Annotated in this window: 45 protein-coding genes and 1 pseudogene; 11 read left to right on the forward strand and 35 right to left on the reverse strand. The window is 61.9% G+C overall.

The genetic code is table 11. From position 1 onward, the window contains the following. The 6 genes from KJQ12_RS19135 to KJQ12_RS19160 all read right to left on the reverse strand — a co-directional run. On the reverse strand, window positions 1-441 hold a 441-nt coding region (locus tag KJQ12_RS19135), incomplete at its 3' end, for a 5-oxoprolinase subunit C family protein (RefSeq protein ID WP_425315993.1). After that, window positions 408-1,301 carry a 5-oxoprolinase subunit PxpB gene (gene pxpB / locus KJQ12_RS19140; RefSeq protein WP_244860697.1) on the reverse strand — a complete coding sequence of 298 codons (894 nt, stop codon included), beginning with the start codon at window positions 1,299-1,301 and terminating at the stop codon, window positions 408-410. The genes pxpB and KJQ12_RS19135, both read right to left, overlap by 34 nt. An 879-nt stretch (window positions 1,302-2,180) precedes the next feature. Next, window positions 2,181-3,560 (reverse strand): VWA domain-containing protein, encoded by a 1,380-nt coding sequence (locus KJQ12_RS19145; protein ID WP_213487030.1) that lies wholly within the window; start codon window positions 3,558-3,560, stop codon window positions 2,181-2,183. A gap of 120 nt (window positions 3,561-3,680) precedes the next feature. After that, the gene (locus KJQ12_RS19150) at window positions 3,681-4,250 is read right to left on the reverse strand and encodes a hypothetical protein (RefSeq protein WP_213487032.1); all 570 of its coding nucleotides are present in this window, start codon (window positions 4,248-4,250) and stop codon (window positions 3,681-3,683) included. A gap of 45 nt (window positions 4,251-4,295) precedes the next feature. Continuing rightward, entirely contained in the window at window positions 4,296-5,255 is a 960-nt protein-coding gene (locus tag KJQ12_RS19155) for an aldolase catalytic domain-containing protein (protein ID WP_213487034.1), read from the reverse strand. A 114-nt stretch (window positions 5,256-5,369) separates the two neighbouring features. Beyond that, window positions 5,370-6,473: a GIY-YIG nuclease family protein gene (locus KJQ12_RS19160; protein WP_213487036.1), complete on the reverse strand. Its 1,104-nt coding sequence runs from the start codon at window positions 6,471-6,473 to the stop codon at window positions 5,370-5,372. Window positions 6,474-6,607: 134 nt separating this feature from the next. On the opposite strand from KJQ12_RS19160, the gene KJQ12_RS19165 reads away from it, so the two are divergent. Both KJQ12_RS19165 and KJQ12_RS19170 read left to right on the forward strand, forming a co-directional pair. Beyond that, a complete protein-coding gene (locus KJQ12_RS19165) occupies window positions 6,608-7,087 on the forward strand; it encodes a glutathione peroxidase (protein WP_213487038.1) in 480 nt (159 codons plus the stop codon). Between the two features lie 6 nt (window positions 7,088-7,093). After that, complete coding sequence (locus tag KJQ12_RS19170) at window positions 7,094-7,840, forward strand: spermidine synthase (protein ID WP_213487040.1); 747 nt, start codon at window positions 7,094-7,096, stop codon at window positions 7,838-7,840. A 57-nt stretch (window positions 7,841-7,897) separates the two neighbouring features. On the opposite strand, the gene KJQ12_RS19175 is transcribed toward KJQ12_RS19170, so the two are convergent. Both KJQ12_RS19175 and KJQ12_RS19180 read right to left on the reverse strand, forming a co-directional pair. Continuing rightward, window positions 7,898-9,001, reverse strand: a complete 1,104-nt coding sequence (locus KJQ12_RS19175; protein ID WP_213487042.1) for a phosphodiester glycosidase family protein — start codon at window positions 8,999-9,001, stop codon at window positions 7,898-7,900. A 237-nt stretch (window positions 9,002-9,238) separates the two neighbouring features. Next, a complete protein-coding gene (locus KJQ12_RS19180) occupies window positions 9,239-12,040 on the reverse strand; it encodes a glycoside hydrolase family 3 protein (protein WP_213487044.1) in 2,802 nt (933 codons plus the stop codon). Between the two features lie 435 nt (window positions 12,041-12,475). Between KJQ12_RS19180 and KJQ12_RS19185 the strand changes: the two genes are divergently transcribed. Continuing rightward, window positions 12,476-12,877 (forward strand): YybH family protein, encoded by a 402-nt coding sequence (locus KJQ12_RS19185; protein WP_213487046.1) that lies wholly within the window; start codon window positions 12,476-12,478, stop codon window positions 12,875-12,877. Window positions 12,878-12,893: 16 nt separating this feature from the next. On the opposite strand, the gene KJQ12_RS19190 is transcribed toward KJQ12_RS19185, so the two are convergent. The 8 genes from KJQ12_RS19190 to KJQ12_RS19225 all read right to left on the reverse strand — a co-directional run bounded on the left by KJQ12_RS19190 (window position 12,894) and on the right by KJQ12_RS19225 (window position 23,545). Continuing rightward, window positions 12,894-13,691 carry an MBL fold metallo-hydrolase gene (locus KJQ12_RS19190; protein ID WP_244860698.1) on the reverse strand — a complete coding sequence of 266 codons (798 nt, stop codon included), beginning with the start codon at window positions 13,689-13,691 and terminating at the stop codon, window positions 12,894-12,896. 172 nt (window positions 13,692-13,863) lie between these two features. Next, window positions 13,864-15,648, reverse strand: coding sequence for an ABC transporter ATP-binding protein (locus KJQ12_RS19195; protein ID WP_213487050.1), 1,785 nt, complete (start codon window positions 15,646-15,648; stop codon window positions 13,864-13,866). Between the two features lie 155 nt (window positions 15,649-15,803). Further along, the gene (locus KJQ12_RS19200; protein WP_213487052.1) at window positions 15,804-17,081 is read right to left on the reverse strand and encodes an MFS transporter; all 1,278 of its coding nucleotides are present in this window, start codon (window positions 17,079-17,081) and stop codon (window positions 15,804-15,806) included. Window positions 17,082-17,113: 32 nt separating this feature from the next. Then, window positions 17,114-18,655 (reverse strand): leucyl aminopeptidase, encoded by a 1,542-nt coding sequence (locus KJQ12_RS19205; RefSeq protein ID WP_213487054.1) that lies wholly within the window; start codon window positions 18,653-18,655, stop codon window positions 17,114-17,116. 80 nt (window positions 18,656-18,735) lie between these two features. Further along, on the reverse strand, window positions 18,736-20,109 hold the full coding sequence (locus tag KJQ12_RS19210) for an ATP-binding protein (RefSeq protein ID WP_213487056.1): 1,374 nt from the start codon (window positions 20,107-20,109) through the stop codon (window positions 18,736-18,738). A gap of 227 nt (window positions 20,110-20,336) precedes the next feature. Then, window positions 20,337-22,151: an anti-sigma factor domain-containing protein gene (locus tag KJQ12_RS19215; RefSeq protein ID WP_213487057.1), complete on the reverse strand. Its 1,815-nt coding sequence runs from the start codon at window positions 22,149-22,151 to the stop codon at window positions 20,337-20,339. Further along, the gene (gene sigI, locus KJQ12_RS19220; protein ID WP_213487059.1) at window positions 22,148-22,963 is read right to left on the reverse strand and encodes an RNA polymerase sigma factor SigI; all 816 of its coding nucleotides are present in this window, start codon (window positions 22,961-22,963) and stop codon (window positions 22,148-22,150) included. The genes KJQ12_RS19215 and sigI overlap by 4 nt, the downstream gene beginning before the upstream one ends. Window positions 22,964-23,119: 156 nt before the next feature. Continuing rightward, on the reverse strand, window positions 23,120-23,545 hold the full coding sequence (locus tag KJQ12_RS19225; protein WP_213487129.1) for a hypothetical protein: 426 nt from the start codon (window positions 23,543-23,545) through the stop codon (window positions 23,120-23,122). Window positions 23,546-23,759: 214 nt separating this feature from the next. Between KJQ12_RS19225 and KJQ12_RS19230 the strand changes: the two genes are divergently transcribed. Next, window positions 23,760-24,704 carry a metal-dependent hydrolase gene (locus KJQ12_RS19230; protein WP_244860699.1) on the forward strand — a complete coding sequence of 315 codons (945 nt, stop codon included), beginning with the start codon at window positions 23,760-23,762 and terminating at the stop codon, window positions 24,702-24,704. Window positions 24,705-24,718: 14 nt separating this feature from the next. Here the strand turns inward: KJQ12_RS19230 and leuB are convergent, their stop codons facing one another. From leuB to ilvB, 5 genes are all read right to left on the reverse strand, one after another. Beyond that, on the reverse strand, window positions 24,719-25,795 hold the full coding sequence (gene leuB / locus KJQ12_RS19235; protein WP_213487061.1) for a 3-isopropylmalate dehydrogenase: 1,077 nt from the start codon (window positions 25,793-25,795) through the stop codon (window positions 24,719-24,721). A 19-nt stretch (window positions 25,796-25,814) separates the two neighbouring features. After that, window positions 25,815-27,359 (reverse strand): 2-isopropylmalate synthase, encoded by a 1,545-nt coding sequence (locus tag KJQ12_RS19240; RefSeq protein ID WP_213487062.1) that lies wholly within the window; start codon window positions 27,357-27,359, stop codon window positions 25,815-25,817. A 146-nt stretch (window positions 27,360-27,505) separates the two neighbouring features. Continuing rightward, window positions 27,506-28,498, reverse strand: coding sequence for a ketol-acid reductoisomerase (gene ilvC / locus KJQ12_RS19245; RefSeq protein WP_015253954.1), 993 nt, complete (start codon window positions 28,496-28,498; stop codon window positions 27,506-27,508). A 113-nt stretch (window positions 28,499-28,611) separates the two neighbouring features. Next, window positions 28,612-29,097 carry an acetolactate synthase small subunit gene (gene ilvN / locus KJQ12_RS19250; RefSeq protein ID WP_213487064.1) on the reverse strand — a complete coding sequence of 162 codons (486 nt, stop codon included), beginning with the start codon at window positions 29,095-29,097 and terminating at the stop codon, window positions 28,612-28,614. A gap of 1 nt (window position 29,098) precedes the next feature. After that, window positions 29,099-30,838 carry a biosynthetic-type acetolactate synthase large subunit gene (ilvB, locus tag KJQ12_RS19255; RefSeq protein WP_213487066.1) on the reverse strand — a complete coding sequence of 580 codons (1,740 nt, stop codon included), beginning with the start codon at window positions 30,836-30,838 and terminating at the stop codon, window positions 29,099-29,101. A gap of 698 nt (window positions 30,839-31,536) precedes the next feature. On the opposite strand from ilvB, the gene KJQ12_RS19260 reads away from it, so the two are divergent. After that, window positions 31,537-32,019 (forward strand): GNAT family N-acetyltransferase, encoded by a 483-nt coding sequence (locus KJQ12_RS19260; protein WP_213487068.1) that lies wholly within the window; start codon window positions 31,537-31,539, stop codon window positions 32,017-32,019. A 321-nt stretch (window positions 32,020-32,340) separates the two neighbouring features. Here the strand turns inward: KJQ12_RS19260 and rplT are convergent, their stop codons facing one another. From rplT to KJQ12_RS19280, 4 genes are all read right to left on the reverse strand, one after another. Beyond that, on the reverse strand, window positions 32,341-32,700 hold the full coding sequence (gene rplT / locus KJQ12_RS19265; RefSeq protein ID WP_015253950.1) for a 50S ribosomal protein L20: 360 nt from the start codon (window positions 32,698-32,700) through the stop codon (window positions 32,341-32,343). Window positions 32,701-32,747: 47 nt separating this feature from the next. Then, window positions 32,748-32,948, reverse strand: a complete 201-nt coding sequence (rpmI, locus tag KJQ12_RS19270) for a 50S ribosomal protein L35 (protein ID WP_015253949.1) — start codon at window positions 32,946-32,948, stop codon at window positions 32,748-32,750. Window positions 32,949-33,013: 65 nt separating this feature from the next. Next, window positions 33,014-33,577: a translation initiation factor IF-3 gene (infC, locus tag KJQ12_RS19275; RefSeq protein ID WP_015253948.1), complete on the reverse strand. Its 564-nt coding sequence runs from the start codon at window positions 33,575-33,577 to the stop codon at window positions 33,014-33,016. A 339-nt stretch (window positions 33,578-33,916) separates the two neighbouring features. Continuing rightward, window positions 33,917-35,161, reverse strand: coding sequence for a glycosyltransferase family 2 protein (locus KJQ12_RS19280; RefSeq protein ID WP_213487069.1), 1,245 nt, complete (start codon window positions 35,159-35,161; stop codon window positions 33,917-33,919). Between the two features lie 299 nt (window positions 35,162-35,460). On the opposite strand from KJQ12_RS19280, the gene KJQ12_RS19285 reads away from it, so the two are divergent. Further along, window positions 35,461-36,048 carry a phosphatase PAP2 family protein gene (locus KJQ12_RS19285; protein WP_213487070.1) on the forward strand — a complete coding sequence of 196 codons (588 nt, stop codon included), beginning with the start codon at window positions 35,461-35,463 and terminating at the stop codon, window positions 36,046-36,048. On the opposite strand, the gene trmB is transcribed toward KJQ12_RS19285, so the two are convergent. After that, window positions 36,020-36,769: a tRNA (guanosine(46)-N7)-methyltransferase TrmB gene (trmB, locus tag KJQ12_RS19290; RefSeq protein WP_213487071.1), complete on the reverse strand. Its 750-nt coding sequence runs from the start codon at window positions 36,767-36,769 to the stop codon at window positions 36,020-36,022. The two genes, KJQ12_RS19285 and trmB, sit on opposite strands and share 29 nt — an antisense overlap. A 136-nt stretch (window positions 36,770-36,905) precedes the next feature. Then, complete coding sequence (locus KJQ12_RS19295; protein WP_213487072.1) at window positions 36,906-37,073, reverse strand: hypothetical protein; 168 nt, start codon at window positions 37,071-37,073, stop codon at window positions 36,906-36,908. Window positions 37,074-37,482: 409 nt separating this feature from the next. On the opposite strand from KJQ12_RS19295, the pseudogene mnmL reads away from it, so the two are divergent. The 3 genes and pseudogenes from mnmL to KJQ12_RS19310 form a co-directional block, all read left to right on the forward strand. Beyond that, window positions 37,483-38,427 (forward strand): annotated as a pseudogene (gene mnmL, locus KJQ12_RS19300) (tRNA modification radical SAM protein MnmL/YtqA); the annotation flags it as partial. 179 nt (window positions 38,428-38,606) lie between these two features. Beyond that, on the forward strand, window positions 38,607-39,182 hold the full coding sequence (gene mnmM / locus KJQ12_RS19305; RefSeq protein WP_213487077.1) for a tRNA 5-(aminomethyl)-2-thiouridylate-methyltransferase MnmM: 576 nt from the start codon (window positions 38,607-38,609) through the stop codon (window positions 39,180-39,182). 92 nt (window positions 39,183-39,274) lie between these two features. Beyond that, entirely contained in the window at window positions 39,275-40,246 is a 972-nt protein-coding gene (locus KJQ12_RS19310; RefSeq protein ID WP_213487079.1) for a type I phosphomannose isomerase catalytic subunit, read from the forward strand. Window positions 40,247-40,431: 185 nt separating this feature from the next. On the opposite strand, the gene msrB is transcribed toward KJQ12_RS19310, so the two are convergent. Continuing rightward, window positions 40,432-41,430, reverse strand: coding sequence for a peptide-methionine (R)-S-oxide reductase MsrB (gene msrB / locus KJQ12_RS19315; RefSeq protein ID WP_280529273.1), 999 nt, complete (start codon window positions 41,428-41,430; stop codon window positions 40,432-40,434). A gap of 200 nt (window positions 41,431-41,630) precedes the next feature. Between msrB and KJQ12_RS19320 the strand changes: the two genes are divergently transcribed. Next, window positions 41,631-41,966, forward strand: a complete 336-nt coding sequence (locus tag KJQ12_RS19320) for a hypothetical protein (RefSeq protein ID WP_213487088.1) — start codon at window positions 41,631-41,633, stop codon at window positions 41,964-41,966. A 207-nt stretch (window positions 41,967-42,173) separates the two neighbouring features. Further along, window positions 42,174-43,385, forward strand: a complete 1,212-nt coding sequence (locus tag KJQ12_RS19325) for an AGE family epimerase/isomerase (protein WP_213487096.1) — start codon at window positions 42,174-42,176, stop codon at window positions 43,383-43,385. A 117-nt stretch (window positions 43,386-43,502) separates the two neighbouring features. On the opposite strand, the gene KJQ12_RS19330 is transcribed toward KJQ12_RS19325, so the two are convergent. The 7 genes from KJQ12_RS19330 to KJQ12_RS19360 all read right to left on the reverse strand — a co-directional run bounded on the left by KJQ12_RS19330 (window position 43,503) and on the right by KJQ12_RS19360 (window position 52,085). Next, on the reverse strand, window positions 43,503-44,330 hold the full coding sequence (locus KJQ12_RS19330) for a carbohydrate ABC transporter permease (protein WP_213487098.1): 828 nt from the start codon (window positions 44,328-44,330) through the stop codon (window positions 43,503-43,505). Beyond that, a complete protein-coding gene (locus tag KJQ12_RS19335; protein ID WP_213487100.1) occupies window positions 44,327-45,208 on the reverse strand; it encodes a carbohydrate ABC transporter permease in 882 nt (293 codons plus the stop codon). The genes KJQ12_RS19330 and KJQ12_RS19335 overlap by 4 nt, the downstream gene beginning before the upstream one ends. Before the next feature lie 194 nt (window positions 45,209-45,402). Beyond that, the gene (locus KJQ12_RS19340; RefSeq protein WP_213487102.1) at window positions 45,403-46,713 is read right to left on the reverse strand and encodes an ABC transporter substrate-binding protein; all 1,311 of its coding nucleotides are present in this window, start codon (window positions 46,711-46,713) and stop codon (window positions 45,403-45,405) included. 181 nt (window positions 46,714-46,894) lie between these two features. Then, on the reverse strand, window positions 46,895-48,391 hold the full coding sequence (locus tag KJQ12_RS19345; protein ID WP_213487104.1) for a response regulator: 1,497 nt from the start codon (window positions 48,389-48,391) through the stop codon (window positions 46,895-46,897). A gap of 26 nt (window positions 48,392-48,417) precedes the next feature. Further along, window positions 48,418-50,268, reverse strand: a complete 1,851-nt coding sequence (locus tag KJQ12_RS19350) for a cache domain-containing sensor histidine kinase (protein ID WP_213487106.1) — start codon at window positions 50,266-50,268, stop codon at window positions 48,418-48,420. A gap of 42 nt (window positions 50,269-50,310) precedes the next feature. After that, window positions 50,311-51,369, reverse strand: a complete 1,059-nt coding sequence (locus tag KJQ12_RS19355; RefSeq protein ID WP_213487108.1) for a LacI family DNA-binding transcriptional regulator — start codon at window positions 51,367-51,369, stop codon at window positions 50,311-50,313. Window positions 51,370-51,554: 185 nt separating this feature from the next. Beyond that, window positions 51,555-52,085: an NUDIX hydrolase gene (locus KJQ12_RS19360; RefSeq protein ID WP_213487110.1), complete on the reverse strand. Its 531-nt coding sequence runs from the start codon at window positions 52,083-52,085 to the stop codon at window positions 51,555-51,557. Between the last annotated feature and the right edge of the window lie 311 nt (window positions 52,086-52,396).

Consider the following 52,396-nt stretch of genomic DNA (forward strand, 5'->3'; position numbering starts at 1 on the left):
GGCCCGGAGGGGCCGGCCGTCCGCGCCGCCGAAGCCGGCGCGGATGTCGGTGCCGCGCCCGCCGAGCACCGGCGGCACGGCGATGCCGCCGGCGACCGCGACGTACGCGCGGCAGCCCCGTGCGGCGCGGCCGAACCGGATCACCGTCCCGCGCCGCACCCATACCGGGCGCCGGAAGGGGAGCCGGCCGCCGTCCGCGGCCGGCTGCATTTCGGCGCCCGTCACCGCGATGAGCAGATCATCCGCCGCTTCCAGTTCGGCGCCGGCCAGCGTCATCTCCAGCGCGGCGGCTCCCTCGGGATTGCCGACGAGCAGATTCGCCGTCCGGAACGCGGCCTCGTCCATCGCGCCGCCCGCGGTGACGCCGATTGCGCGATACCCGGCTCTTCCGCCGTCCTGCACCGTCGTCAGCAGCCCGGGCGATCGGACGATGAGCCCCATCGGCGTCCCTCCTTCCGGATGCCGCAATCGGTCCCGGTACCGAAACCGAAAGCCTCACCGGCACCGCCCGCTCCCGACCTTCCGGAATGGCCGTCCAAGCCGCGCGCGCCGCCGCCGGGTGCCTTTCCTTCCCCATGAGCGCCTCCGCCGGGCTCCCCTCCCTCTCCGGGCGCGCCGCCGTCCGCAACGGGCACGAACCGGACGATATCGCCGGCGCGGAGCAGGGACGGCTCGGCGGCATGCGGATCGAACAGCTTGAGATCGGTGCGGCCGATGATCTGCCACCCGCCCGGTGAATCGAACGGGTACACCCCGGTCTGCCCGCCCGCGATGCCGACCGCCCCGGCCGGAACCCGGCGCCGCGGCACGGCCAGGCGCGGCTGCGCCAGCCGCTCCGGCAGCCCGCTCAAATACGGGAATCCCGGCATGAATCCGATCATCGCGACCGTGTAGCGCGCCGACGCGTGCGCCGCGATGAACGCGTCCGGGTCCAGCCCGGCCCGCTCCGCGCACGCTTCCAGATCGGGGCCGGCCGCGCCGCCATAACGCACCGGGATCTCGACCACGCGCGGCTTCGCCTCCGCGCCTGCATCGCCGCTCTCCAAAATGCGCCGAAGCGCCGATTCCACGTACGGCCATACCGCCGGCTCGCCGCCCGCGGCCGGCGCCCCCTTCGCGGCGGCCGAGGGGTCGTAGACGACCGTCACCGTATCGTAGGCGGGCACGACGTCGACGACCCACGGCAGCCGCGCCGCCTCGATCCGGGCCGCGCACGCCGCCGGACGGAATTCCGCCTCCGCTTCACTGCCTTCCCACATGGCCACAATCGCCCGGTCGCCCGCGGGCACCCATCGCATCATGCTTGCCTCCCCGCTTTTCTGTCTCGCTCCGTCTTGCCTGTTGCAACATCCACTTTACAGTTTCGGCTATTTTCGCCTTTCTGTCCATACAGGCCTGCGCCGCACCCCTCCGCTGCCGGTCCGCGCACAAAAAAACTACGCCTGACCAATTAACATACAGGGCCGTTGATCTAGCCTCGTACCATTTTGCAGCGTGACATGCATATTGCAGCACCTTCGGTTCGGTTCCGCGTGCCTCTGTAACGTGGTATCCACGTTATGGCAGCTTCTGCTTGGCTTCGCGCACCTCTGTAACGTGGTATCCACGCTACAGACGCTTCTGCTTGGCATCGCGCACCTCTGTAACGTGGTATCCACGCTACAGCCGCTTCTGCTTGGCATCGCGCACCTCTGTAACGTGGTATCCACGTTATGGCAGCTTCTGCTTGGTTCCGCGCACCTCTGTAACGTGGTATCCACACTACAGCCGCTTCTGCTTGGCATCGCGCACCTCTGTAACGTGGTATCCACGCTACAGACGCTTCTGCTTGGCTTCGCGTGCCTCTGTAACGTGGTATCCACGTTATGGCAGCTTCGGCACTGCCTTTGTTTGTTAATTGGTCAGCGGTAGAAAAAAGCCGGCACCACCGCGCGGTTCGCGGCATGCCGGCTTCAACGGGAGCGGCACGCTGCCCCTCCAACGAAACCCTTTCCCGTTATATCGCCATCCATGGCTTCTTTTTGCATCAGGCATTTTCATCCATAAAGCGTCCCCGTTTCGTTCCCCGCCCACGGGCCGCCCTGGCGCTGCAAGCACGGCACCGGCGCTTGACGCGTCCGCTCCGAACGCGCCACGCGCTTTCACGATTGCCCCCTGCACCTTGCGCGCCGGAACCTTGCTTACCCGTTCTCCGCCGGCAGCCCGGCGAAGCGCCGGATGATCTCGACCAGCAGGTCGTTGAGCGGGCGCACCTCGAATTCGCCGACCGCCGCTTCCAGATGGTCGTTGCCGATGCCGCTGTGGTCGGTCAGGAATACGTAAGTGCCGCCGGTCGCAGCCGCCAGAAAACGCATCAGATACTCCGTGTTCACATCGACGCCGCTCGAAGCCACCGGCACGATCCGGATGCCGAGCTCCGCCGCTTCCAGCGTCGCCTCGTGCAGTTCGTCGATGATCTGCGGCTCGTCCCGGGGCGGCGCGTCGCCCACGAGGAACAGCAGGCGCGTCCGCGCCGACCGCCGCCATTCATGCCCGCTGACCGCGTTCGTCAGCGCCTGTTCGACCGCTTCCGGATAGTCGCCGCCGCCTTCGGCCTTCTCTCTCGCAATGCGTCTCACCGCCTCGTCAATGTCGGCCGTGAACGGATATGGCTTGATGACGTAATCGTCATGGCGGTCCCGATAGAAATTGACGCTCACTTCGATATCAAGCTGCCCGGCGCCCTTGCGCGCGCGGTTGATGACATCCTTGAGCTCCTCCCGCAGAAAATCGATCTCGTCCTGCATCGATCCCGTCGTGTCCACGACGAACATGAGATCGACCGCGTTCGACGGCTCGGGCCGCTGTTCAAACGTAACGACGAGCGGCTTGTCGCGCGGGATCGGCACATGGCTGAACATTTTCGACTCGCCGCCCGCGCGCACCTCCACGTCGTAGCCGGGCTGCGCGCGGCTGGGCCTATCCTCGTACCGCCCCTGAGCGCGATCCGTCATCGAAACCTGGTCTTCGTTCACGCCCGGGTAATCCCGCTCGAACATCCGGGCATACGCATAGGCGCACCCGTCCATGTCCGTCTTCGTCCGCCAGACGAGCCGGCCGTCCGCGTCCTTCACGATGACGTCGGCGTCGGCGATCGGCTGCCCTCCCGCCTCGGCCCGGACGACGAGCCGGTCGAACCGGTAATAATCCCAGTAATATCTGTTGTCCGTGCCTTCGCCGCTCCGGAGCAGATTCAGCCAGTCCTCCCACTGTTCAACGTCGCGCCATTCGCCGGCCGTGAGCTGCCCCGGCGCCGCCTGCGGATTCCCGGCGATCCGGGATGTCCTTCCCCCCGCCTCGCCTTCCGACGCCCGGTCGGCCGAATCGGCGCGAGGATGACCTCCGGAAGAAGCCGCATCCGACGCCGAGCGAGGTCCGCCTGAAGCGCTTCCATCAGCCGCATTGTTCCTTTCCGAACCCGAGCAACCCGAAAGAATGACGAACAAAAGCAAAACCGCCGCCAGCAGCAATCGGTGCACACCGGCCGTGCAGACCGGGCGCATGCGTCTTTTTCCCGGCATACGCCGACCCCCCATGAAAATTTTTTAACCTCTAGACGCCGCCGGCTGGAAAAAGGTTGCGGTTCTCCAAAAACAAAACAAAGGCGGCTTCGCGGAAAATATCCCGCAAAGCCGCCCGGTTCAGACGCGCTCCAGACAGTATTTCAGCAGTACCGCCATCTCCAGATGCTGCAGCTCCTCCAGCAAGGCGCGGGCGCCGTCGCTGCCCCGTCCCAGAACCTGCGCCTCCACGGCGTCGACGAACAGGAACGGCTCCCACTCGCCCGCAGCCGCCAGCTTGCCGATCAATCGATCGGCTTCCGGCGCGCCGGCGCCCGGCCGGAACGAAGCCAGCAGATCACGGGCCGCGTCATGCAGCCGGCTCATGGCCGGATGGCGGCCGACGCGGCGGAACCAATATTTCGAGTTCCAGTAGTCGCCCTCCATCCGGTGCATGATGCCGTGCCAGTAGCTCCCCGTCGGATTCTCGATTCCCTGGGAGATCGTGTGCGAACGGTCGAGATTGCCGTTCCACAGCAGCAGGCCCGAGACGACCGCCTGCGCGTCCGGGTCATCGCCGGCTTCCGCCTGCAGCTTGCCGATCGCCTCGTCCGCCGTCCGGTCCGCCGGACCTTCGGGCGCAAGCGGCAGCAACGGCCTGCGCGCTTCAAGCTGCCGCATCCATTCTTCCGCCTTCGCTCTCAAGCTCATGCCGATTCCCTCCCCCGATGCCGGATCCAAGTCCGATGCAGCGCCTCAGCTGCGCACCGTCTCCACGGTCATCAGCCGGTCGTAGAAATCGACCGCCTTGTCCTTGTCCGGCGAATTGCGGAGCGCCATCGCCGAACGCGGATGTTCGTCGAGCAGCCCCGTGATCATGTACGGAATGATGTAGCCCCACTCTTCTTTTTCCCGGAGCGGAATCATATGTTTCTCGATCATCTGCAGCACCGGACGCACTTCGTACTTCGGATTTTTCAGCTTCGCGACGAGCAGTTCGGTCGGGCAGTTGCCCGCGGCTCGGCCCATGCCGTACACGGACGCGTCCAACAGCTCCACGCCTTTGCCGGCCGCAAGCAGCGTGTTCGCGAACGCCATCTGCAGGTTGTTGTGCATATGAGCGCCGAGCCGCTTGTTCGGCAAATATTTCTGGAACTGGTCGACCAGGTAATTGACGTCGTCGGGCAGCAGGCTGCCGTACGAATCGACAATGTACACGATGTCGACCGGGCTGTCCGCGATCGCCTTGAACGCTTCGATCAACTGGTTCTCCATGACGTTCGAGAGCGCCATGATGTTCAGCGTCGTCTCGTAGCCCCGCTGGCGGAACAGCTCGACGAGCCGGAGCGCCTTGTCCACATCCTGGATGTAGCAGGCGACGCGGATCAGGTCGAGCAGGCTTTCTTCGCGCGGCAGAATGTCATTCTCGTCCACGCGCCCGACATCGCAGAGCGCGGACAGCTTCGTCTCGCCTTTCTGCGGAATGACTTCGCGCAGGAACTTGTCGTCGAGGAACCGCCACGGCCCCGCCGAATCGGCGCCTTTGAGCAGTTTCGGCGAGTTCTTGTACCCGATCTCCATATAGTCGACGCCGGCTTCGTTCAACCAGCGGTACAGATCTTGCACAAACTCGACGCTGAAATCCCAGTTGTTCACGAGCCCGCCGTCGCGGATCGTGCAGTCGACAATCTTGCAGTGACCGGTGTTGGAAGTCATTGGCTTCTCCAGCTCCTTCGCGTTGCGATCTATAATTCCTCATCATACGAAAAAAATCGCCGCAACGCAAAGCTTTTCTGCAAAATTAAAGCACCGGTCCGCCGCAACGTACGCCTACACCCATACGCCGCCGCCCGACGCGGCCGCCTCGCGCCGGTACGCGTAATTCAGTTCGCACAGCTCCAGAAGCGCGCGTTTCGTGCCGCGCTTCGGCACCGTGATCCGCACGGACGCGCCCTTCATACGCCGAAGCCGCTCCGCCGTCCCGCGAACGTCTCCGATCCGGTTGACGATCAGCTCATCCGGGACAGGCGCCCCCGCACCCGCATAATATTCGACGATTGCGCGATCGTCCGGCATCCCGCCGATGCGCTCCGCCCCCCGATATTCCATCGCCGACAGCATGCCGCGCTTGATCCGGGCGATCAGCATCCCGTCCTCCCCGAGATACAGCACGTCCTGATCATGGCGCGTTTTCAGGTCGACGACCTGCGCGTCCGTCTCGCGTTCCAGCGCGCGGATCAGGCGCAGCAGCTCCGCCGCCCGCTCGAAATCGAGCCGATCCGCGCTCCGCTCCATCTCGGCCCGCAGCAGCCCGGCCAGCCCGCTGCCGTCTCCTGCGAGCAACTCCGCAACATACCGCGCCTGCCCCGCGTACTCCTCCTCCGTCTGCAATCCCACGCAGACGCCGCCGCAGCGGCCGAGGTGCCAGCGGAAGCAGACCTCATCCGGCATCGGATCGCATGTTCGAAGCCGGAAGCGATCGCTCAAAAATTCGGCGAGCGTCTTCAAACACCATTCGCCGGCGGGACCGAACCGGACGACGGCTCCGTCGTCATCCGGTTCCGGCCGGTCGCCTCTGCGGCTGCGAAAGCAGGCCCGCAGCATCGGATACGGCCCGCTCGTCAGCACCAGTTCGCCGAACCCGCTGTCTTCCCGCTTCAGGGCGCGGTTGACGGGCGGCTGGTGCATTTTGATCAGATGGTTTTCGAGCGTGAGGCTTTCCGTCTCGTTCGTTGCAAGGATGATCTCGATGGCGGCCACGTTTCGGACCAGTTCGCGGAACCGGGGGCTTCTCTGCGGCTGATGGAAATAGGAGCGGAGCCGGCCGCGCAGATTGACGGACTTGCCGATGTAGAGCACGCGCCCGTCTTCGCCGCGCATGATGTAACAGCCCGGCCGCTCCGGATACCTGTGCGGTTGAAATTCGAACGGCATCGCCGGCGCTCCTTCCCATCCACGATACTCCGCATTACGGTGACAACTTCGGCAACCGTTCTCCGCTCGCGTTGACGGCTTATCTCCCGACAGCTACAATCATACCAAAATCAAGCCGGGAAGGATGGTGCCGCATGTCGGAAATCTACGCCATCGAGGTCAAAACGATTGACGGCCGGAACATTGCCATGTCGGAGTACGAAGGACAGGTGCTGCTGATCGTCAACACCGCCACCCGCTGCGGATTCGCGCCGCAGTTCACGGGGCTGGAGGAGCTTTATCAGAAGTACAAGGATCAGGGGTTTGCCGTGCTGGGGTTCCCGTGCAACCAATTTGCCGGTCAGGAGCCGGGGGATGACGCCGAGATCGCGTCGGCCTGCTCGCTCAACTTCGGCGTCACGTTCCCGCTGTTCGCCAAAGTCGACGTGAACGGCCCGAACCAGCATCCGCTGTTCCGTCTGCTCAAGCGCCAGAAATCCGGTTTTCTCGGCTCGGAAGCCATCAAGTGGAACTTTACGAAGTTTCTCGTCGACCGCAAGGGCAACGTGGTCAAACGGTACGCGCCGACCGTGGAGCCGCAGAAGATCGAAGCGGATATCCGCAAGCTGATGTGATGGGCCATGCAACGGCTCGCATACGAGACAACGCCCTGGAACGAGATCACCGTCTTTGAGACGGGCGCCTTGTTCGGAAAGACCGGCCGGTTCCGCTGCCTCCGCTTTGCCGATGAAGCGGTGCAGGGAGCGATCGACCTCAGAGATCCCGGCCGGATCGTGCTGGAATATCCCCGGGCGCTCATCCATCTGATGGAGCGGAATGCGCCGGGATTCGAACGGGCGTTCATGATCGGCCACGGCATCGGCACCATTCCGGCCCGATACCCCGGCAACAAGTTCACGATCGCCGAGATCGACGAACGGGTCGTGGCGCTGAGCCGGGAATACTTCGGATACCCGTGGGACAATGTCGTCGTCGGCGACGGACGCGCGGTGCTGGATGCGGAGCCGCCGGCTTCGCTCGATGTCGTCCTGATCGACGCGTTCACGAAGGACGGCACGCCGCGTCATCTGACGACGGCCGAATGTTTCCGCATGGCCGGCCGCAGGCTGCGCGGTCCGGGCCTTGTGCTCCTCAATCTGGCCGGCAGGATGCGCGGCGACCGCCGCATCGCGTCCATCCACGCATCCCTGGCCGAAGCGTTCCGCCACACCGCCGCCTTTTTCCTGCCGGAATCGCCCGGCCGCGCGTACGGCAATGTGCTGCTTGCGGGCAGCAGCCGGCCGATCGCCTTCACCGCCGAAGCGATGGCCGGATTCCGTCCGTTCGCACCGGAACCGGGGTTCGTCCTGCGCGACCGCCCCGATTGAAGCGGCAGCCGGCCGGGCGAAGCCGGCATCACCCGTCCCGGGCGGCAGTTCCGGAATTCAGCGTTCCAGCTTCACGATGAGCACGTTGCTGAGCAGCCGGCCGGGCGTCGTCACATATTTCCCGTTGTAGTACAGACCGCTCGATGCGCCGCCGTCGAGGTTCATCGCCTGCCAGGCGCCCGCCTGGCGCATGATCTCCGCGAGCTGCGGAATCGTCGCCGCCGGGACCGTGACCAGCATCAGCTTGTGGTCGCGGGTAATGCCGAGGGCGCTGCGCGCTCCGCTGCTGGTCAGAATCTTCGGGTCCCGGAAGCGTTCGCCCTCGACGTCCAGATCCACTTTGCCGTCCCGCACAAGCCGCGGTCCCGCCTGGATCGCGCCGTCGATGTTCCCTTCCCGGATAAGCCCGGGCATATCGCCGCCATCCGCCACTTCCGCCAGGTTGTTCTTGTCATAGATGAACGTGGCGCGGACTTCGCCGGTGCCCCGGTTCAGCACTTCGCCGTCGTTCATGATCCATCCGTACGGCATTTTGATGTCCGATTCCGTATAAGCGTCGAAGAACGCGCCGTTGATCGCGACCATCGCGCCGTGACGCTCGGCGATGCTGCTCAGCGCTTCCGTCCGGCCGATCTTGCCGCCGGCCGGCACGACATCGAGCTCGACGCGCGGGTCCATGAGCGAGATGGTGATGATCTGCGCCTTGAACGACTTGCCGCCCACCTGGAACGTACGCGATTCATGGACGATCGGCGATTTGTCCGTCCGGATCGAGCCGAGCGGCACGACCGGAAGCCGGACATCTCCGTCCTGCTGCGCAATGCGCACCGCATTGATCTCCTTCTGCCATTCGACCGACAGCCCCAGGGCGGTGCCGACGAACCGCAGCGGGACGTAAGTTACGCCGTCCAGCGCGAACGGCGGCGCGTCAAGCGGCATGGCCTCGCTGCCGATGCCGGCTTCGGACCGGCCGAGATGCAGCACGATCTCCTTGCCTTCCTTGCGGAGGACGATCCGCTCCGCCTCCGGCTGCCAGTCGACCGCCGCTCCGGCGTATTCGCCCATCAGCCGCAGCGGGACGAACGTCCTGCCGGTATCCTCATCCAGATAGGCGAATTGTTTCGGTCCGGCCTGAAGGGCCGTGGCCGACGCGGCGAACATGAGACTTGCTGCGACGATTGCTGATGCAATTTTGCGACATCCGCTTCTGAGATATTCCAATTTTTTCCCACTCCATGTCATGTGTTGGTGTAGATTGACGGTATATATATCGGAAAATGCTTCCACGAAACTGAGACTTTCTTCCCGTTCGGTCGCCGCTTATGAGGCAAGCCCGCCTTCCGGCCGAGAAAAAAACCCGGGCATCCGGCAAATGCCGAATCCCGGGCTGTCCGAAAACTACGCTTCGATCGGTTTGAACGCGATCCAATCCACCTGGATGCCCGCCTTGACCGGTTCGACCCTGAGCTCGTAAAGCCCCGTTTCCAGCCGAACCTTCGCCAGTTTCCGCGGAATCCACTGGCCGGCCGTGCCATTCGTCTGCACCGTCGCCGTGAGCCGGCCGTTCAGATACACGTTGCACGCGCTCTGGGCCGTGAAGAACTCCGGCGACATGACGCCCGCCAGCATCCGGTATTCGCCGGACCGGCTGATCGAAAGCCACGCCGGGCCGTCCGCGGGCAGCTTGATCTGATGCTGCCCGTCAGCCGACTGCACCTTATCCGGCGAAGGCGCCTGCGCGGGATCGGCCGGAGAAGCTTCGAACGTCTTCTCGGGCTCCTGCTTGCGCCGGAACACCGGCGCCTGCATCAGGAAGCGGAGGATGTTCAGGGCGCTGCGCTGCAGTTCGCCGCGCGTCAGCTTGCCGGCCGCCAGCGCTTCCATCGTATTGTCGCCCATCGCGTTCGTCTCCGCGCCGTAGTTCGGCACGACCATGTACAGATCGTTCTGCGCGCGCACCATGGCCGCCGTATTCTGCCGGCTGGATTCGCCGCCTTCCACGGGATCGTTCATGCTCGCCCACCAGTCGGTCATGACGATGCCCTCAAATCCCCATTCTCCGCGCAGAATCGTCGTGTTCAGATCGTAGTTCGACGCCGTCCAGACGCCGTTGACCGGATTGTAGGCCGTCATGATCGCGTTCGCGCCGCCCTGCTTCACCGCGATTTCGAAACCGCGCAAATACAGTTCGCGCAGCGCGCGTTCCGAGACGACCGCGTTGACCTTCGTCCGATATTTCTCCTGGTTGTTGCAGGCGAAATGCTTCAGCGTCGCGTTCGAGCCGCCGCGCATGATGCCCCGCACGCAGGCCGCGCCGAACAGGCCCGTCACGAGCGGATCTTCCGAGAAATATTCGAAGTTCCGGCCGTTCAGCGGGTTGCGCCGCAGGTTCATGCCGGGACCGAGCAGCACGTCGATGTCGTTGCTGACCAGTTCCTTGCCTTCGAGCACGTACAGCTCTTCCACCAGTTCAACATCCCAGGTGGCCGCCAGCAGCGTGCCGATCGGCACCTGCGTCGCCTGGTGCCCGCTGTCCATGCGGATGCCCGACGGGCCGTCGGCCGTGCAGCCGATCGGCACGCCGAACTTCTGGAACAGCCGGTCGCTCAGGCCGCCGAAGGCGGAAGCCGTGCCCGGCGTAACCAGCGGGTTGATCATGCCTTCGCCGCGGACGAGGACGGCCAGGTCTTCGTCGGTCAGCTGGGCGACGAAGTCTTCCAGGCTCACCTTGCCCGCCTCGACATCCCGCAGCGTATAGCCGCGGTCGCCGGCATACGGAATCGGCTCGGGCAGCCGCTCCCGGATCCGCTCGGCGAGCGAAATGCGGCGCGTCGGCACCTCTTCGTATGCCAGCTCATACGTGCCGTCCGCCTTGCGCGCCCCCGGCTTCATCCGCTTGAACGGTTCGGTCGGCGCCAGCGCTTCTTCGAGCTGCTCCACGACAACGAGCTCGGGCACGGCATAGCCTTCCCCGCCCTCGAAGCGGACGGGGGCCGCGTCCCGGACGCTCGTCCCGGCATGCAGGACGTATGTCCCCGCTTCCAGCACGTAGGCGGACCGGTGCCCCGTCGCGCCGCCGTCGTCGTAGGCGGCCATTCGGCGCACCGGGAACTCGAGCACAAGCCGCTCCGACTCGCCGGGCCCCAGCAGCCGCGTCTTTGCAAACGCTGCCAATTCGCGCGCCGGACGGCCCAGCTTGCCCTGCGGCGCTTCGTAATAAAGCTGCACGACCTCCCGCCCCGCGTATTCCGTGCCGGTGTTGGTGACGGTGACGCCCAGGGAGATCCTTTTTTCTCCGTCCCGGATGGCCAGTCTCGCCTCTTCGGGCTCGATCCGGAACGTCGTGTAGGAGATGCCGTACCCGAACGGGAACAGCACCTTGTCCGGACAGAATGTCTCGAAATAGCGGTACCCGACGTAGATATCTTCCTGGTAATAATTCCGGAACTCGTCCCCGTAATTGCGCGTCGACGGGTAATCGTCGATCGACCGGGCGATCGTGTCGGTCAGCTTGCCGCTCGGCGTCACATCGCCCGCGAGCACGTCGGCGATCGCGTTGCCGCCTTCCATCCCGCCGTGCCATGCGTAGATGACGCACGGGATCGGATGCTTGAAGCGCCCGCTGTCCAGCCAGCTCATGTCGATGATGTTCGACACGTTGAGCACGACGGCCGTCTGCTCGAAATGCGCCGTCACCCGCTCCAGCATCGCCAGCTCGTCATCGGTCAGCAGCCAGCTTCCCGGTTCGATGACGTTGTCCTTGTCCTCGCCCGCCGTCCGGCCGATGACGACGACCGCCTTGTTCGACACGGCCCGGGCGGCCGCCACCAATTCGTCCGTCAGCTGCATTTCCTTCTGATGCCACGGCTCGGCCGCCCATCCGCCGCCGCCGTTGTCGAACGGGTTCTCCTCGATCCACCGCGCGTAGACGGACGCCAGCTCCTCGTTGACGCGAATCTGCTTCTTGCTCCGGAGGCCGTCCAGCAGATTCGTCGTGTACGGCACATTCACGCTGCCGCCCGATCCGGTGCCGCTGCGGTAATAGTTGATTTGACAGCGCCCGAAGACGGCGACGTTGTCGCCCGGCCGAAGCGGCAGCACCTGTCCGTCGTTCTTCAACAATACTGCGCCTTCCGCCGCGACCTTCCGACAGAATTCGGCGAATCCCGGCAGCGGGATGCCGTATTTTGCTGTGTCCAAAGCCGCCCCTCCCTGGTCAATTCATTAGATTCTGTTCGACACCATTATAGCAGATTCTGGTTGCAATGCCCTGTCCACCGGCGCGTTCATCCATTCGCTGACGACAGCCGCAAACGCCGGGTCGTCAATCTTATATGCTCGAAACGGCGGAAAAGCAGTGATCAGCATTTCTCCGCTGGACAGGTACTGAATCCTCACTTCTCCGCGGTTGTCCAGGCTGAACCCGCCCCCCCCAATTGACGCTGCCCGTTTGACCGGCCGCATCGGCCAAAAAATCGCGGACAGCCGTACACTCCGTCTTGATAAGGCATCTTGATTTCACGCCTCCCGCGGTCAGCTTTTGCTGACAAAGTCATCATATTCTGCGTACTTCCCGGGTTGATCAAAATCAGATACACTGCAAACGACAACATGCCATTGAAGGAGGCGTCCGGCATGAAACCATCCGCCCAACCGAATCCGGTCATGAATCCGGAAGACATGAACGCCGCGTTCGCGGAAGCCTGCAACTCCGGCAGCATCGAACGTGTGCTTGCCTTGTACGAACCCGGCGCCGTGCTCATTCAGCCGAACGGCAACCCGCTGCGGGGAACCGGGCAGATCCGGATCGAGCTGGAGGATCTGTTGCGGCAGAACGGCCGCATGGAATCCCGCAACGTCCACTGTATCCGCTTCGAAAACATCGCCCTGCTGCGCGGACACTTTGTCTTTCGGGCCCAAGGTCCGGACGGCCGTCCGATCCAGATGGAGAGCTGCACCTCGGAAATCGTCAGGCGGCAGCCGGACGGCACCTGGCGCTATATCGTCGACCATCCCTTCGGCGGCGGTCAGCCGTAACGCGCGAGGCCGGGACTCAGAGACCGAGCTCGCCGCGGATGCGCTCCTGGTTCTTCCGGTGATAGTCCCGCATGTTCCGCGGATAGGCGTAACCGTCGATCAGCGCGTCGATTGCCGCCTGGTCGCCCGCCCTGACCGACTCCCGGAGACGCGTGATATACGCGATGTCCCTGTCCCGCCTCCGCCGGATTTCATCGACATCCGATGTGCAGGCGCCGTGCCCGGGGATCAGCAGATTCACCCGGTGCCGGCCGAGGATCGGTTCCACCTTCGCGAGCGATTCCTCGTACTGCCGGCTGTCGGCATGAATGAACGGAAATTCGACATCGGACAGGTAGTCGCCGGCGATCCAGACGCCGAGCGGCTCGACAACCGTGAACAGTCCGTCCGGGTTGTGGCCCGGGCTCTGGTAGAAAACAAGGCGCGTCCCGCCGATCTCCAGCACAGCGCCGTCGCCGGAGATGACGTGATCAACGGCCGGGTAAGCGATCGGGTAGTCCCGGTCCAGATAATAGCCGTCGTCGAAGGCGCGGATCTCTTCGAGGATCTTTTCCCGCTCGTTCCCGGGCTTGGCCGCGAAGCTTTCGCTCGCGATAACGGAAGCGCCGGGGAAGGCGCCCCAGCCGAGAATATGGTCGAAATCCGAATGGGTGAACAGCAGATAGACCGGCCGTCCGTTCCGGATCGCTTCGGCATGCGCCCGGATCCGCTCCACTTCCCCGGGCAGCCAGCACGGGTCGACGACGAGCACCAGATCCTCGGTCGCGATCACCGCGGCATTCGTCTTGTACAATGCGCTCTGAAAAAGCTCCACCGCTGTACGTTTCTCTCCCACTCCATCCACGCTCCGATCCGTTTTCTGGCATTTTCTTTCAATGTTACCACCCGAAAAGCGGCCCCGTCCACCTGCACCCTCACCAAACGAAAAAAAGCCCGGAAATACAGGATTAAAATCCCTGTATTTTCCGGACTTCGCCGAACGATTGTCACGCCTGCAGCTGTTTCAATTGATAGAACTCCCCGCGCCGCTGCATCAGCTCTTCGTAGCTGCCGACTTCCTGGATGCGGCCGTTCTTCATGACGACGATCCGGTCGGCGTCGCGTATCGTCGACAGCCGGTGCGCGACGATGAACGTCGTCCGGCCGCGGATCAGTTCGCGCATCGCCTTCTGGACGACGAACTCCGAGATGTTGTCGAGCGCGGAGGTCGCTTCGTCGAGGAAGATGATGCGCGGATTGCGGATCATCGCGCGCGCGATCGCGATCCGCTGCCGCTGGCCGCCGGACAGCTTGCCGCCGTGCTCGCCGATCATCGTGTCCAGCCCGTCGGGCATGGCGGCGATGACGTCCTGCAGGTTCGCCATCCGGATGACGCGCTCGAGCTCTTCCTCCGACACATTCGTAAGACCATACGTGATGTTCTGGCGGATCGTGCCGGAGAAGAGCACCGTGTTCTGCGGCACGACCGCGATCTGCCGGCGGTAGGCGCGCATGTCCAGCTCGTCGAACGGCACGCCGTCGAGCAGGATGCGGCCGCTGGTCGGCCGATAGAAGCCGATCGCCAGATTGAGCACGGTCGACTTGCCCGCGCCGGATTCGCCGACGAGCGCAATCGTCTCGCCGGGCTTCACGTCCAGCGTGAAGCCGTTCAGCACGTGTTTGTCCGTATCTTTGTAGTGGAAGCGGACATTCTCGAAACGGAATTCGCCGCGGATGCTGCCCGGTACCTTCGTGCCCTGATATTCGTCCGTCTCGGTCGAGGCGAGCACTTCGGTGACGGAGTGAATCGACTCGAACCCTTTGGCGAACTGCGGATAGACGTTGATCAGGTTGTTGATCGACATCATGATCGTACCGAACAGCCCCTGGTACATGACGACGTCGCCGATCTGGATCCGGCCCTGATAAGCCAGCATGCAGGTGAACGTGAGACAGATGACCTGGAACAGCGTGAACGTCACCCAGCCCGAGGCGCCGAACACCGCTTCCGTGATGTCGAGCCGGTACCCTTTGCCGCGCAGATTGTAGAGCGTGCCGTTCACTTTCTCGATCTCGATGTCTTCGAGCCCGTGCGCCTTCGTCACCGGCAGCATCTCGACCGACTCGGCCACGGCGCCGGACATCTCCTCGATCTGACGCCGGAAGTCCCGGTTGCGCTGGCGGATTTTGTTGCGGAAGAAATAGACGAGTCCGCCCGCGAACGGCAGCAGCACGACGAACAGCGAAGCGACGGCCAGGCTCGTGGCGGCCGCGATCGTCACGGCTGCGATGATGTTCAGGATCGCCGGCACGAACGAATACATGACCTGCTTGCTGAGCAGTTCGATCTGCTCGACGTCCCGCAGCACTTTCGCCTGCATTTTGCCCGAGCGCAGCTCGCTGTGGTACGACATGGACAGATGCTGCAGCTTGCGCATCATCGTGCCGCGCAGCCCGGCTTCCATCAGCCGCGAGGAGCGGCTCATGAAGCTGACGTGCAGCGTCTGCGTGGCGACGTTCTGCAGCACGACGGCGAACAGGACGGCCGCGTCGATCCAGAACCACTTCAGATCGGCATCCGGCCGGCTGATGATGTTGATCATGTCCGCGGTGAGCACCGACATGATCCATACGGGCGAATGTTTGATGATGAAAAAGAGAAGCGACAGCAGCAGATTGATGCGCTGTCCCCGATAAAGCCTCCACAACGTCCTGAACGGCCGGCCCTTGCGGCCGCCCGCGTCCATGAACACGCGTTCGAAATCAGGCGTTTCCATGCTCCGTATGCCCATGCTGCCTCCCACTCCATTATCGGCGATGCCGTTCTCTGTCCGGAATCCTTCGCACAATTGTCACAATACGAGTCCCATTTTACCCCCGGTGCGCCTGCGCGTCTACTGCACAAGTCTCAGAAATCATGGATAAAATGCATGAAAATCCGCAAAAATCACCGGGGAACCCGGGAAGCCGACAGAATGAACGGTCCCGCTCCCGCCAGCGCCATCATGATCAGTCCCGTGAACATCGAGATGCCGTACTGTCCCATCCAGGCCGGGCCGCCGGCGATGGCGTCGTAGAGGATGCCGCCGATGAGCGGTCCGACGAATCCCATAAGTCCGGTGGCCGCCGCGAATACGGCGATATACATCGGCCGGTCCGCCTTCGGCGTATCGCCGATCAGGAAGGTGAAGTTCAGCAGATTGTATCCGCCCTGTCCGATCCCGAGGGCAATGTGGACCAGCACCAGCACGGCGAGCACGGGCAGGAACGCAAGCCCCGCCCACAGCAGGCACGCGAGCGCGATGAACGGCAGGCTGCACAGAAGCAGCGTGAAGGCCGGATACCGTGCGTTCAGGCTTCCCCAGGCGTAGTAGCTGATCATCATGACGATCATCTGGACGGTCGTGACGACCGTAACCGCCGTGTAGCTGACCCCGAGTATATCCAGCATGACGTAGGAGAACAGCGGCACGGCCGCGTTCTGGATCAGGATGAACAGCGCGATGAATCCGGTCGCGGTCATGAACGCCCGGTCGCGGACCGGCTTCAGCAGCCGGCCGACGCCGGATGTCTCCTGCGATTTCTCGAACGGCAGATTCGGATAGCGGAGCAGCATGATTCCGTTCCATACCGTGCAGATTGCCGCCGTCAAGTACAGGATGGCGAATCCGGCTGCCGGGGAACCGGCGCTTTCCAGAATTTGACCCGACAGGAGCAGCGCGATGCTGGCGAACGCCCAGTGCACCGTATTCCGCACGCCGAAATAGCGTCCGCGCACCTGCGCCGGGACCATGTCGCTCATGAGCGAAGACCAGACGACGCCGCTCACGGCGGCGCTGATGAACGAGCAGGCGAACAGCGCGACGAATGCCGGCACGCGCGCCGGCACCGGCAGCAGCACGGGAATCAGTCCGGTCAGCACCCAGAACATCCGGTGCAGAATCCCGGACAGCGCCATCCAGAATTTCCGGTTCTCCATCCGCTGCATGAAGAACGCGGCGAACACCTGCACGATGTTCGCGAGCGACTGGATGGCGAGCACGAGGCCGACCGCCGTCGACCCCGCCTTCAAATAAAGAAGGAAGGCGGTCAGAATCGGACCGCCCAGAATGTTGCCGATGATCGTGGCGGGAATGCCCTCGATCACCGACGTCTGCAGCCAGCGGCGCTGCTCGGTGGCGTTCCGCCGGAAGCGGAACGCCTTCAGAAACGCAATTTGCGGCATATCGATGCTCCTTCTCGGGTGTTACGTCTTCGTCATGCCGTTGTCCGAGCCGCTCCGAGCTGCAGCACATATTCGGCCAGCGTCCGCGTCATGACGCCGGTTGCCCCTTTCATGTCCCAGCCTCTGTCCTTGAACATCCAGGCGGTTCCGCCGATGTCCAGGTGAATCCACGGCAGTCTGTCGGCGAATTCGCCGATGAACAGCCCGCCCGTAATCGTGCCGGCATGGCGGCCGCCGCTGTTCTTCAGGTCGGCGGCGTCGCTTTCGAGTTGTTTGCGGTATTCCGGCCAGGACGGCAGCTGCCAGATCCGCTCGCCCGTCCTGCGGCTTGCTTCGATCAGTTCGGCGAGGAACGCGTCGTCGTTCGTCACCGCGCCGGTCGCGACGTCGCCGAGGGCGACCATGACGGCGCCGGTCAGCGTCGCCACGTCGATGAGCCGGGTCGCGCCGCGCCGGATGGCGGTCGTCAGCCCGTCGGCCAGCACGAGCCGCCCTTCGGCGTCGGTGTTGACGACCTCGACCGTCCGGCCGCTCATCGTCTTGAGCACGTCGCCGGGCTTCAGCGCCCGGTCGGACGGCATGTTCTCCGCCGCCGGAATGACGGCGACGACGTTGACGGCGGGTTTCGCTTGGGCGATCACCCGCATCGCGCCGAGCACCGCCGCCGCGCCGGCCATGTCGGAGATCATCTCCTCCATGCCGTCCGCGCGCTTGAGCGAAATGCCGCCGGTGTCGAACGTGATGCCTTTGCCGACGAGGCCAAGCTTCTCCTTCGCATCCGGCGCACCCTCATAGTGCAGGACGATCATGCGCGGCGGATTGGCGCTGCCCTGGCCGACGCCGAGCAGCCCGCCCATCTCCAGCTCCGCCGCGGTCCATTCATCGATCACTTCGATGTCGAGCTCAAATTCGTTGGCCAGCGCTTCGGCTTCGAGCGCCAGCATCTCCGGCGTCAGCATGTTGCCCGGCAGATTCGTGAGCCGGCGGGCATAGGCGACCGCTTCGCCGAACATCCGTCCCCGGCGCATGCCCGCCTGAAACGCCTCCGCCGAAGGGTCCGCCGCTGCCGATGGCGTAAACACGACGCGCAGCTTCGGCTCCTCCGGCTGCTCCCGGCGCTGCGGCACGCGGGCGGCGGCGCCGAGCATGAAGCCTTCCGCCAGCGCCTGCGCGCGAAGCCGCACCGCCTCCTCCGCGTCTTTCTCCGCCCCGCCCTTCAGCAGTTCCGGGCCGATGAGGACGCAGATGTTCTCCGTCTTGAGCTGCTTGCTAGCTTTCGCCGCGGCCGCTCCCGCCTGGCGCAGCGCATCGGCCGTACCGTCGCCGATGCCCGCGAGCACGACATATCCGGCTTTCATCGTCCCGAGCGTCGGGAAGGTCTGGGTGCCGCCCGCCTCGCCCTTGAACAGGCCGGACGTTCGGAACCGGCCGATCGCTTCCGCCAGCGCGGGGGGAAGCGGGCCGTCAGCCTTGCCGGCCGCCTCTCCGGCTTCCGGTCCCGCGAAGACGACGACCGTCCCGGCAGATTCCAACGCTTCCTCAAGACCGCTTGTATAATGAAGTTCGACTCCCAAGATCCATCCTCCAAACCGCAATGCTTCTCGCCCGTTCCGGAAAAAGCAAAAGAATCGGGCGCTAACCCGATTCTAATGCTTTAATCCACCGAAGGCAAATAGATCTTGAATTCCGTTCCTTCGCCCGGACGGCTGCTCACCCGGATCGTTCCGCCGTGATTTCGGATGATGCGGTAGCTGACCGAAAGCCCCAGCCCGGTGCCCTGTTGTTTCGTCGTGAAAAACGGATCGAACAGGCGGCTCATCGTCGACTGGTCCATCCCTTTGCCGTTGTCGCGGACGGAAATTTCGACGAATGCGCCGTCTTTCCGTGCGACGATGTCGATGCGCCCGCTCCTTGCGCCGCCGAGTTCGGTGATCGCATCGAGCGCGTTCTTGACGATGTTCAGCATCACCTGCTTGATCTGCTTGACATCGATCGATACTTTCGCCTGTGCGTCGTACGCTTCAAGATGCATCTGGCAGCCTCGCATGATCGCTTCGCTCTCCGACAGCAGCATGACTTCCTTCAGCAGCGATTCAATGGTGACGATCTGCGCCATCGGTGCGGTCGGCTTGCTCGAGTTGAGAAATTCATAGATGATGTCGTTCGCGCGGTCGATCTCGTCGAGGATGATGCGCGCGTATTCCTCTTTGCCGAGCGTCATCAGATGCGGCCTGAGCAGTTGAATGAAGCCGCGGATCGACGTGAGGGGGTTGCGGATCTCGTGCGCGATGGATGCCGCGATTTTGCCGAGCATGGCGAGCTTGTCGTTCTGATAGGCCGTCTGCTCGATCTGCTTGAACTCGGACACATCCTTGACACTGACCAGATATTGGCCGTCCAGTTGGTCGCCGTACGTGATGGTGATGAGCAGATGGCGCCCCTGCGCGTCCTGCATTTCGAAATACCGGGAGCGCTTCAGCACCATTTCCTTGCAAATCCGGAGAATCATCCGTTTGACGGAACGCTTGAGCTGCGGGTGGAAAAGAATGTTGCGCAGGTTGCAGCCTGCAAGCGTTTTCCTCGGAACGTCGAGCAACTTCGCCATCTGCAGATTGATGAAGGACAGCGTGCCTTCGCTGTCAAACAGAGCGATGCCGCTGTCCATGTGCTGCAGAACGCTTTCATACTTGTTTTTGACATCAACAACCGAGCGGCGCGAGCGGTTCAGCTGCTCCTTCATTTCCGTGTACCATTCAAACGTCGGTCCGGTTTGCAGTTTCTTGCCGCGGAAAGCCGTCATGGTTTCGATCAGAAACGGAAACGACCGGTCATAGATGCCCAGCGCTTCCTCCGGCTCCGCATTGGCAATCAGCATCTGTACGGCGGCGTGGTGCATCGCGACGATATCTTCCGGCTGAACCCCCTCCAATGTACGGCCCAATTCGACCGCATTCTGAAGCGAGACCGGCGATTCGGTTCGCAAATAGGCTGCAAGCGCGGGAAAATAACGCCTGCTGGTCGACAACATCAAACCGCCCTCCTCCGCATTCCGGACGGAAAAGTCGGCACCTGGGCAAAGGCTTCCGCCCGCCATCCAAACCAATCGGCATCGCCTCCGATGTTGATCCTGGATGCGCAGTCATTCCAAACCTCGGTTACCCTAATCATAGAGACGGGCATGACAGCGTGTCAACCGAAGAGTTTGTCGATTTGTGTGGTCGCTTAAGCCATGTCTTCCTTCCTGGTCCGGGCCGCTCATTGCCGCCTGGGACCCGGACCTTCGCCTCCGGCATAAGCGGCGGAATCTGCTCCGGACCGCATAAATCCGGCCATTTGAACATCCCGGGAGCCGGGTCGATCGTCCTGCTGCCGTTCCGCCTTCCGCTCGCCTGCTCCGTCATGCCGGCCGCGGGAATTTTGTCCATAACTCCGATATTTGTCGTTTGAGCTCCTTTTCTGTTGATACTGCTCCTGTTGTTTTTGCCGATTCTGCTCTTGCTGCTTCTGCTGTTTCTGATCTTGTCGATTTTGCTGTTTATGCGCTTGCTGCTTTTTCTGCTCCTGCTGCCTCTGCTTCTGCTGTTCCTGATGCTTTTGTTCCTGGCGCTTCTCCCGCTCCTGCCGCAGCTTCAGCTCCGGCTGTTTCTGTTGTTCCCGCTTTCGCTGCTCCCATTGTTTTTGCTGCTCTTGCTGTCTCTTCTGCTCCTCCTGCTGCTGCAGCTTCCGGCCGAATGTCTGCCGCTCTGATGTGCGAACGGACGACTCGGCCTCGCGCTGTTGCCGCCAATCCGGCGTCTGCCGTTCCGGCTTGCGGTTATTCGACACAGCCTCGCGCAGGTTCCGGCCGTACGCCTGCTCCGCCTTCCAGGCCGCCTGCCATGCGAACAGACCTGCGGACTGCCGAACTTCCGCCTTCTCCTCGGATTTCTTCGCCTTGCCGGACTTCTCGTTCGACCGGGCTGCCGGCTTGTCCTTCTTGCCGGCGTTGGCTGACGCTTTCTTGCCCGCGTCCGCGGAAGCCTTCTTCCCGGCGTTCGCCGATGCCGCTTGGCCATTGCCTGAACCCGCGGAATGGTTTTGCGCTTTCGCCGTCTCTTTGGCCAGCAGGTCGGCCAGTTCGCGTTTCCGCTCTTCGTCCGACTGCCCGTCGCCGAGCAATCCGGAGATACCGCCGTACGGCTCGACCGCCTGCCGGATCGATCCCTTCTTGAGATCATCCAGCGAGATCGGCAGCCCCTGCTTTTCCGCCAGCAGATAGACGGCCATCTTGCCCGGCGAGACGCCGTTCGCCTGCGCCCTTTCCCGCAGTTCGCCCGGTGCGCGGACGATCGTCACCTCAATGTCGGGTCCGGATGCCGCGTTCGGCTTGCTCCTCAAGGCCGGATCCGATTCAGCGGGGACATCCGCGGCCGCTTTCGATCCCGGCTTCGATACCGATCCGGGTTGCGATTCGGATTTCGATCCGGAATCCGATCCCGGATCTCCCGCATCCGTCCCGGCTGCGACCGTCACGTCATTCACGACGGCATGCTGCACCGCCGCCGCATGAAGGGCCTGACCGATCTCCTGCATCAGTTCCTCTTCGAACTGTTCGGCCGTGCCAGCCGCCGCCATGCTGGTGACGAACACCTCGCCGCCGTTCTGCAAATATTGCGCTTCCTCCGCGTTGCGAATGATGTCCGCCGCAACCTCGCCGACCGGCCTTTTCCTGTATTCGACGCCTTCGATCACCCGCTCGCCGTCCGGATTGAGCGCAAGGAGCTCAACGACGCTGCGGCGCTTGTCCACGCCGATCTCGACGCTCGGATTGATGTCGATCGCCACATAGGCCGCGACCTTCGGTTCATCGAAAATCGACAACCTCGGCAGCGCGAAAGCCATAAGGAGCAGGACGGCGGCCGCGGAGGCGGTAAGCAGGAGCCGTCGGTGCAATGCCGCCCGGCGCAGCAGCGAAAAGCCGATCTCCTCGCCGACCTCTCCCGGGCTGCCGGGCACTTCCACGAATTCGCCTTCCGGCGTCAGGACGACCAGGCTGCGCCGATTCGCGGCCATGACGATTCCCCTTCTCACGATCCCACCTCCCTCGATGCCGCCGCTTCCTGCACGGCCGGCTGTAAATAGGACTGCAACAACGGAAAGTCGCCCGACAGAATCAGGGCGGTCGCCATGATATATTTCCGGTTTCGCTCAAGCGTCTTGCGCGATACCTGGCAGTATTCCATCAGTTCCTTGATCGGCAGACGGCCGTGCCGCTCCATGACGGCCATCAGTTCGGGCCGGCTCGCCAGCTCCGCGCTGATGCCGAGCAGCATGGCGCGGGAGTCGGCATGCCGGGGCGACCGGTCAGCGAGATCGGTGAACGAGATGCCGCATCGCTCAAGCCGCTCGGCCAGCGCTTCGATCTCCAGCCGCCGGGATTCGGACAGCCGTTCGGCGACATACGCGTCCATCGCGCCTGCCGTCTCCGCGGCGTTCACGGGCGATTCGCCGCTCTGCTCGCCTTCGAACGCGCTCATCGGCAGAGACCGGGCGTGGCGCTGCTCCTTGCGGACATAGTCGATCAGACGTCTGCGGATGACCGTGTCGGCGAAACCGAGAAACGATTTTCCGGCGTTGTCATCGTAGCCGTCGATCGCCTCATTGAACGCGGCAAGGGCGATGCTGTATTCATCATCGCGCGACGGATCGATATATCGTTTGCAGAAGCGGCTTGCCGCTTTGGCGATATAGGGGCGGTAGTCCGCGATGAACGATTCGCGGAGCGCGTCGTCCCCTGCCCGGATGCGGGCCACGACCGTCTCCGGCGGTTCCTGCGCGCCATTCCGCGCGTTTCCGCCGGATCCGGGCTTGCCGAACAGCCGCTTGATCAGTAGAAGTAACAACCGCTCCACCTCTAATCAGATAACCTTCGCAGGCCCGTCCATTTTTCGGGGGGTGCGGGCAATAACGGCTGCCGCCGTCCGCTTTGGAAGGCGTACCATCTCCCGGAGCAAAAAAACAGCCTCCTTGCGGGAGGCTGTCGTGAGATGACGGCCAAGTCAAGTGCGCCGGCCGCTCGTCCGCCGCTGCGCCAGCTTGTTGCGCCGGTTGTTCAGGGCGGTGAGCCGCCGCTTCAGCTGCTCTTCCCATTCCCGGTCGCCGAGCTGTTTGGCGAATGCCAGCAGATCAAGCGCCATGTCGATCTGATTCAGCACGATCTCCATCGGGTCCTCGTCTTCGTGATTGACGCAGTTCGCCAGCAGCTCATCGCGATCCTGATCGACATAGTCGCGGAAATCCACCTCGGAGGCGCCGTCTCCGTGCGCGTATTCCGCGAGCAATTCGTATTCCTGTTCGACCAGATGATGAATTTCGACACGATGGCAGACCGGACAGAACAGAATCGGCACATTGTGGATGAACGTGCGGAAATGCTTCATCGTCCCCCTCGTACCGATCATGCTCGCGCCGCAGCAGAAGCTCATCGCCGTCACCTCCGATTCGGCCGGATCATTCTTCCCTTGCCCCATTGTATTCGCCGCCGGAAGTCCGAATTCCTTCACGCCGCCGGCAAGAAAAATATCAAGAAGCCATGAATCCGGGCTTTCGTTCATGTTTTAATTGAGATTTGACGACTTGATTTCTATAATATTTATGGATTTCTTTATTTTGGAACAACGTTCGCGTGAGGAGTTCGACATGGTCAATGATATTTTGCATCACGCCTGCACCGGAGCGATTATCGCGCTGCTGTTCAGCACGCCAAAGAAAACATGGTTTTATCTCTTGCTCGGCGCGGCTGCGGCCCTTCTCCCTGACGTAACGAAGGAGCTGTTTCAAGATTCACTGCTGCACTCCCTGATCGCCGCACCTTTCGCAGCGGCTCTGTTCGCCGGGATATTGAAAACCATTTTCAAGAAAGAACCGTTCATGCGAATCTTCGGCTCCTTTCTGGCCGCCTTCGTGTTCGGACATCTGCTGCTGGATCTGATCGACAACGGCAACGCCATTTTTTATCCCTTTGTCAAGGAAGAACTGGAGTACAGCATCATCAGCAAATCGACCCCATTGGTTTGGATCATTGCGCTCGCCGCCATCTCCGCCGGTTTGGCCTTCAAGAGAATCCGGCTCTTGTCCGCTGCGGGGATCTTGACGATTCTCCTGTACATCGGATTCCAGGCCGCTGCGAAAGAGATGGTGACAAACGCCTTGCACGAGCGGTATCCGTTCCCCAATGCCGCGATAACCGTATTTCCGACAGGAGAGTGGCCCTGGGAAGCGATGAACTGGTCCTATCATGCAAGATCCGAACAATTTCTGGCCAGCGGCGACAGCAATGCCACAGGCGGCAAAATCAGCGAAACGCTCTTCTACTTCACGGCTCCCGGAGAAGGATTGCGTTACCGTGTCGAAGAATGGACGAAAACGCGGGAATCCTTCGTTCTTAAATGCTTCGATGAGCAAAATGGCCAGATCGTCTATTCCAATCATCAGACGGCATCCATTGGCGTCCCGCGGCTTGATGGTCGAACCTTCCGGCACACAAGGCGCCCTCCCCGGTTCCGTCCGGAATCCGGAGTAGTCCTCAAGGCGAAAAAAGCCGCATCCGCCTTGCGGCGGACACGGCTTGTCCGATGTTCGTGAGACACGTATTCGGATTATTTCATCGCGGCGACGATCAGATCGCCCATTTGCTGCGTGCCGACCGCCTTGCTCCGGTCGGTCGCGATGTCCGCCGTCCGATGGCCGGCGTCCAGCACGCTCGCAACCGCGTCCTCGATCGACTGCGCGGCTTCGTGATAGCCGAACGTCAGGCGGTACATGAGCGCGACGGACAGAATCGTCGCGATCGGGTTCGCGATGCCCTGGCCCGCGATGTCCGGCGCCGAGCCGTGCACCGGCTCGTACAGGCCGAAGGCGCCCTCGCCGAGCGAAGCGGAAGACAGCATGCCGATCGAACCGGTCAGCATGGCCGCCTCGTCGCTCAGGATGTCGCCGAACATGTTCTCCGTCACGATGACGTCGAAGCTCGCCGGACGGCGCAGCAGCTGCATCGCGCAGTTGTCGACCAGCACATGCTCAAGCTCGACGTCCGGGTATTCCGGTGCGATCCGGTTGACGACCTCGCGCCAGAGGCGGGACGTCTCGAGCACGTTCGCCTTGTCGACCGAAGCGAGCTTCTTGCGGCGCGTGCGGGCGATTTCGAACGCCTGGCGCACGATGCGCTCGACTTCATGCACGTTGTAGACGCACGTGTCGACCGCTTCTTCGCCGTTCGCACCTTCGCGGCGGAATTTGTCGCCGAAGTAGATGCCGCCGGTCAGCTCGCGCACGACGATCAGGTCCGTGCCTTCAAGCACTTCCGGTTTCAGCGTCGACGCGTCTTTCAGGCAGTCGAAAATTTTCGCCGGACGGATGTTCGAGAACAGCCCGAGCGCCTTGCGGATGCCGAGCAGCCCCGTCTCCGGGCGAAGCTCCTTCGGATTGTTGTCCCACTTCGGACCGCCGACCGCGCCAAGCAGCACCGCGTCCGCCGCCTTGCACATGTCGAGGGTCTCCTGCGGCAGCGGCGTCCCTTTCTCGTCGATCGCGATGCCGCCGAACAGGCCGTGCTCGAATTCGAAACTCAGCCCGTACAGTTCTTCCGTCTTCTTCATCACTTTGATCGCTTCCGCGACCACCTCGGGACCGATGCCGTCGCCGGCGATGACCGCGATTTTCTTCGTATCCGCCATGCAGCTTGTTTCCTCCCCGTCAGATCAGGCTCATCCGGTCGCGCCGACGCGGCGACTTGCGCCGTTCGATCAACCGGTTCAGCGCGTCGATGTACGCGCGGGCGCTCGCCTCGAGAATGTCGGTGCTTAAGCCCCGTCCCTGCGCCGAAACGCCGTTCTGTCCGAGCACGACGTACACTTCGCCGAGCGCGTCCTTGCCCTGCGACACCGACTTGATCGCATAGTCTTCCAGCTCGACCTGCTCGCCGGTCAGCGCGTCGATCGCGTTGTAGATCGCGTCGACCGAACCGTTGCCTTCGGCCTGCTGTTCCTTGACGCCTTCGCCCTGCACGTTGACCGCGATGACGGCGCTCGGCACCGAGCGGTTGTCGTAGGCGACCTGCAGCTTTTCAAGCCGGTACACTTCCGGCGTGTCGACCAGCTTCTCCTCGAGCAGCGCGCGAATGTCCTCGTCGCTTACCTGCTTCTTCTTGTCCGCGAGATCCTTGAACTTCGCGAATGCTTCGTTGAGCGCCTCGTCATCCAGCTCGTAGCCGAGATCGATCAACTTCTCGCGGAACGCGTGGCGGCCGGAATGCTTGCCGAGGACAAGCTTCGATTCGACCAGGCCGATCGTCTCCGGCGAGATGATCTCGTAGGTCGACTTCTCCTTGAGCATGCCGTCCTGGTGGATGCCCGATTCGTGCGCGAACGCGTTCGCGCCGACGATCGCCTTGTTGCCCGGCACGGGCATCCCCGTCAGCTTGCTGACGAGCCGGCTCGTGCGCGCAATCTCCTTCAGGTTCAGCGTCGTCTTCGCCTGGTAATAGTTGAACCGGGTCTCCAGCGCCAGCGCAACTTCCTCGATCGCGGTGTTGCCCGCCCGTTCGCCGATGCCGTTGATCGTGCCTTCGATCTGCTCGGCGCCGTTCTCGATGGCGGCAAGGGCGTTGGCCGTCGCCATGCCGAGGTCGTCGTGGCAGTGGGCGCTCAGCTGGATCTTCTCGATGCCCGGCACTTTCTCCCGCAGCGTTTTGAAAATGTTGCCGAACTCAACCGGCGTCATGTAGCCGACCGTATCCGGAATGTTGACGACGGTCGCGCCCGCACGGATCGCCATCTCCGTCACTTCGCAGAGGAAGTCCAGCTCGGTGCGGCCGGCGTCTTCCGGCGAAAACTCGATCTTGCTGAAAAATTGCTTCGCGTACCGGATCGCCGCTTCCGCCGTCTCCAGCACCTGCTCCTTCGACATCCGCAGCTTGTGCTGACGGTGGATCGGCGAAGTCGCAAGGAACAGGTGGATGCACGGATCCTCGGCGCCTTTGAGCGCTTCGCGGACGGCGTCGATATCCTGCGTGCGCGAACGGGAAAGGCCGATGATCGTCGCGTTCTTGACCGCCCGCGCAACCGCATTCACGGCGGCCAGGTCGCCGGGAGAAGCGGCCGGGAAACCGGCTTCAATCCGGTCGACGCCCAGCTTCTCGAGCTGCAGTGCGATCTCGACCTTCTCCTGCGTATTCAGATTGACGCCCGGCGACTGCTCGCCGTCGCGGAGCGTCGTATCAAAAATGTAAATTTTCCGCATATTGCACCTCCATGACGCCCGCCATCGTCAGATCACCGCTCCATGTCTGCCGCGGGGCCGAACGCTTCCGGACAGCACGGCGCGCCTTGCCCTCGCGAGAAGCGCGGACAAGGCGCCGTCCGTCCTTTCCTTCAACTTGACCGGTCTTATTTCTTGATCCAGTGCATCAGTTCGCGGAGCTGCTTGCCGACCTGCTCGATCGGATGCTCGGCTTCGCGGCGGCGGATCGCCGTCAGCATCGCGCGGTTCGACTGGTTCTCGAGGATGAAGTCGCGGGCGAACTTGCCGGACTGGATGTCGGCGAGCACGCGCTTCATTTCCTTCTTCGTCTCTTCCGTGATGATGCGCGGGCCGGTGACGTAGTCGCCGTATTCCGCCGTGTTGGAGATCGAGTCGCGCATTGCGGCGAGGCCGCCTTCGTACATCAGGTCGACGATGAGCTTCAGCTCGTGCAGGCACTCGAAGTAGGCCATTTCCGGAGCGTAGCCGGCTTCAACCAGCGTCTCGAATCCGGCTTTGACGAGCGCGGCCGTGCCGCCGCACAGTACGGCCTGTTCGCCGAACAGGTCCGTCTCCGTCTCTTCGCGGAACGACGTCTCGATGACGCCGGCGCGCGTGCAGCCGATGCCCTTCGCGTAAGCGAGGCCGATCGCCATTGCGTTGCCGGTCGCGTCTTGCTCGATCGCGATCAGGCCGGGAACGCCGAAGCCTTCCACATACGTCCGGCGCACCATGTGGCCCGGCGATTTCGGAGCGACGAGCAGGACGTCCATGTCCGGGCGCGGAACGATTTGGCCGTAATGGATGTTGAAACCGTGGGAGAACATGAGTGCGGCGCCTTGTTTCAGGTTCGGCTCAATCTCCTCGCGGTACACTTTCGCCTGCGTTTCGTCCGGCATCAGGATTTGCACGACATCGGCGATCTTCACCGCTTCGGCGACGGAAAGCACTTCGAAACCGTCGTTCTTCGCTTTCTCCGCCGATTTGCCCGGCCGAAGGCCGATGACGACCCGCACGCCGCTGTCGCGCAGGTTCTGCGCTTGCGCGTGGCCCTGGGAGCCATAGCCGATGACCGCGACCGTCTTATTCTGCAGGACGCTGAGGTCTGCATCTTTTTCGTAGTACAGTTTGACTGCCATTGCGAATGAGCGCCTCCTTCAAAATATGCACATTTTCCATCTTACCTCATATTGCCGCCGGTTGCATCCCCCAATCGGCAATGCCGGCCGGTTTTTTCGCGGGAACGGCGGAATTACTTCATGCTGCCCCGGGTCATCGCGGTCACGCCCGTCCGGCTCAGCTCGCGGATGCCGTACGGCTTGAGCAGCTCGATGATCGCGTCGATCTTCTCCGTATCGCCGACCGCCTGGACGATCATCGTCGAAGCGCCGATGTCGACGACGGACGCCCGGAACGTCTCGACAACGCCGAGAATTTCCGGCCGGGCCGCCGGTTCCGCATGCACCTTGATGAGCGCAAGCTCCCGGGCAACCATCGGATTGGCACTGAGATCCACAACCTTGATGACATCGATCAGCTTGTACAATTGCTTGCCGACCTGTTCGATCGTCTTTTCGTCACCGGTCGTCACGATGACCATCCGGGACAGGCCCGGCTCCTCGCTGGTGCCGACCGTAATGGATTCGATATTGAAGCCGCGCCGGCCGAACAGGCCGGCGACGCGCTGCAGCACACCGGGTTGGTTGTTGACGAGAATCGAGATCGTATGCCGTTTCATCTCACGCATCCCCCAGAATCATGTCATCGATCGTATTGCCCTGGGTGACCATCGGATAGACGTTCTCATGCTTGCTGACGACGAACTCGACGACCGCCGGGCCGTCATGCGCCAGCGCCTTCTCCCACGCGGCCCGTGCTTCCTCCTTGTTCGTCGCGCGGAATCCGCGGACACCGTAAGCTTCGGCCAGCTTGACGAAGTCCGGGCTGCCGGCGAGGTCGATGTGGCTGTAGCGGTTGTCGTAGATGATCTCCTGCCACTGACGCACCATGCCGAGCACCTGGTTGTTGATAATCGCGACTTTGACCGGAATGTTGTTGATCGCGCAGACCGCCAGCTCTTGGGCGCACATCTGCATGCCGCCGTCGCCGTTGATCGAGACGACCGTCCGGTCCGGGAACGCCATCTGGGCGCCGATCGCCGACGGGAAGCCGAAGCCCATCGTGCCGAGACCGCCCGACGTGATCCACGAGCGCGGCTTGCTGAACTTGTAGAATTGGGCGGCCCACATCTGATGCTGGCCGACGTCCGTCGTCACGATCGCTTCGCCCTTCGTCGTCTCGTAGATCATCTCGATGACCCATTGCGGCTTCAGCTCGGTGTCCGAATCTTCGTAGCGGAGCGGCACTTCCCGCTTCCAGGCCGCGATTTGGGCGCGCCATTCGTCCGCATCGGTCCGCTTCGCCTCGCGGTTCAGAATCTCGAGCACCGTCTTGACGTCGCCGACGATCGGGATGTCGGTCGGGACGTTCTTGCCGATCTCCGCCGGGTCGATGTCGATGTGGGCGACCTTCGCGTTCGGCGCGAAGCCTTGCAGCTTCATCGTCACCCGGTCGTCGAAGCGGGCGCCGATGTTGATCAGCAGGTCGGAGCCCTGGATCGCCTTGTTCGCCGTGTAGGTGCCGTGCATGCCCGGCATGCCCATCCACAGCTCGTGTCCGCTCGGGAAGCCGCCGAGTCCGAGCAGCGTCGTCGTGATCGGAATCTGCGTCGTCTCGATGAACTTGAGCAGCTCCTCGTGGGCGCCCGAGTAGACGACGCCGCCGCCGGCGAGCACGACCGGACGCTTCGCTTCGGCGATCGCCTTCAGCAGCTTGTCGACCTGCAGCTTGTTCGGCATGACCGTCGGGTTGTAGCCGCGCAGGTTCACTTCGGTGGCCGGCTTGAACAGCGCCTTCTCCGCCGAAACATCCTTCGGGATGTCGATCAGGACCGGGCCGCGGCGGCCGGTGCTCGCGATGTGGAACGCCTCATGGATGATGCGCGGGATGTCCTCGGCCTTGCGCACGAGATAGCTGTGCTTCGTGATCGGCATCGTAATGCCGATGATGTCGGCTTCCTGGAACGCGTCCGTGCCGATGGCGCTCTGCACGACGTTGCCGGTGATGACGACCAGCGGCACCGAGTCCATGTAAGCCGTCGCGATGCCCGTGACAAGGTTCGTCGCCCCCGGACCGCTCGTCGCGATGCAGACGCCGACCTTGCCCGTGGCCCGGGCGTAGCCGTCAGCCGCGTGGATCGCTCCCTGCTCGTGGCGCGTCAGCACGTGGTGGAAATCCGTGAAGCCGTACATCGCGTCGTAGATGTACAGAACGGCGCCCCCCGGATAGCCGAATACGCATTCCACGCCTTCCAGCAGCAAGCTGCGAAGAAGCATTTCCGAACCGGTGATGACCTCCGGTTTGGACCATTTCTCGATCAATTCACTCTTGGATCGCAGAGCGGCAGGTTGCGTGTTCATGTTCCCATCCTCCCTTGCGTATTGCATGGTTCAAGCCTTGCCGTGGGCCGGCAATCCAATGCTTGTCGGGCGGCTTGATGCCCGTGTCGGCAACAAGCTTCTATCGGCATACAATCAAACTTGCATCGGCATGCAAGCTCCAGCCAGCAAAAAAGCCTTCCGCCGCCGAACGCGCTGCTGCGCATTCCGGGACGAAAGGCTTGACACTTCCGTGGTACCACCCTGATTCACCCTATGCCTCGCGGCATAAGGCCTCGGCAGGTGCAAATCCGGCTATGGACGCCGAATCCGACCTTGGGCAGGGTAACGCTTGCCATGCGATTCCCTCTACTGGACGCCGGATCCGTATGCATCGTCGTTCAAGGGAACAGCTCCGAGGCGACATTCGCGGTACAGGGATTTCGGCGGCGGTTGCAGCATATTCCGTCCGCTCTCTGGGCGAAAGAGCCCTGACGCTTTCTCCTCATCATAGCCGATGTCAATATTAGACTTAACGTATATTATAGACCCGGGCGGGACGATCGTCAATACGAATATGATGCGCATATCATGGCGGCTTATCCGGGGCGATCCACACGCCGCGGTCTTGCGCCTGAGTCTGTCCCCGCGCCCGGTCTCCAGCCGGCCGGGCGGCATAGAATGGTATGCCGGAGCGGCGCCGCCGCCCGGCAGCAACGTTCGGGCAAGGAGCGACCGCCATGGCTGCCGACTACACGATCCGTCCCTATCGACACCGGCAGGACACCGCCGCCATCCTGGAGCTGATCCGCCGCGAGCTCGCGCCGCTGTCGAACGCGCCGATCGGGCGCGAAGCGCTGACGGACCGCGCGCTCACCGCGCGCATCCGGCAAGGGCGGACGCTGGTCGCCGCCGGCCGGAGCGGCAGCGTGAAAGGATTCATCCATGTCATGGTCACAAGCCGGCCGAATGCGCCTGTCCTGCTCCAGATCGACATGCTGGCGGTGGAGCCGGACAGCCGGGGACAGGGAATCGGTACGGCGCTGCTCCGGGAAGCCGAACGGTACGGCCGGTTCCGCCGCTGCACAGCCGCATCGCTCTTCGTGGACGAGGGCAACGACCGGGCACACCTGTTCTATCTGCGCGCGGGATACCGGGCCATCCGATACTGGCCGTCGCTCCGCTGCTGGGAATTGTATAAACCGCTCATCCCCGTTATCTGAACAGCAGCATGTGATCGACACATCGCGCGACGCACCAGATGGAATCCCCCGATGCCGGAATGCCGGCATCGGGTGCATTTGTGCACCAGATTGGCCCGCTGCTTGGCAAAATGGCTCCATTTGGTGCAAATGTGCACCAGATTGGTCCTCTGATCGGCAAATAGGGGTCCATCTGGTGTATTTTTGCACCAAATCCGCCGAAATTGCGCGCCGTCCATTGAATAAGGGGCAAAAATGCACCAGAGGGTTGACCAGTTCAAGAAACGATGCAAAAGGGCTTCCGGCCAAGCGCCATGCTTGAACGGAAGCCCTTATCGGCTGTTAAGCGTTGATCTTCTCTTTGGCAATGCCGGCCAGCGCGTTGAACGCGTTCGAATCGTTCACCGCGAGGTCCGCGAGCATCTTGCGGTTCACTTCCACGCCGGCCAGTTTCAGACCGTGCATGAACTTGCTGTAGCTCAGGCCGTTCTGACGAGCGGCCGCGTTGATCCGCGTGATCCACAGCTTGCGGAAATCGCGCTTCCGCTGACGGCGGTCGCGGTACGCGTACAGCAGCGATTTCATCACTTGTTCCTTGGCGGTCTTGAACAAGCGGTGTTTGGAACCGTAGTAACCTTTCGCGAGCTTCAGGATCCGCTTGCGGCGGCGCGTGCGGACGAAGCCGCCTTTCACTCTTGCCATATGGATAACCTCCCGTTGATTCTGTCAGATGTCCGGCTCGATGCTGATTATCGCAGTTGGGCGAGTCCCTGCTTCAGACGGGCGACGTCGCCTTTCGACGTGAGCGGCTGGTTCGACAGCACGCGCTTCTGGCGGCCGGATTTGCCGTAGAGCAGATGGTTCTTGTAGGCTTTGTACCGTTTCACCTTGCCGGTGCCGGTAATCTTGAAGCGGTCTTTCAGACTGCTGTGCGTTTTCATCTTCGGCATAACCATTAATCCTCCATCGCTTGTGGTTTCGGCGGAACGCCGGGACGGGTCCGCCGGATGACGCGTCAGTCCTTGTCCTTGTTCTTCGGCGCCAGAATCATGACCATGCTGCGGCCTTCCAGCTTCGGCACGCGCTCGACGACGCAGAGGTCCGCCACTTCGCTGCGCAGCCGGTCAAGAATGCGCTGGCCGATCTCCGCGTGGGTGATCTCACGGCCGCGGAAACGGACCGACGCCTTCACCTTGTTGCCTTCGCCCAGGAACTTGACGACGTTCCGGTATTTCACCTGATAGTCGTGCTCCTCGATGTTGGCGCGGAACCAGACTTCCTTGACGTCGACAATCTTCTGGTTCTTGCGCGCTTCTTTCTCTTTCTTCTGCTGTTCGTAACGGAACTTGCCGTAATCCATGATCCGGCAGACCGGCGGCTTCGCCATCGGCGCGACGTTCACGAGATCCATGTCCATGTCGATCGCCATTTGCAAAGCTTCGCGGAACGGCTTGATTCCGATCTGCTCGCCGTCCGGACCGACCAGGCGAACTTCCCTCGCCCGGATCTCCTCGTTGATCTGATGATCTCGGCTAATAATGTTCCACCTCCAGATAATCGCGTGGCGATCCCCTTGCAAGTCAAACGGCTCGCGCCGTCTTCTTCCAGGCAGGCGCATCCGTTTTGCGTCGAAAGATAAGCCGAATCCTTATCTTTCATTAAAAAAATGCGGGCCGCATGGACCCGCATTCCTTGACCAGTCTGCAATCGGCCCGCCACACCGGCATGCCCGGAGCGGTACGGAACCTTATCGGACGGCGAGAACCAGCCGGCCGCTGCCGGTCAGGTGAGAAGCGGGTGCTTCTGCTTGTGCCACTTTGAAATATGCCTGATGAATATTATCACACAAGCAACCGGTTTGTCAACCGTGTGCAAGCATCACCCGGCTCGCGCCAAACCAAGGCGGGAAAAAGCGACTTCAAACCTGTTTGCTTTGCACCTCTTCCAGCCGGATGACGCGCGTATGCTTCGTATGGCTCCACTGCTTGTTGTTTTGCGTGAAAAACGCGTACAGCGTGATCGGCCACCACGACAGCAGGAACAGCGGCAGCGTCAGCAGGTGGGCGTACATGCGCCATTCCTTCACCCGCTCCAGCAGGAGCGCGACCGGGAACTGGATGGCGGAAATCGTCATCGCCACGCCGACCGTCCATGCCGGCAGCGCTTCGTATATCGAAGTAAAATGGTTCGCCGCCGGCAGCACATTGTCGATCCACAGCGCGGCCGTCACGATGAACGCCATCAGCACGCTATACACCCTGACCGAATAGATGGCGGCGTCGAACTTGATGAAGCTCCGCTCCTTGATGCTGTCCCGCAGCAGCGGAATGAAGTAGCGCCGCGCCACGTTGAAATGCCCCTGCAACCAGCGGAGCCGCTGGCGGGCGGACGCCCGGAACGTGAGCGGCTTTTCGTCGTACACTTTCGCGTCATAGTCGAGCACCGGGTAGACGCCCCGTTTGATGCAGCGCATCGTAAACTCGAGGTCTTCGACCAGGCTGGTCGCACCCCATCCCATCTCTTTGAGCAGGCGCGTTTCGAAACACATGCCCGTGCCGCCGAGAAAATTCGCCATGCCAAGGTTCCTGCGCGATTGCTGCCAGAGCCGGTTGCAGTACCAGTACGTGATGCCGTAAGCGGCCGTCACCCAGGAGTCGTTCGGATTTTTCGTGTCCAGATAGCCCTGGATGACCCGGTGGCCTTCGCACAAATCGTCGTTCATCAGCCGCAGGAAGTCCGGATTCACGAGGTTGTCGGCATCGAACATGACGACCGCGTCGTACGATCTCGGCATTTTCCACAGTTCATTGAGCATCCATTCGATGGCATGGCCTTTGCCTCGCAATTGCGGATTGCGCCGCACGCAGGCGTGAACGCCGTCGTAGCTGCGGACGACATCCGCCGTTCCGTCGGTGCAGTTGTCGCAGATGACGAAAATGTCGTACAACTCCCGCGGATAATCCAGCTTCAGCAAGTTTTCCACCAGCGCGCCGATCACCTGCTCCTCGTTGTGGGCGGCGACGATGACGGCGAACGAGTGCTTCGGCTCATGCCGCCGGCGCGGTTTGCGCCGTTTCATCAGGCCGGACAGCGAGATGACAAACTGAAACGCCTCGATGAATGCCACGATGATCTGCGCGGCGATCAGAAAAGCGTTAATCATATGCGATTGTGCCCCCTTATTGATTTACCCTGTCTTTTCTCTGTTTGTCTTGGTCTGCGTTTGTCTTTGTCTGCAACGCACGTTTTGTCCGGATGGTAAACCGGCGGTTTGTCGTATAACCTTTCCAATCGGCGGCATTTTCATCCCTGGCGGCAAAAAAACGGACCGACCCGCAGCTGCCTTGCCTAAACAAATCCTTCGCAAAACGGAGGTGCTGTGGGTCCGTCATATGGTATGATGCAAAATGAGAAAAATTTTTTCAAGCGGGAAAAGAGTCGCAGGAAGACCGGAGGATTCGGATGAAACGCGGATGGAAAGAAGCAGCCGGCAAGCTGCGCGCATGGCTCATCGCCAAGGAGAAGCGGCTTGTGCTGTGGGCGAACAACAGACATCTCGACAGGGGACTGAAGAAGCTGCTCGGCGTCTGGCTGCGGACGATCACGCATGCCGGCGGGGCCGTCTTCACGCTGGCGGTTTCGCTGACGGCCGCGCTCTTCGCGCCCGCTCCGTGGAACGCGGCGGGCTGGCAGAGCCTGACGGCCGTCACGATCAGCCATGTCCCGGTATACATCATGAAACGCAAGTTCCGCAGACTCCGGCCGTACCAGGCGCTCAAGGAAATCGTCACCGGAACGAAAAAGCCCCTCACGGACCCTTCGTTCCCTTCGGGGCATACCACGGCGATCTTCGCGTTCGTCATTCCGTTTCTGGCGGCGGACGCCCAAATGCTGCCGCTGCTCCTGCCCGCCGGGCTGATCGTCATGGCGTCGGTGGGCTGGTCGCGCATTTACCTCGGGCTGCACTATCCGTCGGACGTGGCAGCCGGCGCCCTGATCGGCGCGGTGACCGCGCTCGTCGTCACATCGGTCGGCTGGATGCCGGTCTAGCATCCCGGATGCCGGCAAGCTCGGCTTCCTTCGCTTCGCGGTGCCGGCGGAGCGCCGCCTCGCCGACCACGGCTTCCAGCCGGTAGATCGGCATGCCCTGCTCCGCGAATTTCGTCTCGTACTCGGTCATGACGAGGTCTTCCCGCAGGCCGTCCCGATGCAGATCGAGTGAGATGTTCCGCAGCGTAATCTCCATGTCGCAGAAACTGTTCAGCGAAAATTCGAAGAGCAGCCGGGAGTCCGTCTTGAAATGGATTTCCCCGTTCTCGTTCAGAATGTCGAGATATTTGCGCAGGAAGCGGGGGTGCGTCAGCCTCCGCTTCGCATGTTTCTTCTTCGGCCACGGATCGCTGAAGTTCAGGTAGATCCGCTCGATTTCCCCTGGCGCGAAGAACGTCTCCAGATATTCGATGTTGGCGCGCACCAGCGCCAGGTTCGGCGGGGTTTCCGCGCCCTGCGGCGCCCACGCCGCCCGCGCCTTGACGGCGGCCCGGCGGATCAGCTCGTCGAACATGTCAATGCCGATGTAGTTGATCTCCGGATTCCGCACGCTCATTTCGCTGATGAATTTTCCCTTGCCCATGCCGAGCTCGACGTGAATCGGCCGGTCGTTGCCGAAACGTTCGCGCCAGCGCCCCCTGTACGGTGCGGGGTCCAGCACCACCAGTTCCGGCTGGCTTTCAATCTCTTCGCGGATTCCTTTTCTTCCGCGCAGTCGCATGCTTCCATTCCTCCCTTGTGCTCCCTTGCACACCATTCCCCATTGTGCCCGACGACAGCCCTTATGTAAAGCAGCAAAAAGACCTTCCGGATGGTCCGTTCCGGAAGGTCCATGTCAAAATTCGCCGCATCCGCCGTCAGTGGATCCTGTACGTGTCCTCAAGCGCTTCGTTCAGCTTCTTGCGCGCGGAAATCTCGACGCCCTTGTCGAGGGGGAACTTCTGGCCGGCCAGCGCCAGCAGTTCCTTGACCGTCAGTTCGACCGTCACTTTCTCTTCGCCGTTCGGGATTTTCAGCTGGTTCATGTCCATCACCTCGCTCGACATTTACATTGTCATTTCTGCCAAATTCAGGACGGCGTTTAATGCGGCTGAGAATGAATTTCATGTAAGGTTTTTTTATTGATTTTACGCACTTTTAATATAACACATCATGTAAGGTTGTGCAAGAAGGGGACGCGGAATCGGGCTTTTCCTTTTCCAGTTGTCCGATTCCGAACGATGCGCGGCAACCGGCCTTGCTTCGTACGCCGAATGGACCGGAGCAGCCCGTTTTCCGGCGCTTCCGAAACCCGAACGTTTCCTTTCCGGCAAGGCGGACCGGGATCGGAACAGCGTGTCCGCGCACATGGCGCGAAAAAAATTTTTTCGCTATAATGTTCCCATGATTGCGCGGCCTTCATACGGCCCGAAAACGGAGGAACAGCAATTGAACTTGGCCGGAACGAGCCCTTCGGGCAGCGAAACGCCGCTTCTGTGGGGCGACAAACGGTTTCATACATGGAATTACGAGATGCGCCGACAGTTCGGCCGCAAGGTGTTCAAGGTGATGCTGGACGCCGGCTTCACCTGCCCGAACCGTGACGGTCGCGTAGCAATCGGCGGCTGCACGTTCTGCAGCGCGCGCGGGTCCGGCGACTTCGCCGGCAGCCGGCGCGACGACCTGGTCGTCCAGTTCAACAAAATCCGCGACCGCCAGCACAAGAAATGGCCGGACGCGCTCTACATCGGCTATTTCCAGGCGTACACGAACACGTATGCGCCGGTCCATGTGCTGCGCGAATATTACGAGACGATTCTCGCACAGCCCGGCGTCGTCGGCCTGTCGATCGCCACGCGCCCGGACTGCCTGCCGGACGACGTCGTCGACTACCTCGCCGAGCTGAACGAGCGAACGTATCTGTGGGTCGAGATGGGGCTGCAGACGATCCACGAGTCGACGTCGAAGCTGATCAACCGGGCCCATGACACGGCCTGCTACTACGACGCCGTCCGCCGGCTGCGGGAGCGCGGCATCCGCGTCTGCGCGCACATCATCTACGGGCTGCCGCTCGAGACGCGCGAGATGATGCTGGAGACGGGGCGGGCGGTCGCGGAGATGGACGTGCAGGGGATCAAGATTCATCTGCTCCACCTGATGCGCAAGACGCCGATGGTGAAGCAATACGAGGCGGGGCTGGTCCGTTTCCTCGAGATGGACGAGTACGTGAACCTCGTCGTCGACACGCTCGAGATGCTGCCGCCGGAGATGATCGTCCACCGGGTGACGGGCGACGCGCCGCGGGAGCTGCTGATCGGGCCGATGTGGAGCCTGAAGAAATGGGAAGTGCTGAACGCGATCGACGCCGAGCTCGTGCGGCGGAACACGTGGCAGGGCAAGCTGCGGGGATCCGCCGATGCGGTGAATGCGGCGGGCGCGGCCGGCGCGGTCGGAGGAAGCGTTCTGTCCGGCGGCCGATCGGATGCGGCCTTCGCGGACTTTGCTGGCGGCGCGGATTACGAAGAGGATGAGCTGGCGGACAGCCGGTCCGGCGCCGGCGGCTGCCCGGGAGGGTGCTGATGGGCTTCCCTTCCGTGCTGACGATGGCCCACCGGCTGGCCGCCGAACGCATCCAGCCGGGGGATGCGGTCATTGACGCGACCGTCGGCAACGGCGTCGACACCGCCTTCCTCGCGAAGGCCGTCGGCCCGAAGGGCGTCGTCTACGGCTTCGACATCCAGCAGGCCGCCCTCGACGCGGCCCGCGCCCGCGTGGCGGCGGAGGCGCCGGATACGCGGCTTGAGCTGCTGCTCGCGAGCCACCACCGAATGGCGGAGCTGCTGCCTGCGGACCTTGCGGGCCGCGTCTCTTCCGTCATGTTCAATCTCGGCTACCTGCCCGGCGCCGATGACGTCCGGACTGTCGTGACCCGCCCGGAGACGACGCTGGCGGCGCTCGACGCCTCGCTCGCCTTCCTCCGCCCGGGAGGCGTGCTCACCGTTGTTGTCTATACGGGCCATGAAGGCGGCCGCGAAGAGGGTGAAGCGGTCGACGCGTGGGCCCGCGCCCTGCCCGCTTCCGCCGGACAGGCCGTGCTGTACCGGATGCCGCAGCGTCCGCAGGCGCCGTATTTGATCGCGGTGGAACGCAAGTAAGCCGCATCGCCGCGGCTGGGAGATTCGCAACAGAAAGCAGATTTGCAACAGACTGCAAATGTGCAACAGACAGATGAAGAGGAGAGAATGCCATGACCGTACAACCTTATCCGCTCAAGTTCGCCCCCGAGTTCAAGGAACGCGTATGGGGCGGACGCGCGCTCGAACGTTTCGGGCTGACGCCGCCGGAAGGGGCCATCGGCGAAGGCTGGATGATCGCCGACCATCCGAACGGCACGACGCAGGTCGTGAACGGCCCGCTCGCCGGCAAGGGGCTTGACGAGATCCGCGAAACTTACGGCCGCGAATGGTTCGGCTCGCGGGGATTCTCCGAGCGCAACGGCCGGTTCCCGCTGCTCGTCAAGCTGCTCGACTGCAACGACGACCTGTCCGTGCAGGTGCACCCGACGGACGATTATGAAGGGCTGCCGGAAGGCGAGCTCGGCAAGACCGAAATGTGGTACGTGCTCGACGCGAAGCCGGGCGCGAAAATCATCTACGGGCTGAAGGACGGCATCGACCGCGCCGGTCTGGAAGCGGCCATCGCCGAAGGCCGGATCATGGAGTGCCTGCAGGAAGTGCCGGTGGAAGCGGGCGACGCGTTCTACATCCCCGCGGGCACGGTGCACGCGCTGTGCGCGGGCGTCGTCGTGGCGGAGATCCAGCAGAACTCGGACACGACGTACCGGCTGTACGACTACAACCGCCCCGGACTTGACGGCAAGCTGCGCGAGCTGCACATCGAGGATTCGCTGAACGTCATCGCCTACGACGGCGCCGGCGCGACCCGGATGAAGACGGACGGCGTCCGTCCGGGCGAATGGCTCAAGATTGCGGAATCGCCGTACTTCGTCGTCGAGAAGGGCATCGTGGACGGCAGCGTGAAGCTGGCGACGACCGGCGACAGCTTCGTCATCCTGATCGCCGCGGACGGCAGCGGCACGCTGCGCTGGAATGGCGGCGAGCAGCCGGTCGCGCCCGGCGACTGCTTCCTCGTGCCGGCCAATCTCGGCGAGTACGAGATCGAAGGCGCCCTCACCGTGCTGCGCAGCCGGGTGCCGTGATTGCCTGCACTCCCCCAACTCGAATAGCGGAAATATCTTCGCTTATTCTGTCGAATTCGGCCTTTATTCTCTAATATAGAAGAAAAAAACTTCCTCTATTTTCCGCCAAACGCCCGAAAATCGGGATTTTGGACGGAATAGAGGAAGTTTTTTCGCTTATTATCCCGGTCTTCGACTCTACCGCCTCACTTCTCCGGTTCGAACAGCCCCAGGTAAGCGCCGTAGCCTTCCTTCTCCATCTCCGACTTCGGAATGAAGCGCAGCGCCGCCGAGTTGATGCAATAGCGCAGTCCGCCGCGGTCCGCCGGCCCGTCCGGGAAGACGTGGCCGAGATGCGAGTCGGCTTCCCGGCTGCGCACCTCGATGCGCACCATGCCGTGCGACAGGTCCATGTGCTCGGTGACGCTGCCCTTGTGGATCGGCCGCGTGAAGCTCGGCCAGCCGCAGCCGGCGTCGAACTTGTCCCTCGAGCTGAAGAGCGGCTCCCCGGACACGATGTCGACGTAGATGCCTTCTTCTTCGTTGTCGTAGTATTCGTTGCGGAAAGGCGGCTCGGTCGCGTTCCGCTGCGTCACCTCGTACTGGATCGGGGTGAGCCGGCGCTTCAGCTCCTCTGGGTCCTTCCTGATCCGCCAATGCCGATCGATAAAATCATCCCTTCCGGACGCCTTGCGGTACATCTTGTAGCGGTACGGCTGCTTCTTGTGGTACGCCTGATGATATTCCTCCGCCGGATAGAACGGCCCGGCGGGCACGATCTCCGTCACGATCGGCCGGTCGAACCGCCCGCTCGCCTCCAGTTCGCGCTTCGATTCCTCGGCCAGCTTCCGCTGCTCCTCGGTATAATAGAAGATCGCCGTCCGGTACGACGACCCGCGGTCGTGAAATTGTCCGCCCGGGTCGGTCGGATCGATCTGCCGCCAGAAAATGTCGAGCAGCAGCTTGTACGGCATCCGCCGCGGATCGTACGTAATATGAACGGCTTCCGCGTGTCCCGTCGTATCCGAGCAGACTTCCTCGTACGTCGGGTTCGGCTTGTGGCCGCCCGTATAGCCCGATACGACGCGGATGACGCCGGGCATTTCCTCGAACGGCTCGACCATGCACCAGAAGCAGCCGCCCGCAAAAGCCGCCTGCTCATAAGCCGGGTTATCCGGTTGTTCCGGTTTATCCGTATTCGTCACAACCATTCCTCCTTCGCCGCGCAGACCGCCCGAAGACCGCCGGTCCGCCGCCGGCATGGATGTACTTTTATTATAAAGTTCCGCCTCCTCCGTTTCCACCAACCCGATTTTTTCAATTTACGCTTCCGGTAAGCCCATTTTCATGCTATAATGAAAGCGCTCACAATATACAAAGAGCAAACATGAAGGGGGAAATGCCGATGGTGCAAGCCGTGATGCCTGACCGCAATCCGTATGAGGAACTTGCGCTGGAGCACGACGTTCTTTTCTTCAAGCTGGGTGGACCCGAACTTGTCTGCTTTCATGGGCGAAACTTCAATATGAAGCGACGGATGAGCTCCGATCGAATCGCGCTTCTTCGTTCGGATCCGAATTTCTGCCTGGTCGCCCCCGATACGTACGTCAATCTCCGAAAGGTCAGCGAATTCGACGGCGATGTGCTCTACTTCGGCGAGAAAGGACCCGAGGCGAAGCGGCTGCCGGTCTCCCGCTGGCGCCGGAACGCGATCCGCGAGAAAATCGCAAATCTGAAATAACGGAGAATGGGCGATGCCCGTCCCCGAACGGAAAGCAAGCTCCCGCTGCGATGTGGCACACGCGGGAGTTTTTATTGATTCAAGAATGCCGGCGCCGCACTTGCATCAGCCCCGAAATTGCGTTTAACTAGATGAGTGTGCACGTGTAAACGCGTGTACACGACAGCATGAGACACTCGGGAACAGCCGAATGGGGAGGCGTGTGCGGTGAGCGCAGGAACGGATTGGAAAGCCAAGTGGCGCGAGGAGCTGGAACGGGAACTCAAGGACAACATCCTTCACTATTGGATGACCCGCACCGTCGACGAGAAGAACGGCGGCTTCATCGGGCGGATCGGCGACGACCGGCAGCCGGATTACGAAGCGGCCAAAAGTCTGGTGCTGAACACCCGGATTTTGTGGACGTTCTCGGCCGCATACCGCGTGTTCAAGGATGACCGCTATCTGGCCGTGGCCGAACGGGCTTACGGATACGTGACGGACAAATTCGCGGATCGTGAATATGGCGGATTCTACTGGATGGTTGACGCGCAGGGCAGCCCGCTGGAGGACAAGAAACAGGTGTACGGCCAGGCGTTCGCGATCTACGCGCTCTCCGAGTTTTACCGGGCGGCGCGGCGCAAGGAAGCGCTGGACAAGGCGATCGAAACGTACCGGCTGCTGGAGCGACACAGCTACGATCCGGCGAACCGCGGCTATATCGAGGCGCATGCCCGCGACTGGTCGGAGACGGACAGGCTCGCCCTCGGCGGCGGCGACATGAACGAGCGCAAGTCGATGAACACGCATCTGCATGTGCTCGAGGCCTATACGAACCTGTACCGGGTCTGGCCGACGGAGGAACTGAACAAGACGCACAAGGAACTGATCGAGGTCATGCTCGATCGCATCGTCGATCCGGAGACGGCGCATTTCAAGCTGTTCTTCGATGACGAATGGAACAGCAAGTCGGACCTCATCTCCTACGGCCACGACATCGAAGGCAGCTGGCTGCTGACGGAGGCGGCTGAACTGTGCGGGGACGAGGCGCTTCTCAAGCGGACGAAGGAGACGGCGATCCGCATGGCGGAAGCGACGCTGAACGAAGGCGTGGACGCCGACGGCGGCCTGCTGAACGAAGCGAACGCGGCCGGGCTCATCGACACGAACAAGGACTGGTGGCCGCAGGCGGAAGCCGTGGTCGGATTCTACAATGCTTATCAGCTCTCGGGCGAGGACAAGTATCTGGACGCCGCCCGCCGGTCCTGGTCGTTCATCGACCGCTGCATCATCGACAAGGAAGACGGCGAATGGTTCTGGAGCGTGGACCGGGACGGCCGTCCGACCCGGGGGCACGGCAAGGTGAACGCCTGGAAATGCCCGTACCACAACGGCCGGGCATGCTTCGAGATGATGGAGCGTCTGATCTCCGCGCATTGACGGGCGTCAGCCGCAAAAAAGCTCCGGCGAGCGGTTCGCCGGAGCTTTTTTTATTGATCCGAATAACCAGAAAAAAAGCTGCCCCGCCATGGGACAGCCCGTTGCTTCAGCCCGCGATCAAGACTTGACCGCGCCGCTCGTGACGCCGGAGAAAATATAGCGCTGCATGAACAGGAACATCACGATCGTCGGGATGAAGATCAGCAGAATGTACGCGGAGATCACTTCCATGCGCGCCGCGTTCGGCCCGACGAACGACTGGATCGCCGTCGCCACCGTGCGCAACCCCCTGTCCGGCATGTACAGGTACGGCACGTAGAAGTCGTTGTAGATCGTGATGAACTTCAGGATCACAACGGTTGCCGTCGCCGGCCCGAGGAGCGGGAAGATCACGCTCCGGAAAATCTTGAACAGCGACGCGCCCTCCATCATCGCCGCCTCGTCCAGCTCGTACGGAATGTTGCGGATGAACTGGAGATAGATCGTGAGCTGGATGACGTCCGCCCCCAGATACAGTGCGATCGGCGCGCCGTACGTATTGTACAGGCCGAGCGCCTTGATGACCGAGTAGGTGACGACCTGCGTCGTGATGAGCGGAATGACCGCGGCCACCAGGTACGAACCGATGATCAGGTTTCTCCCCTTGAACTCGAACCGCCCGAGCGCATACGCCGACATCGACCCGATCAGCACGTTGCCGACGATCGAGACGATCAGGATGAACAGCGTGTTGCCGAGGCCGAGCGCCAGATCCCCTTTCTCCCACGCGATCGAGAAGTTCTCGAAATTCCAGGTCGAGGGGAGCGACAGCCGGTCGATGTAGAATTCCTGCCGCGTCTTGAACGCGCCGACGAAGACGGAGTACAGCGGGAAGAACACGACGAACGTGCCGATGAGCAGCGCGATATATTTCATGGTGTCGAAAAACAGTTGTTTCGCCTTCATACTCTCGTCCCGCCTTCCCTCAGAATCAGCCGCTGGATGAGCACGACGACGGCGACCATCAAGAGCAGCACGACGGCGAGCGCGGATGCGAGGCCGAACTGATTGAATTTGAAGGCGACGTCCAACGTCTTCATCAGGAAGGTGGACGTGTCGTTCGCGCCGAGCGTCATGATGTACGGCACGGTGAAAGCCTGCAGCGCGCCGCTCAGCGTCAGGATGAGCATCAGCTCGACGACATTCTTGATGCTCGGCATCGTAATGTGCCAGAAGCTCTGCCAGGCGTTCGCACCGTCGATGCGCGCCGCTTCATACAAATCATCCGAGATCGACTGCAGCGCACCGATGAAGATGACCATGTTGTAGCCCATGTACATCCAGAGGGAAACGAATGCCAGCGCCCAGTCGTTGATCGCCGGGTTGCCGAGCCATTGCTGTTTCCACGCTTCGAGTCCGAGCACTTCGAGCAGCTTGTTCAGCGAGCCGTAGGACGTGTGGTACACGGTCTGAAACATGATCGCGATCGCAACCTGATGCAGAATGTACGGCAGGAACAGGATGACCCGGAACACATTCCTTCCCTTGAGCTTCGAGTTCAGAATGACGGCGAAGAACAGCGCCAGCGCCGTCTGGACCAGCCCGCCGATGAAATAGTACAGGTTGTTGCGCAGAATCTGGAAGTATTCCGGATTCGAGAAGATCTCCCTGTAGTTCTTCAGCCCGACGAAGTTCACGTCAAAGCCGAAGCCGTCCCAGTCCGTGAAGCTGTAGTAGACGAGCATGACAGACGGGTAGTAGGTGAAAAGGAGCAGCAAAACGAGCGGCAAGGCGAGAAAACTGGTGATGATGATGATCCGCTGGGTTTTGTAGCTGAGATTCAAGGCGCCGCGCCTCCTCATGCCAGGATCAAGCCATAACGGTCGGCGCCGTCCTCCCGGAAGGCGCACCCGCTATGCGGTAAGTGACAAGCTTGATGACGTCTTGTCTTGGAAAAAACCTGAGGCTGCCGTCGGGCGCGATTCGCTTCGCCCTGACGGTCAGCCCCAGTCTGCACGCCGGTTACCTGCTCATCGAATCAATAGCCGAGTTCTTTCTTGGCTGCGGCCCATTTCTGATTCAACTTGTCGAATTCGGCCTGCAGATCCTTCGCAACGGCAGCTTGCTGGATTTCTTCACCCGTGAACGGAATCTGCGCCTTGTTCGCAATCTCGTTGAACCGGGAATCCGGCGGCACGGATTCGAGGATGTTGGGATTGTAGCTCATGAACTCCGCCATTTGCGGCAGCGTCGGTTCGTTGTTTTTGTTGATCGGGATGAAACCGGAATCGGCGTCGTAACCGGATTCCATGATCATGAACTTGACAAACGCCTTGGCGGCTTCAAGATTCTTGCTGTCCTTGCTTACGCCCATGAAGTAGTCCGGGCCGAGAACGGCGTTCACCGTGCCGCTGTTGTCATGCGGGAACGGGAAGAAGCCGATGTCTTCCGGCGCCGCGCCGCCTTGCTCGATGATCTGGTTGATGACCCAGTTGCCGAGGAAGTACATTGCCGCGTTGCCCGTCGCGATTTCAACCTTCGAAGCTTCCCAGTTGTTCGTGGCCAGGTCTTCTTCGGTATAGCCTTTCTCGATCAGGGTGCGGACAATGTTCAGGCCGATGCCCCACGCGTTGTCAAGCTGGAACGGCGCGTCCATTTCCACCATGTTGTTCTCGAAGTTGACGTCGCCTGAGAAATGCGCCAGGCTGTTGCGGCCCCATTGACCCATCGGCCATTGCGCGCCGTAGTTGATGTAGATCGGCACGATGCCGGCGTCTTTCAGCTTCTGGCAGGCTTCGTAGAACTCGTCCAGCGTCTTCGGAATTTCCGTGATGCCCGCTTTTTCGAACGCCTTCTTGTTGTAAACGATGCCGTTCGTCGAAGAACCCGTTGCAACCCCGTAGTAGTTGCCGTCATACGCCTTGAAATCCGCGAACCGCACTTGATCGAAGATGTCGAGGTCATTCAGCGGAGCGAAGAAATCGCCGAGCTCGGAGTTCGCGATGTTCGTCGGAATCATGAGCACGTCGCCGGCGTCGCCCGCCGTCAGCTTGACGCGGATGTCTTGCTCGTAGTTCGTGTACGGAGCGTATTTGACTTTGACGTTCGGATATTGCTTGTTGAACTCCGACACGTATTTGTCGTAAGTCCCGTTGTCGACCAGGTCCGTGCGGTGCGTCGCGAACACAATCTCGCCGGAGATTTCGGTGTTGCCGCCCGCATTCGACTGACCGTTGCCCGCGGTGTTGTCCGTACCGCCGTTGCCTTCGTTCTTCGAGCCGCCGCAGGCAGCAAGCACGAGCGACAGCACGACGAGGACAGACAGCATCATGGCTAATCTTCTTTTCATGCGCGAGTCCCCCTGTTTCCGTGTTGTGTGACCGAACGGTTTCGGCAAAATCCGCCGTTTCCGATCGGTTCCGGCCTTCATTATAGCGGTGAAAACCGCTTACAAAAATGCAACGTGTTTGCTTTTCTTGTCCTCTGTTATCCTAACTTTTCTAACAATTGATCGAACAAGAGGCCGGATGCTAACGTACGATTTGCCGATATTCGTTGGGTGTCATGCCCACAATCCGCTTGAACAGTTTGGTAAAATAGGCCGAATCCGGATAGCCCACCTGCTCGCCGACTTCGTACGTCTTCAGGTCCGGCCGGCTGCGGAGCAGGTTCTTCGCCTGCTCGATCCGCACATTGATCAGGTAATCGGTGATCGTGACGCCCGTCTCCTGCTTGAACAGCCGGCTCAGGTAGCTCGGCGTGAGATACACGCGCTCCGCGAGCATCCCGAGATCCAGATCCTCGTGATAGCTTGTCGCGATGATCGCCTTCACGGCATCGACCGCGCGCACGCTGCCGCTCCGACGCTCGCGGATGCGCACGATCGCGTCGATCATCCGTTCCGTGAACCATTGCCGCAGCGGGTCGTATTTGAAAAACCGGGACAGTTCCTCGAGCCGCCGGTCCGCCGGGCCGAACAGTTCCTCCGCTTCTTCGGCGAATCCGCCGAGTTCCCGTTCCGCCAGCTCGAGCATCCGGATCAGCAGTTCCATCAGCACGCCGGGCGCTTCCTGGCGCCTGCGCATCTCCTTGAAGAAGGCGTTCAGCTCCTGCTCGATCTTCCCCGCGTCGAGAATCTGCAGGCTGCGGACATACTCCGTCTCCCACGATTTGTACCAGTCGCTGAAGCGGGCCGGCCTGGCCTGCTGGGGCCCCGCTTCGGATGCCGGTACGAAGACGGCCCGCTCGAACCGGTAGAACGCTTTGCCGGCCGCCATCTCGGCTTCGGCGAACGCTTCCCGCAGACGTTTCGCTCCGCGGAACGGCAGCGAGGCGCCGATGGCCGCGCCGGTATGCTCCGTCAGCGCCGCGGCCAGCGCGAAGCCTGCCCGCTCCGGCGCGGACGTCAGCGAAGCGCCGGCGTCCAGCTCAAGCAGCAAGCCGTAGGTCCGGTCGCGGACCGCGATCGCGCAAGATCTGACGTCTTCGGCATTCGCCGCCGCCTCCAGCGTATCGAGCCCGACCGCCGCTTCCGTCCGCACGACGTACCAGACCGCGAACGCATCGTCCGGGATGACCGGCTCCGCGGATGCTTCGCCGGCAAGCGCGCGTTCGAGCCTGTGCCGCCGGAATATTTTCGTCTGCCTTCGCGCTTCGGCGATTTCCTTCGCCATCTCCCGCAGCACGCGATACAGTTCGGCCTTGTCCACCGGTTTCAGCAGATAGTCCCGCACCTGATGGCGCATCGCGGTGCGCGCATAATCGAAATCGCTGTATCCGCTGACGATGACGCAGCGCACGCCGGGATGCTCGGCCTGCAGCTTCTCGGCAACCTGAAGCCCGTCCATGACCGGCATCCGGATGTCGGTGATGACGACATCCGCCCCTTCTTCCTTGAGGAACTTCAGCAGTTCCGCGCCGTTCGCGAAGACCCCGGCAACCTCATAGTCCTCCGATGCGGAGCGGACGAGCTTGGCCAGTCCGCGACGGATCCGTTCTTCATCATCTGCAATTACGATGCGAAACATGCGTCAGACCTCCTGTTTCACGCTGCTTACGTCTGCAGCCGGCTCGGCAGGGTCACGGTCACTTCCGTGCCGGCGCCCGGCTCGCTGGCGATGTCGATGCCATAGCCCTCGCCGTAGAACAGCCGGATTCGCTCGTTCACGTTCCGGAGGCCGATGCCGAAGCCGCGCGAGCCGCCGCCTTCGCCCGGCGGCGTGTCGATCACGCCGCGCAGCCGCTCCAGCGTATCGGCGTCCAGCCCCGCGCCGTCGTCGCGGATGCGGAAGATGATGCGATCGCCCTCGGCCTCGCACGAGAGCACGATCGTCATGCGCTCCTTGCGTTCGTCATAGCCGTGCAGCACCGCGTTCTCGATGATCGGCTGCAGCAGGAGCTTGACCATTTTCATTTCGCGATACGGATCGCAGCCGGCGACCTCGAGCCTGAACCGGCCCGGATAGCGGTACTCGACGATGCGCATGAACGTCTCCAGGTGCATGAGCTCGTCCTCCAGCCGCACGATCTCGCCAGCCGTGTTCACGCTGTAGCGCAGCAGCCGGCCGAGCAGCTGGATCATGTCCGCCACTTCGGGATTGTCGTCGACTTCAGCCGTCATGCGGATCGACTCCAGCGTATTGTGCAGAAAATGCGGGTTGATCTGGCTCTGCAGAGCCAGCAGTTCGGCTTCCTTGCGGCGCAATTGCATATGGTAGTTGTCGTTGATCAGCTCGCGGATCCGGCCGATCATCCGGTTGAAATGAAAGCCCAGCATGCCGATTTCGTCCTGCCGCCGGACCGGGAACGACACCTCGAGATTGCCGGCCTGCACGTGTTTCATGAGCTGCATCAGCGAGCGCAGCGGCTTCGTCAGGGCGAACGAAATGACGACCGAAGCGGCCAGCGCGAGGAAACCGGTCAGCAGCGCCGTCGCCAGCGTGAAGTTGCGGTTCGCCACCGCGTCCTTCATCAGCACGCCGACCGGAACGGAGATGATGACCTTCCAGCCGGTCTTGTTCGAGCGGTCGTAAATGACGATCCGCTGGCCGTCTTCCGCGTCGTGGCGGAACGTGCCGCGGCTTCCGACAGCCTGCGCGACGACCGGATCGTTCGACCGGTTCTGGGCGAGATGCCGCATGCCGCTGTCGTAAATGACGTTGTTGTTCTCGTCGAGGATCATCGTCTCCCCGCCGGTGACGCTGTCCAATTCGGATACGTACCGCTCGATGACGCTGATGTTCGCGTCGACGGCGACGAGGCCGAGCAGTTCGAGCGACGGCGTATAGATTTGGCGGACGACGGTGAAGACGTAGCGTTTGCGGTTGTGATTGCTCGTGTATTCCTGCGTGCTGACGAGCGCGGCGTTCGTCCCCTCCCGCCGGGCGCGCTCCAGCCATTGCTGATAGGTGGTCATGATGTCGGAGCGGACGCCGCCGACCTGCACGCGGTAATAGCCGTTGCCGAAATTGTCGAACAGATAGATCGACGTTGCGCCTTCCTTGACGCTGTTCAGAAAGTAGATGCTCTCCTCCACCCGGCGCTGAATTTCGAGCGCGGTGCCTTTCTGGCTCGGAATGATGTAAGGGCTGTCCCCGATTTCGAGATCGGGGCGGGAATAGAATTCATTGGCCGCCCTGAGGCTGTCCTGGATCTCCTCGATGGCGCCGGGCAGCGCGGTGATCCGCTCCATGTCGGAGATGTAGTCGTCAAGGCTGACGATCAGCTTGCGGGCGAGTTCCGCAACGTATGATGTGGTGTTGTCCTCGATGGTCCGCGCGTACCGGTCATAGGAAACCAGACTGAGCGCCATGATCGGCAAGATAACCAGAAAAAGGAAAACCAATATCAGCTTCCGCTCCATCGGCAGATCGCGGAATCTGGTCGCCGGATTCCATTTGCGCACGGCGTTCCGCCTCCAGTCACGGCATGGTATGGGGAAGCGCGATCAGCTCCGCTTGCGCCCGTTCGTATCCCGGCTCGATTCGCGGTACACCATCTCGCCGGAAATCAGGATCTTCTCGTGCGGCTCGCCGGGCGATGCCACCCGCTCGAGCAGCCGGTCCACCGCCTTGCGGCCGAGCGCCAGCTTCGGCACGTGCACGGTCGTGAGCGCGGGCCGGACGCGCTGCGCGTCTTCGATGTCGTCGAAGCCGCAGAGCGACAGGGCGCCCGGCACGGACAGCCCGAGCTCGGCGAACGCCTGAAGTGCGTCGATGGCGATGCTGTCGTTCGCGCAGACGACCGCGGAAGGCAGTTTGCCTTCCGCGCGGCAGCGGGACGCCCAATCCACGAATTGTCCGGAATACCCGCTGATCCCTTCCAGGCTGATCAGATGGTCGTCGCGCAGCGGGATACCGTGCGTCTCGAGCGCACCCCGAAAGCCGTTCCAGCGGTCGAAGAAACTGCGCGAGAACCGGATGTTGCCCGCGAACAGCAGGTCGCGGTGTCCGATGCCGATCAAGTACTGGGTAAGCTTGTACATGCAGTCGTAGTTGTTCACGAACACGGTGTCCGACGGGATGAGTGGATCTTCATGGTCGATGAGCACCATCGGCAGACCGCAGCGGTGCACCTCGAGCAGCAGCGAGGTTGAAATTTCGCCGACGCCGATCATGCCGAGCAGGCCGTTCGGGTTGAGCACGTGGAGCAGCCCGTCGATGCTGTGCTCGGAGATGATCACCATGCCGTATCCCCGCTCTTCGAGACGGATCGAAATGCCGTCGAGGATGCGTCCCCAGTAGACCGATTCCTTCGTTTGAAAACGGATGTTGGGCATCAACACGAGCACGGACGGCTTCGAGCCGCCCGCGGGGAGCTGTCCGGGTTTCTCCTGTCTTGCGGCTGCGCCCCGCTGGGCGAAATAGCCGAGCTGCGACGCCGCCTGGATGACCCGCTCCTTCGTCGCGGGACTGACGCCGTCCTTGCCTGAAAGCGCCTTCGACACGACAAATTTCGAGACGCCCAAATAATCGGCAATCTGCTGCATCGTGACCTTTTTCGACATATTCATCCCCGTCCGTGTCATATTCTTTTATTCTAGCACAAGTATTATGTACGCGTAATGAACGGGGGAGGAGGTGCCCGAACGCTAAAAGGCGGCACCCGCGCTTGCACGCAGGTCCGCTCCATTCGTCTTGTCGCCGGAAGTTGTCCGCGGCGCGGCGCCGTGATTTTTTACCCTCCGATTGCTTATCGGCTGAGAATCATCTCTTCAATTCGTTTCCGATCCGTCAGGTGTTCGAAGCTCCGGTCGAGCTCCAGTTCCTCCGTGCGGATCAGATGGTCGCCTTCATAATGGCAGCGAAGCTCGAAACAACCGTCACCGGCGGTCAAAAGCCTGACGCAATGCGGCACGTTCGGCGTGATCCCCATGTTCTCGGGATGCAGAATCCAATCCGTCTTCTTCCAATCCAGAATGCCTTCCGGCGTTCGGATCGGAATGTCCGTGCGGTCATCGGAAGGAAGTTCGGCATGGTACACGTACATGCCGCCGAACTCCCGCCCGCCCGTAAACCAGGTGACGATGCCCCGAAAGTCGACGGTCTCAAGCAAAAGGCCCGTCTCTTCCGCGATCTCCCGCAAGGCCGACTCCCTCGGCGTCTCGCCTGGTTCAAGCTTGCCTCCGGGCGCGTTCCACATTCCCATCCAGACGGGGTATTCCCGGTTGAGCAGCAGAAAGCGGTCTTCTTGTTGGATGAAGCAGATGGTATATTTCAGCATGCGTACCTCCAAACGGTCATGGGTGTGAACGGATTTTCGGCTGGTGCTCCTCTCGATGTCCGGAACCTTTTCAAGTTGTTGTGAATATATTCCAGACCCGTTGCCGTTCTCCTGCTCGGTCCATTGGCTTTAGCCTCATTCACCGCATCAACGACTTGGGCCGACTTTGTAACGCGGTATCCGCGTTGCAGCCGCAACCTCCGGGCTCGAATCGACGCTGTAACGCGGTATCCGCGTTGCAGCCGCACCCACAGGGCTCGAAACGACGCTGTAACGTGGTATCCGCGTTACAGACGCATCCACCGGACTCG

The organism is Thermobacillus xylanilyticus (genome assembly GCF_907165215.1).
GTDB classification, from domain to species: domain Bacteria; phylum Bacillota; class Bacilli; order Paenibacillales; family Paenibacillaceae; genus Thermobacillus; species Thermobacillus xylanilyticus.

What these genes read in the sequence shown, in the direction of transcription:
- pxpB (WP_244860697.1), bottom strand. Translation starts at nt 1,301, where the DNA reads ATGATGCGATGGGTGCCCGCGGGCGACCGGGCGATTGTGGCCATGTGG.
- KJQ12_RS19145 (WP_213487030.1), bottom strand. Translation starts at nt 3,560, where the DNA reads ATGCCGGGAAAAAGACGCATGCGCCCGGTCTGCACGGCCGGTGTGCAC.
- KJQ12_RS19150 (WP_213487032.1), bottom strand. Translation starts at nt 4,250, where the DNA reads ATGAGCTTGAGAGCGAAGGCGGAAGAATGGATGCGGCAGCTTGAAGCG.
- KJQ12_RS19155 (WP_213487034.1), bottom strand. Translation starts at nt 5,255, where the DNA reads ATGACTTCCAACACCGGTCACTGCAAGATTGTCGACTGCACGATCCGC.
- KJQ12_RS19160 (WP_213487036.1), bottom strand. Translation starts at nt 6,473, where the DNA reads ATGCCGTTCGAATTTCAACCGCACAGGTATCCGGAGCGGCCGGGCTGT.
- KJQ12_RS19165 (WP_213487038.1), top strand. Translation starts at nt 6,608, where the DNA reads ATGTCGGAAATCTACGCCATCGAGGTCAAAACGATTGACGGCCGGAAC.
- KJQ12_RS19170 (WP_213487040.1), top strand. Translation starts at nt 7,094, where the DNA reads ATGCAACGGCTCGCATACGAGACAACGCCCTGGAACGAGATCACCGTC.
- KJQ12_RS19175 (WP_213487042.1), bottom strand. Translation starts at nt 9,001, where the DNA reads ATGTTCGCCGCGTCGGCCACGGCCCTTCAGGCCGGACCGAAACAATTC.
- KJQ12_RS19185 (WP_213487046.1), top strand. Translation starts at nt 12,476, where the DNA reads ATGAAACCATCCGCCCAACCGAATCCGGTCATGAATCCGGAAGACATG.
- KJQ12_RS19195 (WP_213487050.1), bottom strand. Translation starts at nt 15,648, where the DNA reads ATGGGCATACGGAGCATGGAAACGCCTGATTTCGAACGCGTGTTCATG.
- KJQ12_RS19200 (WP_213487052.1), bottom strand. Translation starts at nt 17,081, where the DNA reads ATGCCGCAAATTGCGTTTCTGAAGGCGTTCCGCTTCCGGCGGAACGCC.
- KJQ12_RS19210 (WP_213487056.1), bottom strand. Translation starts at nt 20,109, where the DNA reads ATGTTGTCGACCAGCAGGCGTTATTTTCCCGCGCTTGCAGCCTATTTG.
- KJQ12_RS19225 (WP_213487129.1), bottom strand. Translation starts at nt 23,545, where the DNA reads ATGAGCTTCTGCTGCGGCGCGAGCATGATCGGTACGAGGGGGACGATG.
- KJQ12_RS19230 (WP_244860699.1), top strand. Translation starts at nt 23,760, where the DNA reads ATGGTCAATGATATTTTGCATCACGCCTGCACCGGAGCGATTATCGCG.
- leuB (WP_213487061.1), bottom strand. Translation starts at nt 25,795, where the DNA reads ATGGCGGATACGAAGAAAATCGCGGTCATCGCCGGCGACGGCATCGGT.
- KJQ12_RS19240 (WP_213487062.1), bottom strand. Translation starts at nt 27,359, where the DNA reads ATGCGGAAAATTTACATTTTTGATACGACGCTCCGCGACGGCGAGCAG.
- ilvC (WP_015253954.1), bottom strand. Translation starts at nt 28,498, where the DNA reads ATGGCAGTCAAACTGTACTACGAAAAAGATGCAGACCTCAGCGTCCTG.
- ilvN (WP_213487064.1), bottom strand. Translation starts at nt 29,097, where the DNA reads ATGAAACGGCATACGATCTCGATTCTCGTCAACAACCAACCCGGTGTG.
- ilvB (WP_213487066.1), bottom strand. Translation starts at nt 30,838, where the DNA reads ATGAACACGCAACCTGCCGCTCTGCGATCCAAGAGTGAATTGATCGAG.
- KJQ12_RS19260 (WP_213487068.1), top strand. Translation starts at nt 31,537, where the DNA reads ATGGCTGCCGACTACACGATCCGTCCCTATCGACACCGGCAGGACACC.
- rplT (WP_015253950.1), bottom strand. Translation starts at nt 32,700, where the DNA reads ATGGCAAGAGTGAAAGGCGGCTTCGTCCGCACGCGCCGCCGCAAGCGG.
- rpmI (WP_015253949.1), bottom strand. Translation starts at nt 32,948, where the DNA reads ATGCCGAAGATGAAAACGCACAGCAGTCTGAAAGACCGCTTCAAGATT.
- KJQ12_RS19280 (WP_213487069.1), bottom strand. Translation starts at nt 35,161, where the DNA reads ATGATTAACGCTTTTCTGATCGCCGCGCAGATCATCGTGGCATTCATC.
- KJQ12_RS19285 (WP_213487070.1), top strand. Translation starts at nt 35,461, where the DNA reads ATGAAACGCGGATGGAAAGAAGCAGCCGGCAAGCTGCGCGCATGGCTC.
- trmB (WP_213487071.1), bottom strand. Translation starts at nt 36,769, where the DNA reads ATGCGACTGCGCGGAAGAAAAGGAATCCGCGAAGAGATTGAAAGCCAG.
- KJQ12_RS19295 (WP_213487072.1), bottom strand. Translation starts at nt 37,073, where the DNA reads ATGAACCAGCTGAAAATCCCGAACGGCGAAGAGAAAGTGACGGTCGAA.
- mnmM (WP_213487077.1), top strand. Translation starts at nt 38,607, where the DNA reads ATGGGCTTCCCTTCCGTGCTGACGATGGCCCACCGGCTGGCCGCCGAA.
- KJQ12_RS19310 (WP_213487079.1), top strand. Translation starts at nt 39,275, where the DNA reads ATGACCGTACAACCTTATCCGCTCAAGTTCGCCCCCGAGTTCAAGGAA.
- KJQ12_RS19320 (WP_213487088.1), top strand. Translation starts at nt 41,631, where the DNA reads ATGGTGCAAGCCGTGATGCCTGACCGCAATCCGTATGAGGAACTTGCG.
- KJQ12_RS19330 (WP_213487098.1), bottom strand. Translation starts at nt 44,330, where the DNA reads ATGAAGGCGAAACAACTGTTTTTCGACACCATGAAATATATCGCGCTG.
- KJQ12_RS19340 (WP_213487102.1), bottom strand. Translation starts at nt 46,713, where the DNA reads ATGAAAAGAAGATTAGCCATGATGCTGTCTGTCCTCGTCGTGCTGTCG.
- KJQ12_RS19345 (WP_213487104.1), bottom strand. Translation starts at nt 48,391, where the DNA reads ATGTTTCGCATCGTAATTGCAGATGATGAAGAACGGATCCGTCGCGGA.
- KJQ12_RS19355 (WP_213487108.1), bottom strand. Translation starts at nt 51,369, where the DNA reads ATGTCGAAAAAGGTCACGATGCAGCAGATTGCCGATTATTTGGGCGTC.
- KJQ12_RS19360 (WP_213487110.1), bottom strand. Translation starts at nt 52,085, where the DNA reads ATGCTGAAATATACCATCTGCTTCATCCAACAAGAAGACCGCTTTCTG.